At 52.1% G+C, this 57,671-nt stretch carries 47 protein-coding genes and 1 rRNA gene (1 of these 48 running past the window's edge); 26 read left to right on the plus strand and 22 right to left on the minus strand.

Going from position 1 to position 57,671, the window contains the following annotated elements:
* Window positions 1-111, plus strand: a 5S ribosomal RNA gene (gene rrf / locus ABDW36_RS17855).
* A gap of 194 nt (window positions 112-305) precedes the next feature.
* Window positions 306-1,262 (plus strand): SDR family oxidoreductase, encoded by a 957-nt coding sequence (locus tag ABDW36_RS17860; RefSeq protein ID WP_343703292.1) that lies wholly within the window; start codon window positions 306-308, stop codon window positions 1,260-1,262.
* Window positions 1,263-1,336: 74 nt separating this feature from the next.
* Here the strand turns inward: ABDW36_RS17860 and hisS are convergent, their stop codons facing one another.
* Together hisS and ABDW36_RS17870 are read right to left on the minus strand one after the other, a co-directional pair.
* Window positions 1,337-2,686, minus strand: a complete 1,350-nt coding sequence (hisS, locus tag ABDW36_RS17865; protein ID WP_343703293.1) for a histidine--tRNA ligase — start codon at window positions 2,684-2,686, stop codon at window positions 1,337-1,339.
* Window positions 2,687-2,715: 29 nt separating this feature from the next.
* Window positions 2,716-3,150, minus strand: coding sequence for a low molecular weight protein-tyrosine-phosphatase (locus ABDW36_RS17870; protein WP_343703294.1), 435 nt, complete (start codon window positions 3,148-3,150; stop codon window positions 2,716-2,718).
* A gap of 556 nt (window positions 3,151-3,706) precedes the next feature.
* On the opposite strand from ABDW36_RS17870, the gene ABDW36_RS17875 reads away from it, so the two are divergent.
* From ABDW36_RS17875 to ABDW36_RS17960, 18 genes are all read left to right on the plus strand, one after another.
* Complete coding sequence (locus ABDW36_RS17875; RefSeq protein WP_343703295.1) at window positions 3,707-4,627, plus strand: substrate-binding domain-containing protein; 921 nt, start codon at window positions 3,707-3,709, stop codon at window positions 4,625-4,627.
* A 66-nt stretch (window positions 4,628-4,693) separates the two neighbouring features.
* Complete coding sequence (locus tag ABDW36_RS17880) at window positions 4,694-6,412, plus strand: tetratricopeptide repeat protein (protein WP_343703296.1); 1,719 nt, start codon at window positions 4,694-4,696, stop codon at window positions 6,410-6,412.
* Window positions 6,413-6,665: 253 nt separating this feature from the next.
* On the plus strand, window positions 6,666-8,387 hold the full coding sequence (locus tag ABDW36_RS17885) for a tetratricopeptide repeat protein (RefSeq protein ID WP_343703297.1): 1,722 nt from the start codon (window positions 6,666-6,668) through the stop codon (window positions 8,385-8,387).
* A 212-nt stretch (window positions 8,388-8,599) separates the two neighbouring features.
* Window positions 8,600-8,995: an NADH-quinone oxidoreductase subunit A gene (locus tag ABDW36_RS17890; RefSeq protein ID WP_343703298.1), complete on the plus strand. Its 396-nt coding sequence runs from the start codon at window positions 8,600-8,602 to the stop codon at window positions 8,993-8,995.
* Between the two features lie 40 nt (window positions 8,996-9,035).
* Window positions 9,036-9,599 carry an NADH-quinone oxidoreductase subunit B gene (locus ABDW36_RS17895; protein WP_119078539.1) on the plus strand — a complete coding sequence of 188 codons (564 nt, stop codon included), beginning with the start codon at window positions 9,036-9,038 and terminating at the stop codon, window positions 9,597-9,599.
* 16 nt (window positions 9,600-9,615) lie between these two features.
* Complete coding sequence (locus tag ABDW36_RS17900; RefSeq protein WP_343703299.1) at window positions 9,616-10,137, plus strand: NADH-quinone oxidoreductase subunit C; 522 nt, start codon at window positions 9,616-9,618, stop codon at window positions 10,135-10,137.
* A gap of 65 nt (window positions 10,138-10,202) precedes the next feature.
* Window positions 10,203-11,381: an NADH-quinone oxidoreductase subunit D gene (locus ABDW36_RS17905; protein ID WP_343703300.1), complete on the plus strand. Its 1,179-nt coding sequence runs from the start codon at window positions 10,203-10,205 to the stop codon at window positions 11,379-11,381.
* 110 nt (window positions 11,382-11,491) lie between these two features.
* A complete protein-coding gene (locus ABDW36_RS17910; RefSeq protein WP_343703301.1) occupies window positions 11,492-11,989 on the plus strand; it encodes an NAD(P)H-dependent oxidoreductase subunit E in 498 nt (165 codons plus the stop codon).
* Between the two features lie 160 nt (window positions 11,990-12,149).
* Entirely contained in the window at window positions 12,150-13,517 is a 1,368-nt protein-coding gene (gene nuoF, locus ABDW36_RS17915; protein ID WP_343703302.1) for an NADH-quinone oxidoreductase subunit NuoF, read from the plus strand.
* Between the two features lie 55 nt (window positions 13,518-13,572).
* Entirely contained in the window at window positions 13,573-14,670 is a 1,098-nt protein-coding gene (locus ABDW36_RS17920; protein ID WP_343703303.1) for a 2Fe-2S iron-sulfur cluster-binding protein, read from the plus strand.
* An 8-nt stretch (window positions 14,671-14,678) separates the two neighbouring features.
* Complete coding sequence (gene nuoH / locus ABDW36_RS17925) at window positions 14,679-15,728, plus strand: NADH-quinone oxidoreductase subunit NuoH (RefSeq protein ID WP_343703304.1); 1,050 nt, start codon at window positions 14,679-14,681, stop codon at window positions 15,726-15,728.
* A gap of 35 nt (window positions 15,729-15,763) precedes the next feature.
* Window positions 15,764-16,279, plus strand: a complete 516-nt coding sequence (gene nuoI / locus ABDW36_RS17930) for an NADH-quinone oxidoreductase subunit NuoI (RefSeq protein ID WP_343703305.1) — start codon at window positions 15,764-15,766, stop codon at window positions 16,277-16,279.
* 7 nt (window positions 16,280-16,286) lie between these two features.
* Window positions 16,287-16,778 carry an NADH-quinone oxidoreductase subunit J gene (locus ABDW36_RS17935; RefSeq protein ID WP_343703306.1) on the plus strand — a complete coding sequence of 164 codons (492 nt, stop codon included), beginning with the start codon at window positions 16,287-16,289 and terminating at the stop codon, window positions 16,776-16,778.
* Window positions 16,779-16,790: 12 nt separating this feature from the next.
* The gene (gene nuoK / locus ABDW36_RS17940; RefSeq protein WP_126249360.1) at window positions 16,791-17,108 is read left to right on the plus strand and encodes an NADH-quinone oxidoreductase subunit NuoK; all 318 of its coding nucleotides are present in this window, start codon (window positions 16,791-16,793) and stop codon (window positions 17,106-17,108) included.
* A gap of 24 nt (window positions 17,109-17,132) precedes the next feature.
* Window positions 17,133-19,031 (plus strand): NADH-quinone oxidoreductase subunit L, encoded by a 1,899-nt coding sequence (gene nuoL, locus ABDW36_RS17945; protein WP_343703307.1) that lies wholly within the window; start codon window positions 17,133-17,135, stop codon window positions 19,029-19,031.
* 24 nt (window positions 19,032-19,055) lie between these two features.
* The gene (locus tag ABDW36_RS17950) at window positions 19,056-20,501 is read left to right on the plus strand and encodes an NADH-quinone oxidoreductase subunit M (RefSeq protein WP_343703308.1); all 1,446 of its coding nucleotides are present in this window, start codon (window positions 19,056-19,058) and stop codon (window positions 20,499-20,501) included.
* A gap of 30 nt (window positions 20,502-20,531) precedes the next feature.
* A complete protein-coding gene (locus tag ABDW36_RS17955; protein ID WP_343703309.1) occupies window positions 20,532-21,908 on the plus strand; it encodes an NADH-quinone oxidoreductase subunit N in 1,377 nt (458 codons plus the stop codon).
* A gap of 119 nt (window positions 21,909-22,027) precedes the next feature.
* Entirely contained in the window at window positions 22,028-23,302 is a 1,275-nt protein-coding gene (locus ABDW36_RS17960) for an ABC transporter permease (RefSeq protein WP_343703310.1), read from the plus strand.
* Window positions 23,303-23,356: 54 nt separating this feature from the next.
* On the opposite strand, the gene ABDW36_RS17965 is transcribed toward ABDW36_RS17960, so the two are convergent.
* From ABDW36_RS17965 to ABDW36_RS17985, 5 genes are all read right to left on the minus strand, one after another.
* Window positions 23,357-23,812 carry a hypothetical protein gene (locus ABDW36_RS17965; protein WP_343703311.1) on the minus strand — a complete coding sequence of 152 codons (456 nt, stop codon included), beginning with the start codon at window positions 23,810-23,812 and terminating at the stop codon, window positions 23,357-23,359.
* Window positions 23,813-24,059: 247 nt separating this feature from the next.
* Window positions 24,060-24,506 carry a 50S ribosomal protein L9 gene (gene rplI / locus ABDW36_RS17970; RefSeq protein WP_343703312.1) on the minus strand — a complete coding sequence of 149 codons (447 nt, stop codon included), beginning with the start codon at window positions 24,504-24,506 and terminating at the stop codon, window positions 24,060-24,062.
* 6 nt (window positions 24,507-24,512) lie between these two features.
* Window positions 24,513-24,779: a 30S ribosomal protein S18 gene (gene rpsR, locus ABDW36_RS17975; RefSeq protein ID WP_119078554.1), complete on the minus strand. Its 267-nt coding sequence runs from the start codon at window positions 24,777-24,779 to the stop codon at window positions 24,513-24,515.
* Between the two features lie 4 nt (window positions 24,780-24,783).
* Window positions 24,784-25,137 (minus strand): 30S ribosomal protein S6, encoded by a 354-nt coding sequence (rpsF, locus tag ABDW36_RS17980; protein ID WP_119078555.1) that lies wholly within the window; start codon window positions 25,135-25,137, stop codon window positions 24,784-24,786.
* Between the two features lie 164 nt (window positions 25,138-25,301).
* Window positions 25,302-28,547 (minus strand): Ig-like domain-containing protein, encoded by a 3,246-nt coding sequence (locus tag ABDW36_RS17985; RefSeq protein WP_343703313.1) that lies wholly within the window; start codon window positions 28,545-28,547, stop codon window positions 25,302-25,304.
* Window positions 28,548-28,725: 178 nt separating this feature from the next.
* On the opposite strand from ABDW36_RS17985, the gene htpG reads away from it, so the two are divergent.
* Both htpG and ABDW36_RS17995 read left to right on the plus strand, forming a co-directional pair.
* Window positions 28,726-30,558: a molecular chaperone HtpG gene (htpG, locus tag ABDW36_RS17990; protein WP_343703314.1), complete on the plus strand. Its 1,833-nt coding sequence runs from the start codon at window positions 28,726-28,728 to the stop codon at window positions 30,556-30,558.
* 159 nt (window positions 30,559-30,717) lie between these two features.
* Entirely contained in the window at window positions 30,718-31,551 is an 834-nt protein-coding gene (locus tag ABDW36_RS17995) for a hypothetical protein (protein ID WP_343703315.1), read from the plus strand.
* 172 nt (window positions 31,552-31,723) lie between these two features.
* Here ABDW36_RS17995 and recJ read toward each other — a convergent pair whose 3' ends face one another.
* Window positions 31,724-33,427, minus strand: a complete 1,704-nt coding sequence (gene recJ, locus ABDW36_RS18000; protein WP_343703316.1) for a single-stranded-DNA-specific exonuclease RecJ — start codon at window positions 33,425-33,427, stop codon at window positions 31,724-31,726.
* Between the two features lie 134 nt (window positions 33,428-33,561).
* A complete protein-coding gene (locus ABDW36_RS18005; RefSeq protein WP_343703317.1) occupies window positions 33,562-34,527 on the minus strand; it encodes a polyprenyl synthetase family protein in 966 nt (321 codons plus the stop codon).
* A 360-nt stretch (window positions 34,528-34,887) separates the two neighbouring features.
* On the opposite strand from ABDW36_RS18005, the gene ABDW36_RS18010 reads away from it, so the two are divergent.
* The 3 genes from ABDW36_RS18010 to ABDW36_RS18020 all read left to right on the plus strand — a co-directional run bounded on the left by ABDW36_RS18010 (window position 34,888) and on the right by ABDW36_RS18020 (window position 40,218).
* On the plus strand, window positions 34,888-36,309 hold the full coding sequence (locus ABDW36_RS18010) for an OmpA family protein (RefSeq protein ID WP_343703318.1): 1,422 nt from the start codon (window positions 34,888-34,890) through the stop codon (window positions 36,307-36,309).
* Window positions 36,310-36,460: 151 nt separating this feature from the next.
* Entirely contained in the window at window positions 36,461-38,428 is a 1,968-nt protein-coding gene (locus ABDW36_RS18015; protein ID WP_343703319.1) for a KUP/HAK/KT family potassium transporter, read from the plus strand.
* Between the two features lie 59 nt (window positions 38,429-38,487).
* Window positions 38,488-40,218 carry a glycoside hydrolase domain-containing protein gene (locus ABDW36_RS18020; protein WP_343703320.1) on the plus strand — a complete coding sequence of 577 codons (1,731 nt, stop codon included), beginning with the start codon at window positions 38,488-38,490 and terminating at the stop codon, window positions 40,216-40,218.
* Window positions 40,219-40,329: 111 nt separating this feature from the next.
* On the opposite strand, the gene ftsZ is transcribed toward ABDW36_RS18020, so the two are convergent.
* From ftsZ to mraZ, 13 genes are all read right to left on the minus strand, one after another.
* Complete coding sequence (ftsZ, locus tag ABDW36_RS18025) at window positions 40,330-42,099, minus strand: cell division protein FtsZ (RefSeq protein ID WP_343703321.1); 1,770 nt, start codon at window positions 42,097-42,099, stop codon at window positions 40,330-40,332.
* A gap of 110 nt (window positions 42,100-42,209) precedes the next feature.
* Window positions 42,210-43,622, minus strand: a complete 1,413-nt coding sequence (gene ftsA, locus ABDW36_RS18030) for a cell division protein FtsA (protein ID WP_343703322.1) — start codon at window positions 43,620-43,622, stop codon at window positions 42,210-42,212.
* Window positions 43,623-43,637: 15 nt separating this feature from the next.
* Window positions 43,638-44,660, minus strand: a complete 1,023-nt coding sequence (locus tag ABDW36_RS18035) for a hypothetical protein (RefSeq protein ID WP_343703323.1) — start codon at window positions 44,658-44,660, stop codon at window positions 43,638-43,640.
* Between the two features lie 154 nt (window positions 44,661-44,814).
* Window positions 44,815-46,173, minus strand: a complete 1,359-nt coding sequence (gene murC / locus ABDW36_RS18040; RefSeq protein WP_343703324.1) for a UDP-N-acetylmuramate--L-alanine ligase — start codon at window positions 46,171-46,173, stop codon at window positions 44,815-44,817.
* Between the two features lie 8 nt (window positions 46,174-46,181).
* The gene (gene murG, locus ABDW36_RS18045; RefSeq protein WP_343703325.1) at window positions 46,182-47,279 is read right to left on the minus strand and encodes an undecaprenyldiphospho-muramoylpentapeptide beta-N-acetylglucosaminyltransferase; all 1,098 of its coding nucleotides are present in this window, start codon (window positions 47,277-47,279) and stop codon (window positions 46,182-46,184) included.
* A 17-nt stretch (window positions 47,280-47,296) separates the two neighbouring features.
* Window positions 47,297-48,466, minus strand: a complete 1,170-nt coding sequence (locus ABDW36_RS18050) for an FtsW/RodA/SpoVE family cell cycle protein (RefSeq protein ID WP_343703326.1) — start codon at window positions 48,464-48,466, stop codon at window positions 47,297-47,299.
* Between the two features lie 19 nt (window positions 48,467-48,485).
* Window positions 48,486-49,820, minus strand: a complete 1,335-nt coding sequence (murD, locus tag ABDW36_RS18055; protein WP_343703327.1) for a UDP-N-acetylmuramoyl-L-alanine--D-glutamate ligase — start codon at window positions 49,818-49,820, stop codon at window positions 48,486-48,488.
* A 2-nt stretch (window positions 49,821-49,822) separates the two neighbouring features.
* Window positions 49,823-51,076: a phospho-N-acetylmuramoyl-pentapeptide-transferase gene (mraY, locus tag ABDW36_RS18060; protein ID WP_343703328.1), complete on the minus strand. Its 1,254-nt coding sequence runs from the start codon at window positions 51,074-51,076 to the stop codon at window positions 49,823-49,825.
* Between the two features lie 18 nt (window positions 51,077-51,094).
* Window positions 51,095-52,561 carry a UDP-N-acetylmuramoyl-L-alanyl-D-glutamate--2,6-diaminopimelate ligase gene (locus tag ABDW36_RS18065; RefSeq protein ID WP_343703329.1) on the minus strand — a complete coding sequence of 489 codons (1,467 nt, stop codon included), beginning with the start codon at window positions 52,559-52,561 and terminating at the stop codon, window positions 51,095-51,097.
* A gap of 36 nt (window positions 52,562-52,597) precedes the next feature.
* Entirely contained in the window at window positions 52,598-54,700 is a 2,103-nt protein-coding gene (locus ABDW36_RS18070; protein WP_343703330.1) for a penicillin-binding protein, read from the minus strand.
* Window positions 54,701-54,730: 30 nt separating this feature from the next.
* Window positions 54,731-55,105 carry an FtsL-like putative cell division protein gene (locus tag ABDW36_RS18075; RefSeq protein WP_343703331.1) on the minus strand — a complete coding sequence of 125 codons (375 nt, stop codon included), beginning with the start codon at window positions 55,103-55,105 and terminating at the stop codon, window positions 54,731-54,733.
* Window positions 55,106-55,185: 80 nt separating this feature from the next.
* A complete protein-coding gene (rsmH, locus tag ABDW36_RS18080; protein WP_343703332.1) occupies window positions 55,186-56,094 on the minus strand; it encodes a 16S rRNA (cytosine(1402)-N(4))-methyltransferase RsmH in 909 nt (302 codons plus the stop codon).
* Window positions 56,095-56,104: 10 nt separating this feature from the next.
* Window positions 56,105-56,575 carry a division/cell wall cluster transcriptional repressor MraZ gene (gene mraZ / locus ABDW36_RS18085; RefSeq protein ID WP_343703333.1) on the minus strand — a complete coding sequence of 157 codons (471 nt, stop codon included), beginning with the start codon at window positions 56,573-56,575 and terminating at the stop codon, window positions 56,105-56,107.
* 311 nt (window positions 56,576-56,886) lie between these two features.
* Here mraZ and bamD point away from each other — a divergent pair, with 311 nt between their 5' ends.
* Window positions 56,887-57,671, plus strand: the 5' portion of a protein-coding gene (gene bamD / locus ABDW36_RS18090; RefSeq protein ID WP_343703334.1) for an outer membrane protein assembly factor BamD. It continues 49 nt past the right edge of the window; 785 of the gene's 834 nt are visible here — the first part of the coding sequence; it begins with the start codon at window positions 56,887-56,889; its stop codon lies off the right edge, out of view.

The following is a 57,671-nucleotide window of genomic DNA, read 5'->3' on the forward strand; positions in this document are numbered from 1 at the left end:
ATGGTGGTTTTGCCGAGGGTGTTCACCTCTTCCCATTCCGAACAGAGAAGTTAAGCCCCTCATGGCCGATGGTACTGCACTATCATGCGGGAGAGTAGGTAGCTGCCATATTTATTAAAGAAAGCCTTACCGGGTAACTGGTAAGGCTTTTTTGTTTTTATATCCATCCCATTTTACCGGCCCGGAGAGTTCTGCAACAGCCTGAAGGCTAAAGCCGAATTGCTATTGTATTCCGTTTGCCGGGCATTACGCAAATACCCTGCGTAGTAAACCCCTACCTTCGCAGTAACCTAACTTTCTTCACCATGAAACCTTTAGCAGGTAAAATAGCCCTGGTAGCCGGGGCAACCCGCGGCGCCGGGCGCGGTATTGCATGCATGCTGGGAGAAGCCGGCGCAACCGTTTATTGTTCCGGCCGCAGTACACGCGGTAGCCTTGCATCAGGCAGCCACCGCCCGGAAACTATTGATGAAACGGCCGAAATGGTTGATCGGTACGGTGGTAAAGGCATTGCCGTAAAAACAGACCATAGCGTAGAGGAGGAGGTAGCGGCCCTCATTCAGCGCATCAGGAAAGACGCCGGTAAGCTGGATATTCTTGTGAATGACGTGTGGGGTGGGGATGAACTGATGACCTGGGGCAAAAAGTTCTGGGAAACAGACCTGGCTAACGGTTTTAAAATGCTGCGGCAGGCCATAGATACCCATATCATCACCAGCAAATATGCCATTCCGCTCATGCTGGAAAACAACAGCGGCCTCATCCTGGAGATCACGGACGGCGACGGCTATTTCTACCGCGGGCAGCTCTTTTATGACCTGGTCAAGACCTCCATCATCAGGCTGGCCTTTGGTACCGCTGAAGAGCTGGACGGTTCAGGCATCACCACTGTGGCCCTCACGCCAGGTTATCTCCGCTCGGAAGCTATGCTGGAGTATAAAGGCGTTACTGAAGCCAATTGGAAAGAGGGTACTAAAGCAGATCCGAATTTCATAGCTTCTGAAACTCCTTATTTTGTTGGCCGCGCTGTTGCTGCATTGGCTGCAGACCCCAACGTTGCCGCAAAAAACGGCCGGGTGTTCAGTTCATGGGACCTCTCTGACGAATACGGCTTTAAAGATATTGATGGTAACAGCCCGCACTGGGGGCGCTATGTGCAAAACACCATTCCCAAATACAAGTACAAACGTTGTGATGACCAGTTTTACAGCTATTGGCGCTTCCTCTCCGGCGTGAAGATAGGTGAAACGGAATGGAGCTAGACAGTTGGGAAAAAAGCAGTTATAAAAAAAGAGGAGTGTCAATGTTGATACTCCTCTTTGTATAAATTTTCCTCTTAACCGAAATCAAACTCCGCCAGTTCTTCCGGCTTGATGGCAAACCGCTGTTTGGCGGGAATATTTTTGATGAAAATGGTACCCGGCTCATTGTCTTCCAGGTAAGCAATAAAAGGAATATTGCGCTTCTCGGCGTATTTGTATTGTTTATCCTGCTTGATGTTTTCAGCGTACAGTTCCGTTATCACGCCCTTGCCCCGCATCTGCATTACATAGTTAAAAGCCTCCGCCATCCTGCTTTCTCCGGGGTAGAAGAACAATACCTGTGTGCCTTGCTGCGCGGCAGCGGGAAACAATTGCAGTTCTTCCAGCACATCATAAATGCGATCTACACCAAAAGAAATACCCACACCGGAAATACCCGGCAAGCCGAACAAACCGGTAAGATCATCGTACCGGCCCCCGCCGCCAATGCTGCCCATATTCACACTGGCAGGCGCTTTCACTTCCACTATCATACCGGTGTAATAGTTCAGGCCGCGTGCAAGGGTGAGGTCAATCACCGGCGCCTCATTAAAGGTGGTGAGCTTGCTGGTAGCAATGTACCGCAGTTCCTCTACGCCCTTCAAACCGGTTTCTGAATTGGCGAGCAACTGACCAAGCTTTTCCAGCTTTTCTTCGTTGCTGCCGCTAACGGCAATGAAGTTCATGATGGTGTCAATTTCCGCAGGCAGCAGGCCACGTTCGGCCAGCTCCTGCCGTACCCCGCTGTCGCCTATTTTGTCCAGTTTATCTATGGCTACGGTAATATCTGTCATCAGCTCCGGCCGGCCAACCAGTTCCGCCAGGCCCGTCAGTATCTTACGGTTGTTGATCTTTAACTGGTAACTTGTCAGCCCCAGTTCCGTGAGCACGGTATCATAAATTTTCAGCAGTTCTATTTCATTGATCAGGGAATTGCTGCCTATCACGTCTGCATCGCATTGGTAAAACTCGCGGTAGCGGCCCCGTTGCGGCCGGTCTCCCCGCCATACCGGCTGTATCTGGTAGCGCTTGAACGGCAGCACCAGTTTGCCCTGGTTCATCACCACGTAGCGGGCAAAGGGAATGGTGAGGTCATATTTCATGGCTTTCTCGCAAAGCAGCAGCCCCAGCTCATGTGCGTCTTTAGCCATTTGTGCCTGTCCGTATATCTGGGCGCCGTTGTTCAATATCTTGAATATCAGCCGGTCACCTTCGTCTCCATACTTCCCAAGCAGGGTGGAAGTATTTTCCATAGCGGGCGTTTCAAGCGGCTGAAAGCCATATAGCTCAAAGGTTTTACGGATGGTGGCAAAAATATAGTTGCGTTTGCGTACTACCTCAGGCCCGAAATCGCGGGTGCCTTGCGGGATGCTTAATTTTGTCATTATAATCAGGAATCAGTTGTTAGTAATTATCAGCCTTTCACTATCCGTTCGCAGGCATTGTAAATGAGCTGGTATACAGGCTCAAACAGCGCATCATCGTACCAGGGGTCCGGCACGGGCTGCTGGTGTTCCAGCAATAATTGTACCTTGTCACGGTCTGCCTGTGTGCGGCTTTTCCGCAGTACGTCGCGGTAATTGTCCAGGTCCATCACGTAAATCCTGTCAAAGCGGTCAAAGTCTTCTGCCTGGAACTGCCGGCCCCGCAGGCCGGAAATATCGATGCCATGAAGGCGGGCTACCTGAATGGAACGGTGGTCAGGCGCATGGCCTACATGCCAGTTGCCCGTGCCGGCAGAATCAATTTCCCAGTTCAGTTGCCGCTGGGCGGCCAGGTGGCGGAGGATGCCCTCTGCCAGGGGAGACCGGCAAATATTGCCGAGGCAAACCATCAAAATTCTCATCATTAAAAAATCTAAAGGGATAAAATACTGTTTATCAGCGGCTTATTTGCCCATAAAAGAAAGGCGCCCCCTTGTTTTTACCAGCGCAAACCTACCGAATTTTCGGGGAAGTCTGCAACGCATTTCCCTGTGTTGCATATGTTAAAAATATCCTGCAATGTGGAATTTCATCCGTCCCGCATCTTTATATCAGAATCCCGGAGCCCGGCCGGCATTGGATTTTAACAAACGAATAAAGTTTCTATAACTGTATAAAAACAATTTTTTTTGTATAATTGTAATTTACCGACAATGCAACAGGAATACGATAGCACAAACAAAAGGCGGAATATTTCATACCGGCCTATGGGAGAACTGATAAGAGGCCTATTTTTTATTGTCTTCGGATTATATGCACTGCTGGCAGAACGCATGGGTTGGGGCAAGCTCAGCCTTCCGCAGGAATTGATCTATGCATTGGGCGGCGTCTTGTGCGCGTATGGACTATATCGTGTGTACAGAGGGATCAAACAATTATTTTTCTGATCTGAATATTTTTGTCATTACTTAGACAGTGCGTATGTTTTTAAATAAAAAGCTGAAGAGCGTGTTGCTTGCAGTGAGCTGTATTATCTTAGTAGCAGCAGGCTGCACACAAAGACAAACAAAGAACGGAACAGAACAAGACACAGCCACGTCAGGCACCATCCGTATATCTGTGGATGAAACCTACCAGCCGCTGATCGAAGCCGAAATAAAAGTATTCCAGTCACTGTACCCGAAAACAAAAATCATTGCTGAGTACAAGCCGGAGGCAGAGTGCTTTAAAGATCTCTTTAATGACAGCGCCCGCATGATCATCGTAACACGTGATCTTAAACCGGATGAAAAGGAATATTTTAAAAAGGAAAAGATCCGCCCGCAAAGTATGCAGCTGGCAACTGATGCGGTAGCCCTGATAGTGAACAATGCCAATCCTGATTCCATCCTCACTATGGACCAGGTGCGCGAAATCATGACGGGCAAGGCGCCGAAGCCCTGGCAGGTGGTTTTTGACAACCAGAATTCCAGCACCGTGCGTTTCATACAGGATTCCATCAACAAGGGAGCGCCGCTGCCGGCCAGTACAATGGCAGCCAAAACCAATCCCGAAGTGATTGACTATGTAACGAAAAATAAAAATGCCATCGGGGTAATAGGGGTGAACTGGATATCAGATACCAGTGATCCGAAGGTGATCGACTTTAACACGAAAGTGACCACCGTGAAGCTGCGGGCAGATGGCTTTAGCGATTTTGTAAAACCGTACCAGTTTTATATAGGCATGAAATCCTATCCCCTCACAAGGGGCATGTTTTATGTGCTGAAAGAACCCTATCAAGGCCTGGGCGCAGGGTTTGCCACTTTCCTTGGCGGCCAGGAGGGCCAACTTTTGATAGGCAGGTATAAATTATATCCGGCAAGATTGAACATTGTTTTCAGGGAAGCTACTTTAAAATAGCACCCCGTCTTGCATATCAACTTTTAAACAATAAATACTGATAACACAACTAAAACCGGATTGCTCATGAACAGAAGGAACAGTTTATTTGTTGCCATGCTCTGCATAGCCAACGGAGCCATGGCACAATCTGTGGAAGATGGTTTGAAGGATTTGTATTATGGCAAATACCAAACCGCGAAGCAGAATCTTGAAAAAGCGATTACTGCCAAACCGACGGACGACCGTGCCTATTACTACCTTGGTATTGCCGAGCTGGGTCTGGAAAACAAAGACGCAGCAGCAGCAGCCTTCACCAAAGGTCTCACAGCCGTTCCCAACTCACCCCTGCTTACCGCAGGCTTAGGCCGTATCGATCTCCTGAACGGGAAAACCGCAGAAGCCAAACAGAAATTTGAATCAGCCTCTACCGCTACCGAAGGTCGCGATGGCGACGTGGCCCGCGCCATTGCAGACGCCAACACTGAAGTAAAAGGTGGAGACCGCGGCTACGCGCTCAGCACCATGGAAAAACTGCTGAACAACGAAGGCCGTAAAAAAAGACAAATGTACACCGCTACCGCGGCTGACTATATTGAGCTGGGCGACGCCTACCGCTACCTGGGTGGCGAGAACGGCGGTAAGGCCATCAGCGCTTATGACAAGGCGCTGGAGCTGGATGCCAACAATGCAGAGGCAGTAACCAAACAAGGCATGGTAAACTATAACGCCCGCCTGAAAGAGCAGGCCGTTGCCGATTTTACCAAGGCTACTAGTATGGACGCCAACTACGGCCCTGCCTTTTATGAGCTCTTCCAGTTCTACATGACACCCCGGAAAGACCAGTACTCCCTGCAGCACGCTGCCAAGTACCTGGAAAAGTACATTGAAGTGGGTGACCCTTCAGACAAGCTGAAAAGCCAGTACAACATGGCCGCATTGTCTTTCCTGCAAAAGAACTACGATGACGCCATTGCCAAAGGCAAAGCCATTATGCCGAACGCAAACGATGTGTACAAAGGCAAACTCACTTTGCTGATCGCTGACGCCCACCTTCAGAAAGGAGACTCTCTCTCCGCTAAAAACCTGATGGACGAGCGCGTGAAAACCGTGGGCGATGACAAGCTGGAGGTGAATGACCTGAAGCTGCTCAGCGCTATCTATGGCAAACTGAAAACAGAAGACTCCGCTGCTATGGCTGGCTTCCAGACCAAAGCCGGAGACTACCTGGAGAGGTACGCTCAGGCAGACACCGCCAAAGACGCAGAAAAATTCCGCAACGTAGCAGAATCTTTCAAGGAAATGCGCAACTGGGCTAAAGCTGCAGAATGGTATGGCCGCGCACTGGAGTTCAAAGACAACCCCGGCGCTGTACAAGACCACTTTTACAAAGCCTACTACGAATACTATGCGCAGGATTACCCGAAATCCCAGGCTACCTGGGTAGAATTTACCACCAAGTACCCTGAGCAGATCACCGGCTTCTACTGGATGGGAATGGCCGGATTTGCGCAAGACAACCAGGCCAAAGAAGGTAAAGCCAAGGAAGCATTTGAAAAATACATTTCCCTGGTGAAACCGGAAGATGAAGGCAAACACAAACGTTTCCTCGTCAACGCTTACACTTACCTGATGCTGTATCACTACAACCTGGACGATAAGACCAGCATGCAGCCGTACATGGACAAGCTGGTAGCTATTGACCCGGCCAACGATGCCGCCCGCCAGGTAAAAGAGTTCCTGGAAGCTTCCAGCAAATCTGCCAACAGCGAGGCTAAAACAGCCGGTGCCAAAGGCAGCAAATAAGAAAGGACATTTTTCTGACATAAAAAGCAGCGCTTTTAAAAGCGCTGCTTTTTTTTGCTCTTCCCCGCCGGGCGGGGAAAAATTAACTTTTCCTGCATTGTTATTACGGGAATAAATAAGTAAATTCAGCAATGGGCTAACCGCTCCGATAGATAAAACCCCTACCATTCTGGCATGTTTTTTAGAGCATACAACCCATACTGCCGCACAAGGCCAAGCGCGCGGCAGGTTTTAACGGATTAAAACTAAAACCATGAAGAAGTGTATCAGTACCGTAATTGCCCTGCTTTGCATGGCTGGCGGGGTTATGGCTCAATCTATAGAAGACGGGCTTAAAAATCTGTACTACGGCAAGTTTGCCGCAGCCAAGCAGGATTTTGAGAAAGTGGTGGCTGCCAAGCCTAACGAGGAGAGGGCGCACTATTACCTGGGCATAGCTGAACTGGGGCTGGAAAATAAAACAGGCGCCGCCGCTGCCTTTCAGAAAGGGCTGCAGGCCGTTCCCAATTCCCCCTTGTTAACGGCCGGCATGGGACGTATAGACCTGCTGAACGGAGATGCCGCCGCTGCCCGCCAGAAGTTTGACGCGGCTAATACGGCCACGAAAGGCAAAAACGGCGATGTGGCCCGCGCCATTGCGGACGCCAATACCGAAGTGAAAGGCGGGGACAAACAATTTGCCCTCCAGGTGATGGAGACGCTGTTGAATAATGAAGGCGTGAAAAAGAAGGACCAATATACCCCCACCGCCGCAGATTACATAGAATTGGGTGATGCCTACCGTTATTTAGGGGGCGAAAACGGGGGGAAGGCCATTTCGGCTTACGAAAAGGCCCTTGAGCTGGATGCCAAGAACGCAGAAGCCGTGGTAAAACAGGGGCATGTAAACTACAATGCCAAACTGCTGGAGCAAACAGTGGCGGAATACGCCCGCGCCACCCAGCTGGACCCTAACTATGCTCCCGCGTTCTACGAATTGTACCAGTTTTACTACACTCCCCGCCCACGGCAGTTCTCCCTGGCCAAAGCCAAGGAATACCTGCAGAAGTACCTGGCCCTGTCAGACCAGGCAGACCGGGTGCAAAATGAATATTACCTGGCCTCTATCATGTTCCTTGACAAGGACTACGATTCAGCCATTGAGAAAGCCAAAGGCCTGATACCCCAGGCCAACGAAGGGTATAAAATGAAGCTGGAGCGCCTGGTGGCTGATGCTTACCTGCAAAAAGGGGATTCCCTGAACGCCCAGAAGTCTTTTGACGAGTATGTGGGCAAAGTTGGGAAAGACAAGCTGGAGCCCATTGATTATAAGCTGGGCGCGGAAATCTACAGCCGTTTAAAGAGCACGGATTCCGCCACTCAGGCCAAAAACAGCCAGCTGTCACTGGAATACCTGGAACAGTACGCCAATGCTGATACCGTGAAAGACCTTGACCGGTATGAGTCAGTAGCAAAAGCCTTTAACGAAGCCAGGTTGTTTGCCAAGGCAGGGGAGTGGTACCAGAAGTTTGCAGACCTGAAAGTGGAGCAGAAGCAGAAACCGGCCGCTATTGACTGGTATAACGTAGGCCTCAACTATTACCTGGCCTCCGCCGGCGAAACCATTGATACGAACATGCTGGCCAAATCTTCTGCCGCCTTCGGCAAGCTGGCCACGGAATACCCGGACCTGACCACCGGGCATTACTGGCAGGGCATGGCCGCCGCGGCCAAAGACGTGGAAGCCAAAACAGGCGTAGCCCTTCCGTACTTTGAAAAGTACCTCACCATGGCCGAAGGCGACCCGGTGAAGAACAAGGCTGGCCTCATTAAAGCGTACACGTATATGATGGTGTACTATTATAATAAAGATGACAAGGCCAACATGCAGAAATTCATGGATAAACTGGCCCCGCTAGACCCTGCCAGCGAACCGCTGAAGCAGATCAAAGATGTGATGGCCAGTAAATCTGCTGCGCCCAAAGCAGGCAGATAATTGAATATCAGCAATTTATTATTGTAACGCCCCCGGAAGCCTCCGGGGGCGTTACCGTTTTCAAGAGAAGCTGGAAACCCCGGAAACCCAATCATTCATATCTTATTATATTACATATACAAAAAAAAGATTAGATTTTCCGCCATCGTGGATTTGAATTATGCTTTACTTGCAGTATTTTTGCGCTTTCGGACAATTTATATGGGAAGCTTATGTTTTTTGCCTCTGATTTTTTGACTGCCAATACCACTTCTTTCAGTTATTTCCCTATTGTTTTACAACTGATTGCAGCGCTGGGTTTTGTAGGAATTACCATGCTGGCCACACATTTACTAGGCCCGAAACGTAGAACCATCGACAAGCTGATCAACTTTGAGAGCGGCATTGAGCAGATGGGCAACGCCCGGCAGCCGGTAGCCATCAAGTATTTTCTCACTGCTATTTTGTTCGTGCTGTTTGACGTGGAGGTGATCTTTTTCTACCCGTACGCTGTTAATTTCAGAGAGTTGGGGTGGGAAGGCTTTATGGCCGTAGTGGCCTTTGTGGCATTCTTTATGGGAGGTTTCTTCTATATTATCAAGAAGGGCGCTCTGCGTTGGGAAGATTAAATGAATTAAGTTAACTATTAATAAGAAGGAGGGTAAAGATATGTCTCGTCCTGTTCAGTTTAATAATAAGGTGAAGTTGGTGGAAATGCCGGAAGGCTTGACCGGTGAAGGGTTCTTTGCCACCTCTTTCGATAAAGTGATTGGCCTGGCACGTAAAAACTCCATCTGGCCACTGCCGTTTGCCACTTCCTGCTGCGGTATTGAATTTATGGCCACCATGGCAGCGCATTACGACCTGGCCCGTTTCGGCTCGGAAAGGCTGGGTTTTACACCCCGCCAGTGTGACCTGCTGATGGTGATGGGCACCATTGCCAAAAAAATGGCCCCGGTTTTACGCCAGGTATACCTGCAGATGGCGGAGCCCCGCTGGGTAATTGCCGTAGGTGCATGCGCCAGCAGCGGCGGTATTTTTGATACCTACTCCGTATTGCAAGGCATAGACCAGGTGATACCGGTAGACGTATATGTGCCCGGCTGTCCTCCCCGCCCGGAGGCCATCCTGGACGGTGTGATGCGCATACAGGACCTGGTTGGCCAGGAAAGTTTGCGCCGCCGCCATACAGACCGGTATAAAGAACTGATGAACTCATACGGAATAGAATAACGTTAATAGCTTATACATGTCTTTGACGAACGAGCATATAAAAAACAGGCTGGTAGAGAAGTTTGGCGACGTGCTGACGAATTTTGAAGAGTCTTTCGGCATGATGTCTTTTCACGCGCCGAAAGACCTGAACCTTAAGGTAATGCAGTTCCTTTACGATGAAGAGGACCTGCAGTTCCGTTTCCTCTCAGACCTTACGGCCGTACACTATCCCGACAAAAAAGGAGCGGAGCTGGCCGTAGTATATCACCTGCACAATTTTGTGGAGAATGTGCGCCTGCGTTTTAAAGTGTTTACAGATATAGCCACACCTCAGGTTTATACAGCTACCAGCCTTTTTGCTACCGCCAACTGGATGGAGCGGGAAACGTACGACTTTTTTGGGGTGGACTTCGTAGGGCATCCTAACCTGGTGCGCATTCTGAACGTAGACGAGATGGACTATTTCCCCCTGCGCAAGGAATTTCCGCTGGAAGACCAGACGCGCGTGGACAAGGATGATGAAATGTTTGGCCGCGGCGGAAGCGTGGGAATTTAATTATTGAATTTTATTTAGCTAGGATTATGTCAGAGCAGCAACATATAAAATTACCGGAAGGCTCCATGGAGAAGCAAACCAATACGCTGAACCTGGGACCTACGCACCCCGCTACCCACGGGGTGTTCCAGAATGTGCTGGAGATGGACGGGGAGCGCATTGTATCGGCCACGCCCACCGTGGGGTACATTCACCGTGCATTTGAGAAAATTGCGGAGCGCAGGCCCTATTACCAGGTCACCCCGTTAACAGACCGCCTGAACTACTGTTCTGCTCCCATCAATAACATTGGCTGGCACCTTACGGTAGAAAAACTGCTGGGCATCCAGACCCCCAAAAGGGTGGATTACCTGCGTGTGATCATCATGGAGCTGGCCCGTATTACTGACCACCTGATCTGTAACTCTGTAATTGGGGTAGACAGCGGCGCCTTTACCGGCTTCCTCTACGTAATGCAATACCGTGAGCTGGTGTACGAGATCTATGAAGAGATCTGCGGCTCCCGCCTCACTACCAATATTGGCCGCGTAGGCGGTTTTGAAAGGAACTTCACGCCGGCCGCCTTCCAGAAAATTGAAAAGTTCCTGGCAGAATACCCTGACGTACTGAAGGAGTTTGAAAACCTCTTCACCCGCAACCGTATTTTCATGGAGCGTACACAGGGTGTGGGCAAGATAACCGCTGAAAGAGCCATGAACTACGGCTTTACCGGCCCCAACCTGAGAGCGGCGGGCGTAGACTACGATGTGCGTGTTGCCAATCCCTACAGCTCTTACCAGGATTTTGAGTTCTCCATTCCCGTGGGTACCACCGGAGATACGTATGACCGCTTCCTGGTGCGCAACGCGGAAATGTGGCAGAGCCTCAGCATCATCCGCCAGGCTATGGACAAGCTCAAAACATTGCCTGAGGATGTTTTCCATGCAGACGTGCCCGCGTACTACCTGCCTGATAAAGACGATGTTTATACAAAAATGGAAGCGCTCATCTATCACTTTAAAATTGTGATGGGCGAGTCCGATATATTACCGGGTGAGCTGTATCACCCCGTGGAAGGCGCCAACGGCGAGCTGGGCTTCTACCTCATCAGCGATGGTGGACGTTCTCCTTACCGCCTGCACTTCCGCAGGCCCTGCTTCATCTACTACCAGGCCTATCCTGAACTGGTGAAAGGGGCTATGCTGAGCGATGCCATCATTTGTTTGAGCTCGCTCAACCTGATTGCAGGGGAACTGGATGCATAACTTGTACCTGTACTGTGAACATACCCGTGAAAAGCTCTTCTTTCCGCCACCGGGCAGACGTAGATATATCAGGGGACTTTTGAAGATCAATAAAATAAAGAGTTTGATAAATGGCCGTTCAATTTTCTGAAGAGAAGCTGAATAAAGTAAAAGAAATCATTGCGCGCTACCCGGAAGGGAAGCAGAAAAGCGCCTTGATCCCCGTGCTGCACCTGGCGCAGGAATCGTTCGGCGGCTGGCTGAGTGCGGAAACAATGGACTATGTGGCCTCCCTGCTGCAGATCACGCCCATTGAAGTGTACGAAGTGGCCACCTTTTACTCCATGTACAACCTGAAGCCGGTGGGCAAATACCTGTTTGAGGTATGCCAGACAGGCCCCTGCATGTTAAACGGCTCCGATAATATCATTGCCTACATCAAGGAGAAGCTGGGCATTGAAGCGGGAGAGACCACTGCAGACGGCATGTTCACCCTTAAAACGGTAGAATGCCTGGGCGCCTGCGGCTACGCGCCCATGATGCAGCTTGGCAAGTTTTACAAAGAGCACCTTACCAGGGAAAAGGTAGATCAGATCATTGCCGAATGCCGCGCACAGGCCAATAACTAAAATGCCCGGCAGCGCGCTGCCGCTGAAGAGTGCGACGCAACGGACGCCCGATCAGCGGACCACTGCCGGTAACAACAACATACCCGCCCTGCCCATGCAGCGCGGAAGCTTAAAAAATAACCTGTTCCACATAGGGAGCAGACCAACATAAAGCGAGAAAATGGGACGTAAATTATTGTTAGACAAGGCGCATATAGAAGGCATCCGGTACTATGATGTATACCGGAAAAACGGCGGTTATGCCGCTGCTGAAAAAGCCCTGAAGAGCATGAGCCCTGACCAGGTAACGGAAGAAGTGAAAAAGAGCGGCCTGCGCGGCCGTGGTGGTGCAGGTTTCCCTACCGGTCTTAAATGGAGTTTCCTGGCCAAGCCCGAAGGCGTGCCCCGCTACCTTGTGTGCAATGCGGACGAATCAGAGCCGGGAACTTTCAAAGACCGCTACCTGATGGAGTTTCTGCCTCACCTGCTCATAGAAGGGCTGCTCATCTCCAGTTTTGCCCTGGGCGCTAACCGTACCTACATATACATCCGCGGCGAGTACGCCTGGATTCCCGACATCCTGGAAGAAGCTATCAGGGATGCACATAAAAACGGCTGGCTGGGTAAAAACATCCAGGGCAGCGGTTTTGACCTGGATATTTACGTACAGCGCGGCGCCGGCGCCTACATCTGCGGAGAAGAAACGGCGCTGATAGAATCCCTGGAAGGCAAACGCGGCAACCCGCGCATCAAGCCGCCCTTCCCGGCCGTAAAAGGCCTGTGGCAGTGCCCCACGGTGGTGAACAACGTGGAAACGCTGGCGGCGGTGGTGCCCATCATCAATATTGGCGGAGATGAATACGCTAAAATAGGCATCGGCAAATCTACCGGTACCAAGCTGATATCCGCCTGCGGCAACCTCAACAAGCCGGGCGTGTATGAAATAGACATGACCATTTCGGTAGAGGAATTTATTTATTCTGAAGAATACTGCGGCGGCATTCCGAACGGCAAACGCCTGAAGGCCTGCATCCCCGGCGGTTCTTCCGTACCCATTCTGCCGGCCAACCTGCTGCTGAAAACGGCCAAGGGAGAGCAGCGTATGATGACGTACGAAAGCCTGAACGACGGCGGTTTCCCCACCGGCTCCATGATGGGCTCCGGCGGGTTTATTGTGCTGGACGAAGACCAGTGCGTGGTACGCCACACTCTTAGCCTGGCCCGCTTCTACCATCACGAAAGCTGCGGCCAGTGCAGTCCCTGCCGCGAAGGCACCGGCTGGATGAAGCGTGTGCTGCAGAATATAGAGAACGGTAAAGGCAAAATGAGCGATATAGACCTGCTGTGGGACATTCAGCGAAAAATTGAAGGCAATACCATCTGCCCCCTGGGCGATGCCGCTGCCTGGCCCGTAGCCGCAGCCATCCGTCATTTCCGTGACGAGTTCGAATGGCACGTGAACAACCCGGAAGAGGCGCAGCACCGCAACTTCGGGCTGGCACATTATGCAGATCCCTTGCCGGTAGTAGCTGCGGCTGCTGCCGTTTAATATAAAAATGTTCGCCCGGTGAATGGCTTTCCGGGGAATGCAAAGCTTTAGTACAATGGCGGAAGAAAAGAAATTATTCAAGGTTACGATAGATAACATTCCGGTAGAGGTGGAGCCGGGCACTACCATCCTGAACGCCGCACGGAAAATAGGAGGCGACGTTGTGCCGCCGGCCATGTGTTATTATTCAAAGCTGCAGGGAAGCGGCGGTAAATGCCGTACCTGCCTCGTAAAAGTATCCAAAGGCTCCGATGCGGACCCGCGCCCCATGCCCAAGCTGGTAGCCAGCTGCCGCACTACCGTTATGGACGGTATGGAAGTGGCCAACATCACTTCTCCTGAAGTGCTGGACGCCCGCAAAGGGGTAGTGGAATTCCTCTTGCTCAACCACCCGCTTGACTGCCCCGTGTGTGACCAGGCCGGCGAGTGTGACCTGCAGGACCTCAGCTATGAGCATGGCGCAGAAGCCACCCGCTACGAATTCAAACGCAGAACTTTTGAGAAAATAGATATAGGCGATCACATCAAACTGCACATGACGCGCTGCATCCTGTGCTACCGCTGCGTGTTCACGGCAGACCAGCTTACCAACAAACGGGAGCATGGCGTGCTCAACCGCGGCGAAGCCTCCGAGATCGGCACCTATATCAAAAACTCTCTTGACAACGATTTTATAGGCAATGTAATTGACGTGTGCCCGGTGGGTGCGCTCACAGACAGAACGGCCCGCTTCAAGAACCGCGTATGGTTCCTGAAACCGGTAGACGCACACCGCAACTGCGACAAGTGCTGCGGCAAAACCGTACTGTGGATGCGCGGGGATGAGGTGTTCCGCGTTACCGCCCGCAAAGACAAATATGGCGAAGTGGAAGAGTTCATCTGCGATACCTGCCGTTTTGAGAAGAAAGAAGCAAAAGACTGGGTTGTGGAAGGCCCGCGCAAAATTTCGCGCCACAGCGTTATTTCACAAGGCCACTATGTAGGCGTGCACAAGCCGCAGGAAACCATCAGGGAAGTAATGAGCGGCCGCGATCCGAAACTGCTGATGAACATTCACAGCGTGAGCGAAGTGAACCAGCCGGCGGTAGACCTGAGCAAGATAGACGGGCCTGCCCACTCTACAGATTTTCCAAAAATTAATGGCGTTCAATAAAGCGAGATATGACCTTACTTACCATTGCAATTGACTGGGCTTTTGTTATCGAAAAAATTCTGCTCATATCCGCAGTACTGGCTGTTTCTTTGGTAATAGCCATGTACGAAACCTATGGGGAGCGTAAAGTGGCCGCCTGGATACAGGACCGCCGCGGCCCCAACCGCGCCGGGCCTTTCGGCATTCTGCAGCCGCTGGCAGACGGGGGCAAGCTCTTTTTCAAGGAAGAGATCATTCCCGCCACCGCCAACCGCTTCCTCTTTATTTTAGGCCCTTCCATTGCCATGCTGGCGGCCTGCCTCACCAGCGCGGTAATACCCTGGGGAGACGTGCTCACCATTGCCGGCCGCGAAATAAGCCTGCAGGTGGCTGATGTGAACATCGGCGTACTGTGGATCATTGCGGTGCTGGGCATGGGCGTATATGGCATTATGATAGGCGGATGGGCTTCCAACAACAAATTTTCCCTGCTGGCGGCCTGCCGTGGCGCCTCTCAGGTAATTTCCTATGAGCTGCCCATGGGCCTGGCATTGATTGCCCTGTTCATGATCAGCGGCTCCCTCAGCCTGAAAGACATTGTAGAGCAACAGCGGGATGGCGTGTGGTTTGTGCTGCTGCAGCCGCTGGGCTTCCTGATATTCCTGATCTGCGCCTTTGCGGAATGCAACCGTACGCCCTTTGACCTGCCTGAAGCCGAGAACGAGCTGAACGGCGGTTACCACCTGGAGTACTCTTCCATGAAACTGGGTTTCTACCTGTTTGCCGAATACATCAACATGTTCATCAGCTCCGCGCTGATGGCCACGCTGTACTTCGGCGGCTATTCCTTTCCCTTTATGGACAGCCTGGGCCTCAGCCCCAACATGGTGACCATACTGGGCATTGTAGCGCTGTTCCTTAAAACATTCATCTTCATCTTCATATTCATGTGGGTGCGCTGGACCATTCCGCGCTTCCGTTATGACCAGTTGATGAAGCTGGGCTGGAACGTGCTGATTCCCCTGGCGCTGCTGAACATGCTGGTAACAGGCGCAGTGATCTTATACCGCCAGGGATAAACAAAATTGATTGAAGAACTTTTGAAGCTTATTATATGCAAACATTAACCAACAGGGCACAACCGGTAGACAGGAGGCCCATGACATTCTGGGAGAAAATGTACCTGCCGGCCATTGCAAAAGGCATGGGCATCACCCTTTCGCATATATTCAAAAAGAAGGCCACGGTGAACTATCCTGAAGAGAAACGCCCTTTCAGCCCCGTGTTCCGCGGCCTGCACATCCTCAACAGGGATGAAGAAGGGCGCGAGCGCTGCACGGCCTGCGGTTTGTGCGCAGTAGCCTGTCCCGCAGAAGCCATCACCATGGAGGCTGCAGAGCGCCTGCCCGGTGAAGAGCACCTGTACCGTGAAGAGAAGTATGCCGCCCGTTACGAGATCAACATGCTGCGCTGCATTTTCTGCGGTTTCTGTGAAGAGGCCTGCCCCAAACAGGCCATCTACATGACCGAAACCTTTGCTCCGGCCAATTATCAGCGTAAAGGATTTATTTACGGGAAAGATGATCTGCTGATCCCCGATCCTAAAAATCCAATCACGGTAAAAAAGTAAAGCAATAATGGGTATACAACAGATTATTTTTATTGTGCTCTCCGCCATAGCCATTGCTGCGGCGCTGGGGGTGATACTGAGCAAAAATCCCGTTAACAGCGTGCTGTGCATGATCACCTGCTTTGTGGCCATTGCAGGGCACTACATTATGCTCAACGCACAGTTCCTCTTTGTGGTGCACCTCATTGTTTACACAGGCGCCATAATGGTACTGTTCCTTTTTGTGCTGATGATGATGAACCTGAATGCGGACATAGAGCCACAAAAACGCAACTGGCTGAAATACGCCGGCGCTATCAGCGGCGGCGCGCTGCTGCTGGTACTGGTAGCCGCCCTGCGGGATGCCAGCATGCCCGCTATTCAGTCTGCTTCCACAGACATTGGCCTGGTAGCCAACCTGGGTAAAACATTGTTCACCAGCTATGTAGTGCCTTTCGAGCTGAGCAGCGTACTGTTCCTCAGCGCCATGGTAGGGGCCGTAGTGATTGGTAAAAAATAAAAAATTATCTCGATGCCGGTTCAATATTACATCTTCCTCAGCATTGCCCTGTTCTGTATAGGCATCATGGGCGTGCTGATGCGCAGGAACGCGATCATTATTTTTATGTGCATAGAGCTGATGCTCAACGCCGTGAACCTTTTGCTGGTAGCCTTTTCCAAAATGTGGGTGGATGCCGGCCGTATAGACGCCGCCTCCGCGCAGCTCTTTGTATTTTTTGTGATGGTGGTGGCCGCCGCGGAAGTTTCTGTAGGCCTGGCCATTATTGTGATGATGTACCGCAATACCCATTCGGTAGACATCAATATTCTCAGCAGATTGAAAAACTAAGGAATTTAAAAATAGTATAGATCGATGATACATCTTGTTTGGCTGGTACCGTTCTTACCGTTGTTAGGGTTCCTGATCAATGGATTGGGCAGGAGGTATTTATCTAAATCGCTGACAGGCGTGATAGGTAGCGGAAGTGTGGTAGCGGCTTTTGTGATCAGTTTGCTGATTTTCTTTGAAGTGCGCACCCCTGGCTTTACGCCGCAGGTGGTTACGCTGTTCGATTTCATCAGCGTAGGCAGCCTGCATATTCCCTTTGCCTTCCAGGTAGACCAGTTGAGCGCTTTGTTCCTGCTCATCATCACCGGTGTGGGCTCCCTCATCCACATTTACTCTACTTCCTACATGCATGAGGAAAGCAACGAAGGTTTTGCCCGGTATTTCGCCTATCTCAACCTGTTCGTGTTCTCCATGCTCATACTGGTGCTGGGCGCCAACTATGTAATGATGTTCATTGGCTGGGAAGGCGTGGGGCTTTGCTCTTACCTGCTCATCGGCTTCTGGTTCAAAAATATAAACTATAACAAGGCCGCCAACAAGGCGTTCATCATGAACCGCATTGGAGACCTTGGTTTCCTGCTGGGCATCTTCCTGCTTATTCAGCAGTTCGGCTCCGTTACCTTTACCGAAGTATTTGCACAGGTACCCGGCGTAGGCTCCGGCAGCGCCGTGCTGTTTGCCATTGCCATGTTGCTGTTCATTGGCGCCATGGGTAAATCTGCCCAGATCCCCCTCTATACCTGGCTGCCTGATGCCATGGCGGGCCCCACCCCGGTATCTGCCCTCATCCACGCCGCTACCATGGTAACCGCGGGTATTTACATGGTGGCCCGCAGCAACGTGATCTATTCAATGGCGCCGCACATCCAGGCAATCATTGCCATTATCGGCCTGGCTACTGCACTGCTGGCGGCTTCCATAGCACTGAAACAAAACGATATCAAGAAAGTATTGGCGTACTCCACGGTAAGCCAGCTGGGCTACATGTTCCTGGCCCTGGGCGTTGGCGCCTATACCGCCGCCGTGTTCCATGTAATGACGCACGCGTTTTTCAAAGCCCTGCTGTTCCTTGGCTCCGGCTCTGTGATACATGCCATGGGCGGAGAGCAGGATATCCGGAAAATGGGCGGCCTCAAAAAATGGATGCCCGTTACCAACATCACCTTCCTGATCGGCTGCCTGGCTATTGCCGGCATACCGGGCCTGAGCGGTTTCTTCTCGAAAGACGAGATACTGGCCCACACTTTTGGTTATAACAAGATCATGTACGCCCTGGCGCTGCTGGGTGCGCTGATGACAGCTTTTTATATGTTCCGCCTTTATTACATCACTTTCAGCGGCAAGTTCCGCGGCACCCACGAGCAGGAGCATCACCTGCATGAAAGTCCCGCGGCTATTACCCTGCCCCTGATAGTGCTGGCCGTACTGTCTGTAATAGGCGGTTATGTCGGCATGCCGGAGGTATTTGGCGTACCCCACTTCCTGGCGGAATATCTTTCCCCCATCTTTGCGCCTTCTGCACCTTACCTGCATGCGCACCACCTCAGTCATGCGCTGGAGTGGGGGCTGATGGGCCTGAGCACCGCCCTGGTGATTGTGATGATAGTTTGGGCGCGCGGCAAATTCAGCAACTACCAGGATGCCGGCACTGAAAACACCGGCATTGCAAAAGTGCTGGAAAACAAATGGTATGTAGACGAGCTGTATGATGCCGTTATTGTAAAACCCCTGATGGCGCTTAGCGGCTTCTTCCAGAACATAGTGGAAAAGGCCGGCATAGATACCGTGGTGAACGGTGTTGGCCGCGGGGTGAAGTGGGGCAGCGGCCGTGCCAGGCTGCTGCAGAACGGCCAGGTGGGCTTCTACATCTTTGCCATGGTAATAGGCATGGTGGTATTGCTGGTGATCAGTTTGTTTTTATAATAGATAGCGGATTAAGATAAAGATATGTTGACAGTATTACTCATATTGATTCCTTTAATAACAGGGCTGGTCACGTTCGGGCTGAAAGGGCAGGGCGCCAAGGTATTCAGCTTGTTGTCATCCTTTGCCTCACTGGTAGTTGCAATAGTGGCCTGGCAGCAGTTCAGCGCTGCACCGGAAAGCCTGCAGTTTTCCCAAAGCTGGATTCCCCAGCTGGGCAGCCAGTTCAATGTAGGGCTGGATGGAATGGGCACCATGCTGTGCCTGCTTACCGCCATCTCGTTCCCGCTCATCTTCATCACGGTATATAACAGGGAATATGACCGGCCCGGCGCCTTCTACGGCCTCATGCTGCTATCCCAGGCCGGTCTCATTGGCGTGTTTACTGCCTATGATGCCCTGCTGTTTTACGTGTTCTGGGAGCTGGCGCTTATTCCCGTGTACTTCCTCTGCTCCATGTGGGGCGGTGAAAGGGCCGTGCCGGTTACCTTCAAGTTCTTTGTATATACGTTTGCCGGCTCCCTGCTGATGCTGGTAGGCATTATCTATATCTATTTCCAGACACCTGATCATTCTTTCAGCTGGACGGCTTTCACCTCCCTGCAGATCAGCGCACAGGAACAATCCTGGTTGTTCTGGCTCTTTTTTGTGGCCTTTGCCATCAAGATGCCGGTATTCCCCTTCCATACCTGGCAGCCGGATACTTACGAACAATCTCCCACGCCGGTTACCATGGTGCTGAGCGGTATAATGGTGAAGATGGGCCTTTTCGGTGTGATCCGCTGGCTGCTGCCGGTACTGCCCCAGGGCGCGTACATGTGGCAGGAAGTGGCCATTGTGCTGTCTGTTATCGGCATCATCTACGCCTCCTGCATCGCCATTATGCAGTCTGATTTCAAACGCCTGATCGCTTATTCTTCCATTGCCCACATCGGCCTCATGAGCGCGGCCATTTTTGTGAACAACGAGCAGAGCATGCAGGGCGTGCAGGTGCAGATGTTCAACCACGGCATTAACATCATTGGTTTGTGGATAGTGGTGGAAGTGATACAGAACCGCCTCCGCATTAAAGATATGCGTGAGATGGGCGGCATTGCGGCTTATGCGCCCAAGCTGGCCATTGTGCTGGTGGTGGTGAGCCTGGCCAATATTGCCCTGCCGCTTACCAATGGTTTCATCGGCGAGTTCCTGATGTTCAGCGGCCTGTTCCAGTACAACCCCTGGTTTGCGGCTGTAGCCTGCGTGGCCATTATACTGGCTGCCGTATACATGCTGAACATGCTGCAGAAAGTGATTTTCGGGGAAGCCAATACGCTGACGGCCTCTACGGCAGACCTGAAAACAGGAGAGCTGCTGGCTGCCGCGGCTATCATAGCCGTTATCTTTTTCCTGGGCGTATACCCCAAACCTTTACTGGAGCTGGTGCAAAGCACCACGGCAATTGTGAACGCAACGGCATGGGTGAAATAATTTAAAATAGAGATTCTGTAACGTTAAGATATGAACGCATTAATTTCTACTGCTTTATTCGGGATTGTTCTGATGATTGTAGGACTGTTTGTGAAAAATAAGCAGCACATTAAATACTATGCCATTGCCGGAGCTATTGTTGCCTTTATAGCAAACTGGTACGATGGTCAACTGGCCGGTGGCAGCAGCATGATGCTGTATGGCATGGTGGAGGTCAGCACCTTTTCCGTTTTGTTCAACGCCGTTGCCATTGGCACCACCCTGCTGTACTTTTTGCTGTGCGGCAGCGCCTTTGAAAAGGTAGGGAACGATGTGGCGGACTACTTTGCCCTCATATTTTTTATACTAGCCGGTATAATGCTCACTGCGTCTTTCAGCAACCTGCTCATGCTGTTCCTGGCCATTGAAATTATTTCCATACCGCAATACATACTGGCCGGGGCTGATAAAAAGAACCTGAAAAGCAATGAGGCTTCGCTGAAATACTTTTTGATGGGCTCTTTCACCACGGGCTTGCTGCTGATGGGCATTGCCCTGCTGTATGGCGCTTGCGGCACCTTCAACATCCGTGAAATGGGCCTGGGCACCGGAGACCTGTCTCCCCTGGCGCTCAGCGGTATTTTGCTGACAGGTTTTGCGCTGGCCTTCAAAGTATCTGCCGCCCCCTTCCACTTCTGGACGCCTGACGTATATGACGGCTCGCCTACCGTGTTCACCGCGTTTATGGCCACCATTGTGAAAGCCGCCAGCTTTATTGCCTTCATCCGCCTGTTCCATGTAAGCTTCAGCGAAGGTTCCATTACCGGCCACTGGCAGCTGATCATTGCGCTGATAACAGCGGCCACCCTGCTTATTGGTAACTTCACCGCAGTATTCCAGCAGAGTGTGAAAAGAATGCTGGCTTACTCGAGTATTGCGCAGGCCGGTTTTATGCTGTTTGCTGTGCTGGCCTTTAATGAAACGGCCACCCAGGGTATCATTCTGTATGCCATTGCCTACAGCGTGGCTACCATTGGTATTTTTGCCATTCTGCTCAAGCTGAAAGACTATACTTTTGAAGGCTACAACGGCCTGGCCCGCAGCCAACCCCTGCTGGCGCTGGCCAACACCATATTTTTGCTGTCTCTGGCCGGTATTCCCTTAACCGCCGGCTTCTTTGCCAAATACTTTTTGCTCAGCGCCGTGGTGCAGCAGGGCCATATGCTCTGGCTGGTAATACTGGGTGTGCTGTGTGCCGCTATCAGCGCCTATTATTACTTCAGGGTGATCATGGCCATGTATTTCAAGCCCGGGGAGGCGGAAACTTCCGTGCCAGTAACCGGCGGCTTTAAAAGCATGCTGGTGGTTGCCGCGGCCATTGTGATCATACTGGGCATTTTCCCCGGCCTGGTGCTGCAGTTCCTGTAAACCGTGCGGCTGTAAAATATTGAAGCGCTTCCTGCCGGAGGCGCTTTTCTTTTTTATGCCGTTCATCCCGTACGCGCGTTTTTAAAGGGGAATTACATTAACTTTAGTTAACCGTTGTTATGAAAGTCAGAGATATTTTTTCCCTCGCGCTCCGTTCTATCAGTGCAAACCGCCTGCGGGCAGGCCTCACTATAGCCATTATTGCTTTTGGTATAATGGCGCTGGTAGGTATTTTGACAGCTATAGACGCCATGAAGGGAAAAATTTACGACAGTTTTGCCAGCATGGGCGCCAGCGGCTTCTCTATCCGCAACCGGGAAATGATCATCCGCATGGGCGGCTCCGGCAATGCCACCCGCGGCTCCAGCCGAAAAATGAGGGTACGCAGCTCCAACCGCAATAAACTGATCACTTTCCGGGAGGCTATGGACTTCAAGAAGCGGTATACCTTCCCCGCGGTAACAGGCGTTTCCTTCCGTGCCGGCGGCGGCATGACGGTGTATAAAGACGATAAAAAGACCAATCCTACCGTACAGGTAGTAGGCGGAGATGAAAATTACCTGCCGCTGAATAACTATGACCTTTCCATGGGCCGCAATTTCAACAGCGCAGACATGGAATCTGGCCGCAACGTGGCCATATTGGGTAACGACGTGGTAAAGAAACTCTTTCCCGACAAGCCGGAACAAGCCCTCAACTCCGCTGTGCGCGTAGGGAACGTGCGCTACCGGGTAATAGGCATTCTCAAGAGCAAGGGCAGCAGCAACGTTTTCAGCGCAGACAATGTGGTGCTCACCACCGTTACCAGTACCCGGCGGGTATTCAACCGGCCTAACGCCACCTATCAGATCAACGTGAACGTAGACGATATTTCAAAGCTGGAAGCCGCTATTGGAGAGGCTACCGGTGTTTTCCGCATTATCCGCAAAATGGCGGTGAACGAAGAAAACAATTTTTATATCAGCCGTAGTGACAGCGTGGCGGAAATGCTCTTCCGCAACCTCAGCACGGTAACGGTAGCCGCAGCCATCATCGGGTTCATTACGCTCTTTGGCTCCGCCATTGGCCTGATGAACATCATGCTGGTATCTGTAGCCGAGCGCACCCGCGAAATAGGGGTGAACAAGGCGCTGGGCGCCACGGCCCCCACCATCCGGCAACAGTTCGTGTTTGAGGCCATCATCATCAGCGTAATGGGCGGTTTGCTGGGCGTGGTGCTGGGCATGATGGTGGGCAATATCATGTCACTGGCGCTGGGCTCCAGCTTTGTGGTCCCCTGGCTCTGGATATGCATTGGCATTGGACTGTGTGCCGCCGTAGGATTGATTTCCGGTATTTACCCCGCCATAAAGGCCTCCCGGCTTGACCCCATTGTGGCGCTGCGGTACGAATAAAAAAAGGGCGCCCTGTTCAACAAGGCACCCCTTTGAGGCAGGGATATAAATATCTTAAAAGAATAGCTGTGACAATACGTTGGTAACATCGTTGGTTTTCGGTTTCAGCCCCAGAAACTTGGTGTATTGCGCTACAGACAAGATCGTTTTCAGTTTTCCCAGTAGTCCGTTTTGCAGGCCGGCAAATTTGGTGGCATAGGCCGCTTTGTCTGTTTTGGCGAGGCCCATAATGCCTGATTTATCTGTCAGGAAGCCGGTTACGGCATTCAGCACACCTGGTTTTTGCACGGCGCTGAGGCCAAGCGCTGGCGTGAGTTTGCCCAAAATGGAATTGGCCATGCTTTTCACATCAAAGCCCTGGGCTTTGGCAGCGTCCAGCACTTGCGGCGCCGCGGCAGTGGGTTTGGGAGCGGAGGCAGGGGCAGGAGCGGATTTAGGCAGGCTGCTTTGCGCAAGCGCAGCGGAGCCGGCAAGGGCCATTAGGATTACAATTGCAATAAACTGTTTCATGACAGGATGTGTTGAGGGGTGATTGGATGATAAAACAACAATGTTACAGGTGAAATTGTTGCGGTACAGGGAAGTGAAGGATGAGGGCCGGCCTAAAGGGCCTCCCTTTGCTGACAACAGGGCCTGTCACCATTGGGGCACTATTGTGTTCCTGCGTCTGCTTTAGTCATATCTTTCCCTGGCATATAACAACAAAAAAAGGCTGCTCCCGGAGGAACAACCTTTTTTAAAGCATATCGTCAGGCGCTTACTCGGCCACCACTTCAAATTCCAGTTCGGCGTCATTGCCTTTACCGAAATCGAGGCGGGCTTTGTAGGAACCCAGTTCTTTTACATCGCCCAGGATGTGGATACGGCGACGGTCAATTTCATATCCTTTCTGCTCTTTGATAGCGCGGGCAATCTGAACGCCGGTAACACTACCGAAGATCTTGCCGGAAGTACCGGTTTTAGCACCGATCTTCACAGGAGAAGCTTTCAGCACTTCCACCACTTTCGCGATCTCGGCCAACATCTTCTCTTCTTTCACCTTCTGTACCTTTACACGCTCGTTGAGCTGCTTCAGGTTGGAAGGGCTTGCTTCCACAGCAAACTTCTGGGGGATCAGGAAGTTCCTGGCGTAACCGTTTTTCACGTTTACCAGTTCGTTCTTCTGGCCCAGATTATCTACGTCTTGTATTAAGATTACTTGCATTGTTTCTTACTTTAAAAGGTCAGTAACATAAGGCAATAAAGCCATTTGACGAGCTTTCTTGATAGCCTCAGCCACCTTGCGCTGGAATTTCAGCGAGTTACCGGTGATACGGCGAGGCAGCATTTTGCCCTGATCATTCAGGAATTTTTTCAAAAACTCGGCATCTTTGTAATCTACATACTTGATACCCAATTTCTTGAAGCGGCAGTACTTTTTCTGGCGCTTCTCTTGCTTAACCGCGGTTAAGTACTTGATCTCTTGTTTAACTGCCATAACTTTAAGCTTCTACGGGTTTAGGTTCAGCATCGTAGGTACCTCTTTTTTTGGCATTGTACGCCTGCGCGTGCTTGTCCAGTTTGGTGACCATGTAACGCAATACATTTTCATCGCGGTTGAGCTGAATTTTCAGCTTCTCATTGAAGTCGGATGGCGCCTTGAACTCCAGAACCAGGTACATGCCCGTGGTTTTTTTCTGGATCGGGTACGCCAGTGATTTTAAACCCCAGGGATTCTCGTGCACCAATTCGCCGCCGTTTTCTGTAACGAGGTCAGCAAATTTTTTCTGGGCAGCCTTGTAGTCTTCCTCAGAAAGCACAGGGGTAAAGATCACCATCAATTCGTAGTTTGACATAAATTTTCCCTTGTTTGTAAAGAATAAAAAAATAAAATGGAGTGCAAAGATAGGGGTATTTTTTTGATTCTGCGCTTTATGGGCGCGAATTTACGGCCATTCCGGGGCAAAAAAAACCGGGGTAAACGGCGTTGCCCCGGTTTTTCTATCCAATGGGTTAATTATCAGCGGTATATAAATACTTTTTTCACTTCAGCCCGGTTCCCGCTCTGCACCCGCAACAGGTAAATGCCGGGCGGCATTTGCCCTATATCCACCGTTTTTACATTCCGGCCCTTTGTGAAGCCTACCTGTGCCTGGTATCTGATATTTCCCTGCATATCAATTAGTTGTATGGAGGCCGGCCCGCTTTGCGGAGCATCCAGGTAAATATGCAGCTGCCGGCCCAGTATGAAGCACAGCAGCCGGAACCAGGCTTCCTTGCTGAGCACCAGCACGCTCTGTACCCCGCTGTACTGCACCGTGCCGTCTTTCCCCACCTGTTTGAGGCGGTAATGCCAGTAGCCGGGCAATACGCTGTCATCTTGCCGGAGATAGGTGGTACCCTGCCCGTTGGGCGCCGTGGAAGGCACGGTGTCTATAGGGCTGAAACTGCGCTGCTGGGCGCTTCTTTCTACTATAAAATGGCTGTTGTTGATCTCCCTTTCCGTTTCCCAGCTCAGCGCCACCCCGCCGCCGGAGGCCCTGGCGGTAAACTGGCTGATCACCACCGGGCGGGCCAGTACCCTCACATCGTACCGGGTGGCTACGGGGAAGTGGTCTGAGGTGCGGCTGGCGTAGGAAGGTATGAGGCTTTCCACGCTGCGCAATACCCTGGCAGATTGAGGCACGTAAGCGTACAACATTTCATTGGTGCCCATGGCATGGTCTATCATGTCGGCAAAGCTGGCGGTAGACCGTTGCCGCGCCAGGCTCAGGGAATAGGTGAAGGGGGTATAGTTGGCGGAATCCAGCTTGAAATCGATATAAGAGGTGGTGGTATCCGGCATTTCAGTGGTAATGGTGCGGTCAAAATCATCGTTAAAATCTCCGAGCACCAGTACGTTTTTGTAAGGGAAATGCGTATCCAGTGTGTCTTTCAGCTCTTTCGCCCCGTTCCTCCGCCGGTACCAGCTTTCAATTTTATCTGCCGTATTGCCGGTATTGGCCTTGGCATGTATCACGATAAAATGGATGCGGGCGGTATCGCCATTGAGGGTAACGTTGCTTTCCATCAGGTAGGGGAACCTGCCGGAAGACCAGTTGTTGTACGCATCGGCGCTGGCGCCTTGCCGCAATACCCCGTAGGTGCGGAGGTTTTTCACCAGCGAGTCACGGTACACGAAAGCCAGCTTCTGGGCGCTGTCATATTTGGGCGCGGTGAGGCTGTCTACATAAGAGCCAAAATCAGAAACGGTGTAACGGTAGCCCGGCAGGGAATCTACCAGCGCCTTGAGGCGGATGGTGTCTACCACTTCGCTGAGGGCATAGATATCTGCGTCCGCATGCCTGAACACTTTCAGGGCGTTGGCCTGCTGCAGGGCCTCATCCGTGGGGCCAAACTGCAGGTGCCCAAACCATTCCATGTTCCAGTTCACCACTTTCAGGGTGCGCAGGGAAGTACCGGCAAGGGCCACCTGTTGTGCCGCCAGGCCGGCGGAGCTGAAGCTGATGGCCCCGCTGTAATACTGGTTGGCCGCGCCCGGCACAAACCTGGCCCATATGGTAACCGGGCCGGAAGGCGTGTAGGTGAGGGAGGGGAAATACTGCACCTTATCGTTCGAAATTTCAAAGCCTGCTGGCGCTGTTACCTGCAGGGGCCCGGTGAGGTCATTGGCCCAGAACGTGAAAGGCTGGGGCGTGGATGGCTGGCCGGCTTTCACATAGTCGAAGTCCAGCTGCGCGGGCATGGTGGTTACCGTGGGCGGCGGTGGGATGGCGGAGTGGGTGATGTGGATATCGTCTACCGTCCACCGGCTGGCCTGTAGTTCCGGAGAAGAGGTGTATACCCAGGCCAGGTATACGTCTGTACCCTTATAGGCGGCCAGGTTGATGCCGGAAGAAGTTTTCCAGGCGTCGGAGCCCACTTCGGGGAAACGGCCGTTCAGTGCCGTCCACGTGGCGAGGCGCGGGTCTCCGCTGCCGCTGTAATCTGTTGATATCCGCAGATCCAGCGCCGGGCCTGCAAATGCGCTGCGGCTGGCAAAGGCCAGCAGCGGGTAGTGGAAGGTGCTGAGGTCCAGCACGGGGGAAATCAGCCAGTCTTCATTCTCCCGGGCGCCGGAGGCAAAGCCGTTGATCTGCACGCCCTGGCCTGTTTGGCCGAAGCTGGTGCAAGCCCATTCCTGGGCGCCGGTTACGCTGTACTGGCTGAAGCCGCCCGGCAGGCCGGTGATGCAGTCAGTAAAGTCAAAGTCGAGTAACTGCGGGCCGGTGCTGAAATGCCAGGCCGTATCCGTAATGCCGGCAAAGCCGTTGCCGTTGGAATCCTGTATGGCATTGCTGTCTATAGTAACATAGTAAGCCCGGTTGCCGCGGGTGGTGGCGCTGATACGCAGGCTGCTGCCGTCAATGGTAATGGAAGGGGTCTGTATGTCTATTATTTGAGCGGTACCCAGGCTGCGGTCGTGAATTGTAACTGCGCCAGCGTTCTTTTTGATGTTTTCGTTGAAAGTAACCACCAGGGCCGTTCCCGGCTGTACGCTAACAGTTCCGGGCGCGGGTGTAAAGGCGCTGGCCTGCGGTGGGATGGAATCTCCGCTCGCCCCGGCCACGGTAATGCTGTCAATGGCAAATGACGGCCGAGAGCCGCCGCCGCTCACCTGCCGGTTGACCCACCGGAGCTGCACCACGGGCTTGTTCTCACAGTCTGCCGGCAGCAGCACCTCCTGGTATACCGGGTTTTGCGGAGTGGTTACCCCGGAAGCCGTTTGCTGCGTGGTATTGTTCTTGTAGGCGGTGGCGGGCAGGCTGGTGAAGCCTGCAGTGGTATCTGCGCGGTATTGCAGCACTGCTTCATTGATGCGGGTGTTGCTGCCGCCATCATAAGGGTTGCGCAGGGTCATTACCAGGAAACCCACGCGTATGCCGGTATTGCCCGTGGTATTGACGCTCAGCACCAGGGCGTTGTCTGCCGATCCGCTGTTCAGAAAGCCTGCCTTACCATTGTAATTATGCACCCCGTTAGTTGTGCTGGAGGCGCTGCTGCCCGCTGCCAGGGGCTTGTTGCCGGCTGCGGGGGCGGTGTTGAAGCTGCCGGATGGCGCGCCGCTTAACGCCCAGCCCTGCCAGCCAGCGGGCAGCACGGTGGCGCTGTGGGCCAGGGCAGAAAAATCCTGGAAATAAGGCAAACCCTGCGGGGCGGGGTTGCTGGCCTGTGCCAGTGCCATTACGGGGGCCAGCAAAAACAGGAGGGGTAGAGGTTTGATCATAAGAAGATGGTTTTTGGGGGAACTGATTTCTTCCCGAATTTACGTCAGTTCCGGCATTCGGGAGGCAAGGCCGGCATGATGTTTTTGTTAATATCCCATCCCCCGGTCATCTTGTCAGCCTGCGCCGCCGTGGCACAGCCTTTGAACGGGAGGTTACCGTCAAAAAACTCGTTTTATTATGCAGAAAGGCGCCATACGTGTACAAACAGAAAACATTTTCCCCATTATTAAAAAGTTCCTTTATTCTGACCACGACATTTTCCTGCGAGAACTGGTGAGCAATGCAGTGGATGCAACGCAGAAGCTGAAAACCCTTGCCAGCGTTGGTGAGTTCAAAGGAGAGCTGGGCAGTACAGACATTACCGTAAGTCTCGACAAAGAAAAAAAGACCATCACTATTTCAGACCGCGGCGTAGGCATGACGGCTGAAGAAGTGGATAAATACATTAACCAGGTAGCCTTTTCCGGCGCGGAAGAATTTGTGAAAAAATACAAAGGCCAGGAAAACGGCGCCAACATCATCGGGCATTTTGGCCTGGGTTTCTATTCTTCCTTTATGGTGAGCGGCCAGGTGGAGATCTTTACCCGCTCCTGGCGGCCGGATGCAAAGGCCGTGCGCTGGGAGTGTGACGGCAGCCCTGAATACCAGCTGGAAGAAACTGAAAAGGCAGAACGAGGTACAGATATTGTACTGCACATCAACGAAGAAAGTGAAGAGTTCCTGGACGAAAACCGCATCCGCACCATCCTGGAGAAATTCTGCCGCTTCCTGCCGGTGCCCATCAGGTTTGAAGACAAGCAGATCAACAATACCACGCCCGCCTGGGTGAAAAAGCCGAGTGAGCTGAGCCAGGAAGACTATGAGAATTTTTACAAAGAGCTATATCCCTTTGCGGAAGCGCCCCTGTTCTGGATCCATCTCAACGTAGATTATCCTTTCAACCTTACCGGCATCCTGTATTTCCCCAAAATCACCAAAACGTACGAAATACAAAAAGACAAGATCAACCTGTACAGCAACCAGGTGTTTGTAACGGATGAGGTGAAGAACATCGTGCCGGAATTCCTGATGCTGCTGCATGGTGTGATAGACTCGCCGGACATTCCCCTCAACGTGAGCCGCAGCTACCTGCAGGGAGATCCCAATGTGAAAAAGATCAATGCGCATATCACTAAAAAGGTGGCAGACAAGCTGGACGAGATGTTCCGTACGGACCGCGAGGCGTTTGAAGAAAAGTGGGAGCACATCGGCCTGTTCGTGAAATACGGTATGATGACGGAAGACAAGTTCCTGGACAAGGCCAACAAATTCCACATCATGGGCGATGTGAACGGCAAGGATTTTTATACGCTGGAAGAGTACCGCACCGCCGCAGGCACACTGCAAACCAATAAAGACAACAAACTGGTGATACTCTATGCTACCAACACCGTGCAGCAAGACAGTTACATCAAAGCCGCGGAAGCCAAAGGCTACAAGGTGGTGAAGCTGGATACGCTGGTAGACGCCGGGTTCATCAACCAGATGGAAATGAAATGGGAGAACGTACAGTTTACCCGTGTAGATGCAGACATTGCAGACAACCTGATCAATAATGAAGCGCAGGCGCAAAGCGTGTTAAGCGAAGAGCAGGAAGGCCAGCTGAAAGACCTCTTTGGCCAGCAATTGCCGCAGCCCAACATCAAGGTGGAGCTGAAAGGCCTGAATGTGGCGGAGCAGCCGGTGATCGTAACCCGCTCCGAGTTTATGCGCCGCATGAAAGATATGGCGGCTATGGGCGGCTCCATGAGCAGCTGGGCAGCCAACATGCCTGATGAAATTACGATGACGGTAAACGCCAATCATCCCATTTACCAGCAGATACTGAAAGAAGGCAATACAGACCGGCAGCAGAAACAGGTGCGCAACCTTGCAGACCTGGCATTGCTGTCGCAAAATTTATTGACCGGTGCAGATCTCACCGCCTTTGTACAAAGGAGCGTGGAGCTGATGGGAACGGAATCAGCGTGAATGGATTTTATATAACAAATCCTGACGCATTATGAAAATAACATAAGCTGGTAGCGGGTTTCAGCGCTACCAGCTTATTTTTTTGGTACAATACTTGCCCCTTGGCCGCGTTATTGAAGAACCATATTTTTTATTTACCGTATCACAGAAAAACCTGACATGACGCAATTCAAAAATCCTTTAGCAAAAGCGGCCACGCTAGGGCTTGCTTGTTTATTGATGTTCTCTGCCTGCTCGCGTGACGAAGGCAGCGCCGAAGTAACGCCAGACACTGGAAAAACCGAAGTAAAACCAACGCCAACACCTGCGCCACCCACTGCTCCTGCCGAGAATTTTGTGAACCAGCAAACCGGCGTAACCTTCAAGAAGGTGAACGGCGCCACCACCGTTACTGATTACGTGCTGCAGATACCTGCCAGCTACAACGAAAAGAAGACCACCAAATGGCCGGTGATCATTTACTTACATGGCGTGGGAGAGCGGGGAACAGACCTGAACCAGGTGAAGCGCTCCGGCCTGGCCGTACGCGCGGCACAGGAACCTGATTTCCCTTTCATAGTGGTATCTCCGCAATGCAAGCCGAACATGACCTGGGACGTGGCAGCCCTGAACATTTTGTATGAAGACATCCTGAAACAGTACAACATTGATCCCTCCCGCGTATACCTTACCGGCCTGAGCATGGGCGGCTATGGCGTATGGGACTGGGCGGTGAAGTTCCCGGAAAAATTTGCCGCGGCGGTGCCCATTTGCGGCGCAGGTACGCCTTCCAGGGCCTGTGTACTGAAAGACATGCCTATCTGGGCCTTTCATAATGCAGATGATTATACCGTGGGCGTAGCCGGCTCCCGCAACATGGTGAATGCCATCAAAGCCTGCGGCGGCACCCTGGTGAAGTATACCGAAAATCCCACCGGTGGCCATGACGCCTGGACAAAAGCTTACAACGACCCTGCGTTATACACCTGGCTGAACCAGCAAAAAAAGCAATAAGGCATTTACACCTATTGAAAGAAAGGGCCGCTCCGGGTAACGGGGCGGCTTTTTAGTATTAAAGTGATACTATTTTAACAGTGCTCTCCTTCGCTTCTCCTTCGCTTCACCTTCGCTTCACGTTCGCTTGAGGGTCGGTTGAGGGGGGTGGTAATATAATACCATCAGGGGGCTACCTGGAGGGCAGTATGTCAATTGCCTTGAGCTGCAGGCTGATGTTGCCGTTCCATTCGTTTTCCTCCAGGGTGAATACCATGTCAAACGGTTTTTTGCTGGTAACGATGTCAAATTTGTCTGCCATAAAAAAGCCGATGCCTGAAAACGCTGTGCTGTTGGATTGTTTGACAGACAGTTTCAGGTGTTCTTCCTTTACTATTTTGGAATAGCCGGTGTCTGTCAGGTTGCGGGCCAGGAACACGGGCCGCAGGTTTTCCGGGCCCAGCGGTTCAAACTGCCGCATGATATTATAAAAAGAGGGGGTGAGGTCTGATAAATTGATTTCCGTATCGATCACGATCTCGGGTATGAGCATGTCAGGGTGAATGGTGGCGGCCACTACGTCTTCAAACCTTTGCTGGAAGGCGGCCACGTTTTCCGGCTTCAGGGTCATGCCCGCGGCATAAAAGTGTCCGCCGTAGTTCTCCAGGAGGTCTTTACACTGGTGAATGGCCTCATATACATTAAAGCCCGATACGGAGCGGGCGGAACCTGCTACCTTGTCATTGCTCTGGGTGAGGATGATGGTGGGGCGGTAATAATATTTGTCTATCAGGCGGGACGCTACAATGCCCACCACCCCTTTGTGCCAGTGGGGCTGGAACAGTACGGTGGATTTGCGGGTATGCAGCGCAATATCGTTCTGTATAATGCTCACCGCCTCCTGCGTGATGTTCATGTCTATTCCTTTCCTTTCCAGGTTATCCCCGTGCAGCATTTCAGCAAAAGCGTAGGCCTTGTCGAAATCTTTTTCAATGAAGAGGTTCACCGCTTTGCGGGCATCGTCCATTCTGCCGGCGGCGTTTACCCTGGGCGCAATCACGAACACGAGGTTGGAAGTGGTCAGTTTTTCCTTCAGGTTGCTGAGCTGTATCAGTGCGCGGATGCCGGCGCTGGGCGTTTCGTTCACCTGTTTTACGCCATGGTAGGCCAGAATGCGGTTCTCGCCCGTCATGGGCACAATATCCGCGGCTATGCTGGTGGCCACCAGGTCCAGGTAACAATACACATCCTGCATGGGCACGCCCTTTTTCTGGGCCAGGGCGCTGATCAGTTTGAAGCCGATGCCGCAGCCGCTCAGCTCTTTGTAAGGGTAGGGGCAGTCTGCCTGTTTCGGGTTCAGAATGGCCACCGCGTCTGGCAGCTCCGCGTCTGGCAGGTGGTGGTCGCAAATAATGAAATCTATGCCGGCTTCGCGTGCATAGGCAATATGTGCTATAGACTTGATGCCGCAGTCCAATGCAATTACCAGCGAAAAATCATTGTCTTTCGCGTAGTCAATGCCCTGGTAGGATACGCCGTACCCTTCGCGGTAGCGGTGAGGGATGTAAAATTCGATGTTGTCGTAAATACCTTTTAAAAAACCATATACGGTGGCCACGGCGGTAGTGCCGTCTACATCATAGTCGCCATATATTAATATTTTCTCATGCCTGAAAAAAGCTTCTTCCAGGCGGGAAATCGCTTTGTCCATATCCTTCATGGCCCAGGGATCGTGGAGGTCCTCCAGGGATGGCCGGAAAAAATGCCGGGCTTCTTCAAATTTTGTAATACCCCTCTGAACAAGCAGCCTGCACAGTAAGGGATGTATCTTTAAAGCGGCCTGCAGTTGTTGTTCCTTGTTTGGTTGATATTTCTTGAGTGTCCAGCGTTTCTGCATGAAAGAATTGGCTTGTGCGGGAATTGCTTCCGGTGTTGAATCAGTCTTGTTGTTGTAATATAAGGATGATTAGCGTATTATCGCTGCAATGCGCAGGATGTTTATGCCAAAACCGGGAAAATAACAGGAAACGGTTAAAATTTACGGTCGGTAGTATAACGGACCAGTGACTCCAGCCCGTTGCGGACGGTGCTTTCCGGGAAGCGGTACAGGATGGCCAGCGCCTCATCGCGGTACTCCAGCATTTTCTGGCGGGTATACTCTATGCCGCCGCTTTCTCTCACCATGGCAATCACTTCATTTACCTTGTCTTTGTCCGTATTGTGATTCTTTACGATATTGATAATGTGCCTTTTCTGGTCTTGCGGGCAATGCTGGAGGGTATAAATGAGGGGGAGGGTCATTTTCTTTTCCCGGATGTCGTTCCCGGTGGGCTTGCCGATGTTGGCGGAGCCGTAATCGAACAGATCGTCCTTGATCTGGAAGGCGATGCCTACTTTTTCGCCGAAGAGGTGCATCTGTTCTACCGTTTCATCGTTCTCGGTGGTGCTCCAGGAGCCGGCGGCGCAGGCGGAGGCCAGGAGGGAGGCGGTTTTACGCCGTATGATCTCGAAATAGATATCTTCCTTGATGTCCAGCTTGCGTGTTTTTTCCAGTTGCAGCAGCTCTCCTTCGCTCATTTCCCTCACGGCGGTGGTCAGTATTTCCAGGCTGCGGAAGTCTTTGTTATTGAGTGACAAGAGCAGGCCTTTGGTGAGCAGGTAGTCACCCACCAGCACGGCGATCTTGTTTTTCCAGAGGGCGTTCACGGAGAAAAAGCCGCGGCGTTCCAGGGAGTCGTCTACCACATCGTCATGCACCAGGGTGGCGGTATGGAGCAGCTCCACCAGGGCGGCGGCGCGGTAGGTGGTTTCGTTGATCTGCGGGCTGAAGAGGCGGGCGGAGAGAATAACGAACATGGGCCTGATCTGTTTGCCTTTCCGCTTTACAATGTAATGCATTATACGGTCCAGCAGGGGAACATTGCTCTTCACTGCATCCGCGAACTTGCCTTCGAAATCCTGTAATTCCTTCCCGATCAGTTGTTTAATTTCCTCCATGTATATAATAAAAAGGTTCGCTAAACTAGGCCTAAAATACCACATTTTGCAAATTTGGCCCCGAATTTGTATACATTACCTGAATGTTCTTTAATTTAACCTCTAGTTTTGAGGCAGTTATCAATACAAATAAAATCGCAAGAAAAATTTGTATATTCATTTAGGATTTTTACCTTTGCTTGGTAAAAAACGCGTTAATTGTAAAATCTTTAACAGTTTTTAAATAAAAAAACAATTATGGCAAGCAAAAAGTACTTACTACTGGCAGGTGCAATGACTCTTCTGGCAGCATCTCCAGGTTTTGCGCAGGTTAAACCCTCATATGACGCCCTGGACTCCTCTAAAGTTTCGGCTAAGAATATGGCGCAATTCAACAGCTTCAGGAACAACCAGTCCGACTACCCGGCAAAACCCAGAAACATGTGGGAACTTGGCCTGCACGGCGGTTACCACTTTATTAAAGGTGACGTTGCCGCTCTGCCCGGTTTTGGCGGCGGTATCTCTCTGAGAAAAGCACTGGGTCATACCTTCTCTATCAGAGGTGAGTATACCGGTTCTTTCGACTACGGTCTGGATTATCAATTGAAACCCAATACTGTAGGTGGTGCGTACAACACTACTGCCAATGCTAACGGCGGTATGATCGTTCCCGCTTACAAAACTGCCACTCACCAGCTGTCTTTGAACTTGATCGCTTCTCTGAGCAACATCCTGTTCTACAAAGCACAGCCTAAAGTGAACTGGTATGTATTGGCCGGTTACGGCATCATGGCTGCTGACGTTGACGTAGACGCCCTGAACGCCAGCGGCGGAGCTTACAACTACGGTTCCATCAACTTCGGTGGCAAGAAAAAAGACATCCGTGACGATCTGAAAAACCTGCATGACAAGAAGTATGAGCAAAACGCTCCTTCTCAGGGCAACCGCATCCAGATCGGCCGTAACGACGACAACCAGCTCCTGCGCCACGCGCTGGAAGTAGGTACTGGTATCGCTTTCAAAGTGTCTAAACGTTTCAACATCGGTGTTGAAGAAAAACTGACCCTGCCCTTCGACGATTACCTGGACGGTTACACCGCCGGTGCTTATGATGGCAGCAAAGACTTCTTCTCTTACACCAGCGTTCGCCTGAACTTCAACCTGGGCAACCCCAACAAACGTGTTGAACCGCTCTGGTGGGTTAACCCGCTGGACTTCGCTTACAACGAGCTGAACAGCCCCCGTCGTATGAAACTGCCTACTCCGGTGCTGCCTGACTCTGACGGCGACGGCGTAACTGACCAGTTCGACCGCGAACCCAACACCCCTGCAGGTGCACCTGTTGATTCTCACGGTGTAGCTAAAGATACAGACGGTGACGGCGTTCCCGACTACAAAGACAAACAACTCATCACTCCGACTTATTGCCAGCCTGTTGACGCTGACGGCGTAGGCAAATGCCCGGATCCTGAGTGCTGCAAAAACATGGTTCAAGCTACCCCTTGCGCTAGCCTGGTTCTGCCCAGCGTAGCTTTCAAAGGCAGCTCTACCAAAATTTCCAGCGACAATGAAGCAATCCTGAGCAGCGTGGCTAACTCCCTCCGCTCCAATCCTTCTTGTAACGTACTGGTTACCGGCCACGCTGGTGCCAAAGGCAAGAAAGGTGGTGTTGACCTGAGCAGCCGTCGTGTTGACGCTGTGATCGACTACCTGGCTGACAAACAAGGTATTGACCGCGGTCGCTTCATCAAACAAAACACTCCGGGTGAATCTTCAACTGTAGACCTGGCTCCCGCCAACTAATACAGCTCACCCTGGTAAATATTAAAAAAAGAGGTCCGCTTTCCGGCGGGCCTCTTTTTTATTAAGCCCATCCCATCCTCCCGGCACTGCCAAATTTTCTTCCCAGCATTATAATAATCACTACATTTGACCTTCATAAGTTGTATCTAGCGTGGTTAAAGACTTCAATAAAGCTACCCTGGCCGGCCTCATTGTGGCACTGGGGATTATCTACGGCGATATCGGCACCTCTCCGCTCTACGTTTTCAAGGCAATTGTGGGCACTAACGAAATCAGCGACCTGCTGGTGATAGGCGGTATTTCCTGCATTATCTGGACGCTCACCCTGCAAACCACCATTAAATACGTTGTGCTCACCCTGAAGGCAGACAACAAGGGGGAAGGAGGCATTTTCTCCCTCTATGCCCTGGTACGGCGGCACGGCAAATGGACAGTCGTTTTCGGGATGATAGGAGGCGCCGCCCTGCTGGCAGACGGCATCATCACCCCGCCCATCACAGTTACCTCCGCCATTGAAGGTTTGCGCACCCTCCCGGTGTTCCGTGACCTGGGGGAGTGGACCATCGTGAAAATAGTGCTGGCCATTATTAGTGGCATGTTCTTCATGCAGCAGTTCGGCACCATGAGCATCGGCAAAATGTTCGGCCCCATTATGATCATCTGGTTCAGCATGCTGGCCGTGCTGGGCCTTTCCCATATTGCTGATGACCTTTCCGTGCTGAAGGCATTTAACCCCTGGTACGCCATAGAACTGCTTACGCTGTATCCCCACGGCTTTTTGATACTGGGCGCCGTATTCCTCTGTACCACCGGGGCGGAGGCGCTGTATTCAGACCTGGGCCACTGCGGCAGGGGCAACATCCGTGTATCCTGGATATTTGTAAAATCTTCCCTCATACTCAACTACCTGGGCCAGGGCGCGTGGCTGCTTACGCAGCGCGGAAAGGTGCTCACCGGTGAAAATCCTTTTTTCAGCATCATGCCGGAATGGTTCGTGATCTTCGGGGTGCTGATAGCTACCATTGCTTCCATTATTGCCAGCCAGGCCCTCATTTCCGGCTCATTTACGCTCATTTCGGAGGCTATGCGGCTTAACCTGTGGCCCAAGCTCAAAATCAATTATCCCACGGAATTAAGGGGGCAATTGTACATTCCCGGCATTAACCTGATGCTGTTTGCCGGCTGCGTAGCCATTGTATTGATATTCAAGGAGTCTTCCGCCATGGAGGCGGCCTACGGCCTGTCTATCACCATTTGTATGCTGATGACCTCCTGTCTGTTCGCGTTTTACCTGTATACCCGCAGGGTACGGCTGTTGTGGATCGGCTTGTACCTGGCCGTATATCTCACCATAGAGTTCTCGTTCCTGTTTGCCAACCTCGTGAAATTCATGCACGGCGGTTATGTGACCGTTATTGTGGCCGGCGGCCTGTTCCTGGTGATGTACGTATGGTTCCGCTCCAGGAAGATCAAAAACCGTTACGTGGAGTTCGTGAAGCTGGAAGATTACCTGCCCATCCTGCAGGAGCTGAGCAACGATTCTTCCATTCCCAAATACGCCACCCACCTGGTGTACATGACCAGCGCAGACAATCCGAAGGAGATAGAGCACAAGATCATCTACTCCGTGCTCAATAAAAAGCCGAAACGCGCTGATATCTACTGGTTTGTGCATGTAGACGTGGTAGATGAACCGTACATGAGCGAATACACGGTACAAACCATCATTCCCAATGAAGTGATCAGGGTGGAATTCAGGCTGGGCTTCAGGGTGGAGCAGCGCATCAACCTCATGTTCAGGATGGTGGTGGAAGACATGGTGCGCAACAAGGAGGTGAACATCACCAGCCGTTATGAATCCCTGAGCAAAAACAACGTGGTGGGAGATTTCCAGTTTATTGTCATGGAAAAGTTCCTTTCGCACGATAATGACCTGCCGCTGCACGAGCGGATCATTATGCGCCTGTATTTTATCCTGAAAAAGATGGGCCTGTCTGAAGAACGCGGCTTCGGCCTTGATTCCAGCTATGTAACCATTGAGAAGTTCCCGCTGGTAGTAGCACCGGTAACCAACCTGCAGCTGCGGCGGGTGGCAGACAGGTACCGGTATGAAGATTAACGGCTTGTAAGGTTGCACAACAGGTATTATATTTAGTGCTTCCTAACACGTAATCAGCTATGATAAGACACGTCTGCGCCGCCCTGCTACTTGCGGCCCTTGCTAACGCTGCTCATGCCCAGCAAGCTAACTACAAAGAACTGCCTGACCCCAGGCCGGTAGACCCGGTGGCCTGGAGCACGGTGAAACCCGGCGCCCATGCCTTTTTTGGTACGGCTGATGTGCGCTACGACAAGATTTTTGCCCCCGATGCATCAACCCTGCGTTCTACCTGGAAAACAAGGGCCTGGAAAGGGGAAAAGGTGCATAGCCAATTTGTGATCTACACTACCAAAGCGCTCAGGAACGTCAGCATCGAAAAATCGGATATGAAAGACGGTAACGGCAATAAAATTCCTGCTGCAGCCATTACACCGGGCTTTGTGCGGTACGTGATGACGGACGAGCTGAACAGCGAAGGCGGCGGCTGCGGCCACCGCAAGCCGGAAAACTTCGACTCTTCACTGGTGGCAGACGGCATTGACATCATCCCAGCCATAGACGTGAATGCCAATAACGTGCAGCCTGTATGGCTGAGCGTAACAGTGCCCCCGCAAACGCCTGCCGGCGTGTACAAAGGGGCCGTAAAAGTGAAAACGGCAGCCGGCTACCTGCCCGCCAGCCTGCCATTTGAAATTACAGTGGTGGAGCGTACCCTGCCACAGCCCAAAGACTGGGCTTTTCACCTCGACCTCTGGCAGAGCCCCTATGCTGTTGCCCGCGTGCATAACACGCCGCTCTGGAGCAAGGAACATTTTGATGCCATGCGCCCGTATATGAAAATGTTGGCCAACGCAGGGCAGAAAGTGATTACCACCAGCATCATTTATGACCCCTGGAACAGCCAGACCTATGATATTTACGGTGACATGATCAAGTGGACAAAGAAAAAGGACGGCTCCTGGAGCTTTGACTACACTGTATTTGACAAATGGGTGTCTTTCATGCAGGAGACAGGTATCAACAAACAAATTGCCTGCTTCAGCATGATACCCTGGAACCTGAAGTTTTATTATCACGATGAGGCCAGCGGTAAGGATGAAGCGCTGGTGGCCAAGCCGGGTACGCCGGAATATGATCAGCACTGGCGCCCCATGTTGACTGACTTTGCTCGCCACCTGAAGTCAAAAGGCTGGTTTGACATCACCTCCATTGCGATGGACGAGCGCCCGCTGGAGTCCATGCAAAAGGCCATTGCGCTGATACGCAGTGTAGACAAGGATTTCAAGATATCCCTGGCCGGCCTCTACCATAAGGAGCTGGTGAATGATATTTATGATTATTGTGTAGCGTCAGGGTTGGATTTTACAGCGGAGGAAAAAAAGGAGCGCTTGGGCAAAGGCTGGCCCAGCACGGTGTATACCTGCTGCAGCGAAGGTTTTCCCAACACGTTCACTTTTTCACCACCGGCAGAATCTGCCTGGCTGGGCTGGCATGCCGCAGCTAAAAACTACTCCGGCTACCTGCGCTGGGCGTACAATTGCTGGGTGAAAGACCCCCTGCAGGATTCCCGGTTTAAAACCTGGGCGGCGGGTGATACTTACCTGGTATACCCCGGCCCGCGCTCTTCCATCCGTTTTGAAAGGATGATAGAAGGCGTGCAGGCATATGAGAAAATAAGGATACTGAAAGAGGCCGGTAAAGGAGCGGAGCTGGATAAAGTGTTGAAGAAATTCGAGATCAACGCGTTGAAGCAGAAGAAGGCGGAAGATATGGTGAACGCGGCGTCTGACGTATTGAACAGTTTATAATGAAGCGGCGAACAGTATGCCCACTCTATAAAGAAAAAATCCTCCGAGGAATCGGAGGATTTTTTTTAACACAACTAAAAAACAATCAAACGTAATATCATCTATAATTCATCAATCCGGCTTTTTCCCATCTAAGAAGGTATTGATCGTATTGATCTCTGCCTGGTTTTCGTGGTTGTTGCCCACGGTATACCCGGAGTAGAACTGCTCAGCAGAGCCGGCGCCATTGTCCAGGTCTATATTGCGGCGGAGGTAAGCAGGAACGTTCTCTATTTCCTGGTTATTTTCCATGTTTTTCACATTAAAGCTGATGCTGCGCAGCTTGGCCACTCTTTCCAGCTGTTTGCGCTTCTGTTCTTCCGCTTGGTCATCCTGCAGCTGCTGGGGCTGAGGCTGGGCCTGCGCCTGCTGCACGGGTTGCTGCGGTTCCGGCTCAGCGGCGGCGGGTTCTTCCCTGAACACCATTTTCATCTCCGGCTGATCATCCGCGGTGCTGTTATTGCCGGCCGGCTCCACATAGATATTAGACGGGCGGCTCAGGTAACCACCGGATGTGGTGCTTCCCTGAGCGGGCGGGGGAGCGGCCTGTTGTACAGGTTGCTGCGGTGCTTGCTGTACCGGCTGCACCGGTTGCGGGGCGGGCGCGTCTACCGGCTCAATGTTGAGCGTGTAGGTTTCCCGTGCCGGGGGCGGGGTGGGCTGAACAAATGCGGCGGCGGGAGCGGGGTGGGCTACCTGCGGCTCCACCAGCCGGGGCGCCATCAGGTCTTTTTCTTCCGGCTCATCGTTGAACAGCATGCCCTGGTTGTTCATTTTCTTTTCTTCACCATCCTGCCCCAGCGTCATCACAATTTTAGCCTCTTCTTTGGGCTGGGCCTGCACCTGGGCGGCAGCGGGCTTTTGTTGCTGAATAGGGTTCTGCTCAAAGCCGGTGGCTATGATGGTTACACCCAGCTTGCGTTCCAGCGTCTGGTCATAACCAACGCCCAGGATCACGTCGCAATCTTCTCCGGCCATGCTTTGTACATATGCCTGTATGGTGTCCATTTCATCCAGCGTATGCTCAAACTCGCCTTCGGCAGATGAAATGTTGATGAGTATCCATTTAGCGCCTTTGATATCGTTATCATTCAGCAGTGGAGAGGTAAGGGCTTCTTCAATGGCTTTCTGGGCGCGGTATTCGCCTTCAGCCACTGCTGCGCCAAGAATGGCCACGCCGCCGTTGCGCATTACGGTGCAAACGTCCGCAAAGTCAACGTTGATCTGCCCTGTAGAGTTGATAACGTCTGTGATACATTTGGCTGCGGTGGCCAGCACGTTGTCTGCCTTTTCAAAAGCGGCCTTGAATTTGAGGTCGCCGAATTTCTGCCGCAGTTTGTCGTTGGAAATGATCAGCAGCGTATCTACAAAATCTTTCAGGCGGTTGATGCCTTCTTCCGCCTGCAGCATTCTTTTCTTTCCTTCGTAAGAAAAAGGAGTAGTAACGATGCCTACGGTGAGAATACCCAGCTCCTTGCATATTTTGGCAATAATAGGCGCGCCGCCGGTGCCGGTACCGCCGCCCATGCCTGCGGTGATGAACGCCATTTTGGTGTTCACCTCCAGTATTTTTTTGATTTCTTCAAAGGATTCTTCTGTAGCCTGCTCGCCGATCCGTGGATTGGCGCCGGCACCCAAACCCTGTGTGAGGTGAGGCCCCAGCTGTACCTTGTTGGGCACGGGGCTGTTTGCAATAGCCTGTGCGTCGGTATTGCATATAATGAAGTTCACCCCGTCTATGTTCTGATTGAACATGTGGTTCACCGCATTGCTTCCTCCGCCACCAATGCCTATCACTTTGATGATGGAAGATTTTTCCTTTGGAAGATCAAAATGTATCATGACTCTACTCTTTAAAATGGGTTAGTATTTGGTGTACCGTTTTCCTACACGCCTGTTTTTTGACCGGTATTTTAAAATTGATTATTACTTGCAACAATCACGCCACAGCTTTACAGCCGTGCGTCTTCTTCTTCTGTGAACATGTCTATGATCTTTGTTTTCATCCTGTCCAGGAATCCTTTCAAAGATGCGTTCCTTTCTTTCGCCTTTCTTGCCTGCCGTGCGTCTGCCGTTTCCTGCATGTCCTCTTCTTCTTCTTCCATCCACTCTTCTTCCCCCTGCTGGCGGGCCGCTTTTTCTTTGGCCAGGTAGCTGGTGTTGATCTTCACGTAATTCTCTTCCAGCGCTCTTTTATCGTTCTCGTAATCGTTATATCCTTTCAGGATCAGGCCAACGCAGGTGGCATACATGGGCTTGGTCAGCTCGTCTGTATGGCCGCTGGCCAGGTGCTCGTTGGGATAGCCTATGCGGGCGCTTACGCCGGTGGTGTACTCCGTGAGCTGTATGAGGTGTTTCAGCTGGGAGCCGCCGCCGGTAAGTATAATGCCGCCGTTCAGCATTTTATTGTCCATCCCGATCTGTTTCAGGTGGTACACTACAAAGTCCAGTATCTCGCTCATACGGGCCTGGATGATGTGGGCGAGGTTCTTCACCGAAATTTCTTTCGGGCTCTGGCCGCGCAGGCCGGGAATGGTGATGTAGGCGTTGTTTTTGGCCTCATCTGCCAGCGCGTAACCAAACTGTACCTTCATCTGCTCCGCCTGCGTTTTGAGCACGCCCAGGCCGTTCTTGATATCGTTCGTGATGTTCTCGCCGCCATAGGGAATTACAGCGGTATGTTTCAGCACTCCTTCGTAAAACACGGCCAGGTCTGTAGTACCGCCGCCTATGTCTACAATCGCAACACCGGCCTCAAAGTCCATATCGCACATTACAGCGGCGGCGGAGGCCAGCGGCTGCAGTACCAGGTCTTTGATCCGCAGGCCGGATTTTTCCACGCTGCGGTTAATATTACGGATGGCATTCTTGTCTCCCGTAATGATGTGGAAATTGGCCCCTACTTTCACACCGCTCATCCCGATGGGGTAGGTGATGTTCTGCAGGCTGTCAACAATGTACTGCTGGGGGATCACGTCAATGATCTGGTCGCTGGCGGGGATCACCGTTTTATACTGGTCGTTGATCAGCTGGTCAATGTCTTTCTGGGATATTTCAGCGTCCGTATCGCTGCGCACAATGTCGCCGCGGGTCTGGAGGCTTTTTATGTGGTGGCCCGCAATACCTACATACACCTCGTTTATTTCGAGGTTGGGGTTAGATGCATAGCAGTTTTCCAGAGCCTGTCTGATAGCCTTGATAGTTTGATCGATGTTCAGGACCATACCGTGCTGAACACCAAATGATGGGGCCTTCCCGAATCCGAGGATTTCCAATTTCCCGTATTCATTCTTCCTTCCTGCGATGGCTGCTATCTTCGTGGTTCCAATGTCGAGACCTACAATGATGGGAGCTTCCTGATTCATGGTTCTATATTGTTTTTAGTTGCGATTACGATTATTTCTGTTTGGTTTATATACTGCCTTGGGCTTTTCTGCCTGGGCCTTTGCAGGCTTCCTGGCTTCGGGCTGGCGGGCAGCGGCCGGTTTGTTCTCCTTTTCCTTTGCTTTCGGTTTTGCTGCCGGCGCGGGCGCGGGGGCCGCGGCATGACTGTCATCATCCATGGTGGCGTCTGCCATGGTAGAATCTTTGTACATGGGCGGCGGCGGTGCGCTTTTGCCGTCTCTTCTCGTTCCGATCACTTCATCCTGGTAAGCAATATTGATCCTTGAATATGTATTCCATCCTGCTTTGTTCAGCCCTTCGCGGTAGAAGATGAGCAGTTTGGCGAATTTATTTTCGATGTCTGCTCCTTCTCCCAGCACAATCACATGGTTGCCGAATTTGGGCGTGATCTCGAACTTGCGGTCACCCGTGATCATGATCTGCTCCACCTGCGCGTTCCAGAACGTATCCGCAGCTACAAAGCGGGCCAGGTCTCGCATCTGGCTGTAGAGCAGGCTGTCTTCTTTTTTCAGCCGCACCGCATCCGTCGGGAAGCCCGTGAAAACCGGCACCCTGGCGGAGAAGCGGTCTGATACCGGAATACGCTCGCCATCCCCGTCCAGGTAAAAGCTGCTGCCGGAGAAGGTGAACACACGGGCCAGCGGGTCACGCTGCTCTACTTCCACGTTCAGCATCTGCTGGTTGTCGAAAAACAGTTCGGCGCTGCGCACCCAGGGATCGCGCTCTACTGTTTTTTCCAGATTGGCGATGTTGATCTCACTGATCATTTTGCCTACCGGGTTGTCTTTACCATCACTGTTGATCAGGGCCTTGATGTCATTTTTATCAATAAAGGCATTACGGTCGTCTCCTTTCAGGGTGACTTTGATGCCTTTGCATTTGGTGCTTTCCCTGTCGTTCACGGCTGCAACCAGCAGTACGGAAAAGCCTGCCAGCACAGTGCCCCAGAGGAGCATGCGGCCAATGCGCTTGAAGGCTGTTTTCGTTTTCGGTTGCATGTTTATATTCGTTCGGTTTAAGAATATATGTTATGTCTGTTTACGTCACCTGTAGCTCCGCCACATCAACTGGCGTGATGTTAACTATATTTACCGGTAGATGTCAATGCCAGCTTATATTAGCTATAACACCTCCACAGGAACAAGGCATTTCTCAGCGAGATGCCAATATTTCCTTCACCGGCTCCCTCAGCAAATCAATATCTCCCGCTCCCGCCGTTATCACCAGTTCCGCCGGCTGCTTTTCCAGCCAGGCGGGCACTTCGTCCCGCGGCATGATCTTTACTGCCGGCCCTTTAATGCGGCCGGCTATCATTTCGCTGGTAACCCCTTCAATGGGTAGCTCCCTGGCGGGGTAAATGGGCAGCAGCACCACTTCGTCTGCCAGGGCAAGGGTTTCGGCAAAGCCGTCCGCAAAATCCCGTGTGCGGGTAAAGAGGTGCGGCTGGAAAATAACCGTGCACTTTTTACCGCGGAACAGTGCTTTGGCGCTGGTGATGAGCGCCCGCAGCTCTTCGGGATGGTGGGCATAATCATCTATGTACACCACCCTGTTCTTTTTCACCAGGTATTCAAAGCGGCGGCGGATGCCTTTGAAATCAGCCACGGCCGCTCTTATCTTATCGTTGCCAATACCCAGCAGGTGGGCCACGCCAATGGCCGCTACCGCGTTTTCTACATTGTGCATGCCGCCTATATGCAGCTGCACGTTGTCTATCATCCAGCCCTGCTGCATCACGTCAAATTCATAGCCGCCGTTGTCCATCCGGATGTTGGTGGCATAAATGTCTGCCGCATCGTTCTGCAGGCTGTAAGTGAGCCTGTTGTCTCCCTTCAGCTCGGAGCCGCGGGGCAGGCCGTGCCTGGCCAGCAGGGTGCCGTTGGGCTTGATGTTTGCCGTGTACTGGATGAACGCTGCCTCCACTTCCGCGGGGGTGCCGTAAATGTCCAGGTGGTCTGGGTCCATGGCGGTGAGCAGGGCAATGTCGGGGCTCAGCTTCAGGAAGGAACGGTCATATTCGTCCGCTTCAATGACTGCCACCGGTTTTTCGCTGCTCCAGAAATTTTTGCCGTAGTTGGAGCTGATGCCGCCCAGGAAGGCGTTGCAGCCGTACCCGGAGTGGCGCAGCAGGTGCGCTACCATGGTAGATACGGTGGTTTTGCCGTGCGTACCGGCCACGGTAATGGCAAACAGCTCACGGGTGATCTCCTGCAGAATGTCGCTGCGTTTCACCACTTCGTACCCGTTTTCCCGGTAATACACCAGTTCTTTTTGTGTGGCGGGGATGGCGGGCGTGTACACCACCAGGTCTGCCGCCTTGTCTATCAGCGCCAGGTCTTCCGTGTAATGGATGCTGATGCCTTCCGCCTCCAGTTGCCGCGTAAGCTGGGTGGAGGTACGGTCATACCCGCTCACTGCCGCGCCCTTTTCATGAAAGAAGCGGGCAATAGCGCTCATGCCGATGCCGCCTATGCCAACAAAATAGATCCTATGTATCTGTTTTAATTCCATCCGGGAATTTATATTTTAGTCAGCCCAAGCACGGCCCGGGCTATAGTCATATCTGCGTTCGTATTGCCCAGCGGGGCAATGTTCGTTTCCAGCTGCTCCATCAGCGCCTTGTTCTGCACCAGGCTCAGCGCTTCGTTCACCAGCCTGCTGCCGGCCTCATCGTTTTTAATCATGAGGGCGGCGTTTTTGTGCACCAGGCTCATGGCGTTTTGTGTCTGGTGATCTTCCGCCGCAAAAGGGTAGGGCACAAAGATCACCGGTTTTTTCACTACGCACAGCTCTGCAATGGCCAGGGCGCCCGCTCTTGAAATAACGGCGTCTGCCGCTTTGTAGGCAAAGTCCATGACGTTGATGAAGTCATACACTTTGACATGCGTGGCAAACGGCGCGGCGGCGGCTTTGGCCTGTTCATAAAACAGCGTGCCGGTTTGCCAGATGAGCTGCACGTCTTTGTTCACAAAGTCTGCCAGGCGGGGCAGCAGGGCCTCATTGATGGCCTTTGCGCCCAGGCTGCCGCCCACGGCCAGTATGGTGGGCTTGCCCATCATGAGGCCAAAGTGGCGCAGCGCGTCTTCCCTGCTTACCGCGCTTTGTGAAATGGCGCTCCTTACCGGGTTGCCGGTGTACAGCAGCTTTTCCGCCGGGAAGAACTTTTCCATTCCTTCGTAACCCACACAGATCCTGGCGGCTTTGCGGCCCAGTATCTTGTTGCTTTTGCCGGCGTAGGAATTTTGTTCCTGTATGAGGGTGGGAATGCCTTTTTTCTGCGCTACCCGCAGTATGGGGAAGCTGGCATAACCTCCCACGCCCACCACTACGTCAGGCTGGAAACGCGTTAACACATTGCGCGCCTGCCGGAGGCTTTTCAGGAGCTTAAACGGCAGCAACAGGTTTTTCAACATGTTGCTGCGGTTAAAGCCCGCGATCTCCAACCCTTCGATCGGATAGCCTGCCTGCGGCACTTTTTCCATTTCCATTTTGCCGGTGGCGCCCACAAAGAGAATATCAACATCGGGCTCCAGCTTGCGGAGCGCGTTGGCAATGGCAATGGCCGGGAAGATGTGTCCTCCTGTACCGCCGCCTGCTATGATTACTTTGTGTGCCATTTAATAATTTATGTCCTTTATGCCGCTGCTGCGGTATTGGTTACCTCCTGTTTTTTGCCTTCCGCTTCTTCCACATGCCTTGACACGCTGAGAATGATGCCGATGGCAAGACTGGTGAATATCACGGAAGAACCGCCCATGCTCACCAGCGGCAGGGTTAATCCTGTAACCGGCAGCAGGTGAACGTTTACCGCCATATGCATCAGTGCCTGTATGACCAGCGTTACGCTCAGGCCAAGGGCCAGGAACGCGCCGAAGGCATACGGGCAGTTCTTGAATATGCTGATACTTCTGAGGAGTAAAAGTAGGTACGCCGCCAACACCAAAAAGGCGCCAAAGATACCATACTCTTCAAGAATTATTGCATAAATAAAATCGGAATACGGGTGCGGCAGAAAATTTCTTGCCGTACTGTTTCCCGGGCCTTTGCCCAGTGTGCCGCCGCCTGCAATGGCAATCATAGATTGCTGCACCTGGTAGGGCACGTCTTCTTCCGCATTGCTGAAAAAGCTTTCTATACGCGTTTTCCATACACCGGTACGCCCCTTGTCTCCCGTAAAGGAAGCAATGGCGAACATCAGCAGCACCAGCACCAGCGCGCCGCCTACCATAGACAGCAGGTACTTCAGCGGTACGCGGCCAATGAAGCAGAGCAGCATGCAGCTGGCGCCCAGCAGCAGGGCCGTGCTCATGTTGGCCGGCATGATCAGCGCGCAGATGATGCCCACCGGTACAATGATGGGCAGAAAACCCTTCCTGAAATCAGTGATCACCTGCTGCTTGCGTGACAGCTGGCGGGACACGTACATGAACAGCGCCAGCTTGGCAATGTCCGATGTCTGGAACGTGAGGTTGATCACCGGCAGCCGTATCCACCGGCTGGCATCGTTCAGGTTGGAACCGAAGGCCAGCGTGTAGACCAGCAGCGGGATAGACACCAGGAAGCCTATTTGCGCCACGCGGGAATAGATGGTATAGTTCACCCGGTGGGCAAAATAGATGATGAGCACGCCCAGCAGCAGTACGGACAGCTGCTTGAACAGGTAATATTCCGTATGCCCGCTGTATACACGGTATGCCAAAGAGCCGGTTGAACTGTACACTGCCAACAAGCTTACAGCAGACAGGAAGAACACAATGGTCCAGATCACCTTGTCACCTTTCGTCCTTTGAAGAATGTTGTTCACGTGTATGTTTTTAAAAGTTTTAAAGTTCCCTCACTGCTTCTTTAAACTGGCGGCCCCGCTCTTCATAGTTCTTGAAGAGGTCGAAGCTGGCGCAGGCAGGGGAGAGCAGTACCACATCACCTTTGCTGGCCAGTTGGAAGGCTGCGTTCACAGCATCCTTCATATTGTCTGTATTCACCATTACTTCCATGTCTTTAGACAGCGCTTCATGAATGGGGCGGTTATCAACGCCCAGGCAAATAATGGCTTTGACCTTTTCACGCACCAGCTCGCGGATGGCGCTGTAGTCATTCCCTTTGTCTACCCCGCCCATGATCAGTATCACCGGGCGTTCCATGCTTTCCAGGGCAAACCATACGGAATTGACGTTGGTTGCCTTGCTGTCATTGATAAAATCTACACCGCGCACAGTGGCCACGTACTCCATCCGGTGCTCCAGGCTTTTGAAAGTGCTGAGGCTTTCGCGGATCTTTTCTTTCCGTATATCCATGGTGCGGCCTGCAATACCTGCTGCCATTGAATTATACAAATTATGTTTACCTTTTAAAGCCAGGTCGTACATAGACATAATTACCGGTTCGTCTTTCACGTTAATGTTCACCTGGTCGTTCTCGATAAATCCACCTTCTTTCAATTGTTCCATAATGCTAAAAGGTATTGGTTCTGAATAAATGGGTTTCGTTGCCAAATAATTCCGGATCTCCGGATCATCCATGCAATAGATAAAATAATCGTCTTTCGTCTGGTTCATGGCTATGCGGAATTTTGACGCCACATAGTTCTCCATTTTATAATCATAGCGGTCCAGGTGGTCTGGCGTAATGTTCAGGAGGATGGCTACATCCGGTTTGAACGCTACGATATCGTCCAGCTGAAAGCTGCTGATCTCTATGATATAATAGTCAGCAGGCTCTATGGCTACCTGGCGGGCATAGCTGATACCTATGTTACCAACCAGGGCGGCATTGAGGCCGGCTGTTTTAAAAATGTGGTAAGTAAGCGCCGTAGTGGTGCTTTTACCGTTGCTTCCCGTAATGGCAATGATCTTCTTGTCTTTGCTGAACCGCCAGGCCAGCTCTATCTCCGAAATAACCGGTACGCCTCTTTCCCTCACCTTTTTCATCAGCTCCGATTTTTCCGGTATGCCGGGGCTCTTCACAATTTCATCCGCGCCCAGTATCACATCCCAGGAGTGGTGGCCTTCTTCAAAGGCGATCTGGTTCACGGCCAGCTCCTGTTTATAAATGTCCTTTATCTGCCCGCCGTCTGACACAAACACGTCGTACCCTTGCTTTTTTCCCAGCAACGCCGCGCCAATGCCGCTTTCTCCCGCTCCAAGTATCACCAGCTTCATGCTTATCTCATTTTAAGGGTGGCAATGGCAAATACCACGCACATCACGGTCACTATCCAGAAACGCACGGCTATTTTGCTTTCATGATATCCCAGCTTCTGGTAGTGGTGGTGCAGGGGGCTCATCAAAAACACCCTTCTGCCTTCACCGTATTTCCTTTTCGTGTATTTGAAATAGGCTACCTGTATCATTACGCTCAGGCTTTCCACGAAGAACACGCCGCAAATGATGGGCAGCAGCAGCTCCTTGCGCACAATAATGGCCAGGGAGGCAATGATGCCGCCAAGGGCCAGGCTGCCCGTATCTCCCATGAATACCTGGGCGGGGTAGGCATTGTACCAGAGAAAGCCTACGCAGGCGCCTACAAAGGCCGCAATGAAAATAGACAGCTCACCCAGGTTGGGGATGTACATGATGTTGAGGTACTCCGCAAACTGGATGTTGCCGCTTACATAGGCAAAAATGCCGAGGCCGATGCCTATTACCGCGGAAACGCCGGTGGCCAGCCCGTCCAGCCCGTCTGTAAGGTTGGCGCCGTTAGATACGGCGGTAATGATGAGGATCACCACCAGTATGTACAGCACAAAGGTGTATTGCTCCGCGCCGGGCCCCATCCAGGAGATGAGCCGGGCGTAGTTGAACTCGTGGTTCTTTACGAAAGGGATGGTGGTGATAGGCGTTTTCACGTCTACGAACCGCTGCCCGTCTTCCGTTACGCGTTCCGTGCTGGAAATCACTCTTTCATAGGGGGCCAGTTTTTTATCTGTCATGATCTCGCGGCTCATGACCACGTTCTCATTGAAGTACAGCGTGGCGCCTACAATGAGGCCCAGGCCTACCTGCCCCAGTATCTTGAAACGGCCGGCCAGCCCTTCCTTGTTCTTTTTGAATACCTTGATATAGTCATCTATGAACCCGATCAGCCCCAGCCAGATGGTAGAGAGCAGAATGAGCAGGATATATACGTTCATGACCCTGGCAAACAGCAGGGTGGGGATGATGATGGCTGCAAGGATGATGAGGCCGCCCATGGTGGGAGTGCCTTTCTTGGTTTGCTCGCCGGCCAGGCCCAGGTCACGGATGGTTTCACCGATCTGTTTCCGCTGCAGGTATTTTACGATGCGCTTGCCCAGGAGCAGTGAGATCACGAGAGACAACAGCAGGGCCATAGTTACCCGGAAGGTAATGTACTGCCACATGCCGGTGCCTGTGTAGTTAAATTCGGTTTTTAGATAATTGAACAGGTAGTATAACATATATAACGGATCGTGATCTTACTTTTCAAATAGCTCAAACATTTCTTCCAGCACCTTTTTGTCGTCAAACGGGTGTTTTACCCCGCTGATCTCCTGGTACTTCTCATGGCCTTTGCCGGCCACGAGTATGATGTCTTCCTGCTGCGCAAGGCTGCAGGCGGTTTTGATGGCTTCCCGGCGGTCTGCAATGGAAATGGTCTTTTTCCGCTGGTGAACGGCCACTCCCGCTTCCATTTGCCGGATGATTTCCCCAGGGTCTTCAGACCGGGGGTTGTCAGAGGTGAATATCACCTTGTCACTGTGCTCTGCGGCCACTTCGCCCATTACGGGGCGTTTGGCCGTATCCCTGTCTCCCCCGCAGCCCACTACGGTAATGATCTGCTCATGGCCCTGGCGTAGGTTCTTGATGGTGGCCAGCACGTTAAGCAGCGCATCAGGTGTATGGGCATAATCCACAATGCCTATCACACGCATGTTTTGCGAAATGATATAGTCGAAGCGGCCTTCGGCGCCCTGTGTATTGCTAAGGGCGGCCAGCACGCGGTCTTTATCTTCTTCCAGCAACACCGCCGCACCGTATACGGCCAGCAGGTTGTAGGCGTTGAACTCCCCGATGAGGCGGAAGTGCACTTCCCTTTCACCTATCTGCATCACCAGCCCGGTAAGGTTGTTCTCCAGTATCTTGCCCTTGAAGTCTGCCATGCTGCGCAGGCTGTAGGTAGCCTTGCGGGCTTTGGTGTTTTGGAGCATCACGTTGCCGCGCTTGTCATCCAGGTTGGTGAGCGCAAAAGCCTGGGCTGGCAGCTGATCAAAGAAACTCTTCTTTACACGGATGTATTCGTCAAAGGTCTTATGATAGTCCAGGTGGTCATGCGTGATATTGGAAAAGATGCCGCCGGCAAAATTCAGTCCCGCTATACGTTGCTGATGAATGGCGTGTGAGCTTACTTCCATAAACGCAAAGAGGCAGCCCTCGGCCACCATGTCTGCCAGCAGCGCGTTGAGGCTGATGGGGTCAGGCGTGGTATGCGTGGCCGGCACAATGCGCTCTCCTATCTGGTTCTGCACGGTGGAGAGCAGGCCGCAATGGTAGCCCAGTTGGGTAAAGAGGCGGAACAGGAGGGTGGCAATGGTGGTTTTGCCATTGGTACCTGTAACCCCTACCAGTTTCAGCTGCCGGGAGGGGTTGCCGTAGAAGTTGCCCGCCATGATGCCGCTGGCCTGGGCGCTGTTGGCCACCTGTACATAACAAACGTTGGGCGCCAGGGTATCAGGCAGGGTTTCGCAGACGATGGCTACGGCGCCCTGCGCCACGGCCGTGGATATGTATGCGTGCCCGTCTGCCGCGGCGCCGCGTATAGCAAAGAACACGCTGCCTTCCGTTACCCTCCTTGAGTCTATAAACAGTGCCCGTACGGCAATGTCGTTATTGCCCTGTACGTTCAGGATGTTTACGTTGTATAATATTTCGCGCAGCGTTTTCATTAAAATCTGAAAATGTTCCTTTTATATTTTATGCTGTCAACTCAATTCGATCACTATGGTCTGTTCCTTCCCCACAGGACTGCCGCCCTGGATGGATTGTGAACTGACTTTACCGGCTCCTTTTATTACCACCCGCAAGCCGGCGTTTTCCAGCAGGTAGAGGGCGTCTTTGAGGCCCATGCCTTTCACGTCTGGCACCAGCCCGGAGGCTGCTTTCACCGGCGTGAAGCTGAGCTTGTTGTTCCTTATGTCTGCGCTCACCCAGTTGGACGCGGTGAGCGGCCCTTCAAAGGGTATGTTGAGCGTACGGGCCACGCTGCGCCACTCGCTGCCTTTGCCGCCCTTCATGGCCATGAGGGTATCCAGGGCGGTGTTGCCGTTGAGGGAGCGCGGTTTTTGCACGGCCAGGGCGTACAGCTTGTCTGCTACTTCACGGAAAACCGGCCCTGCCACCGTACCACCGTAAAACTTGGCGGCGTGAGGCTTATTCTTGATCACCACCACGCAGGTGTACTGCGGATCATCTGCGGGGAAGTAACCAGCAAAAGAAGACTGGTAGATCTTGTCTGCATAGCCACGGTTGCCATTGGCTACCAGCGCCGTGCCTGTTTTGCCGGCAAAGCGGTAGTAGGGCGTTTGCAGCTTGGAAGCGGTACCGTTCAGCACCACGCCTTCCAGCATATCTTGCAATTGCGCCAGCGTGCGGGAAGTACAGATGCTGTCTTCCAGCACCACCGGTTCAAACTGGCGGATGGGCTGGCCATATTCCATGATGGAATTGACCAGGTAGGGCTTCATCATTTTGCCCTTGTTGGCCACTGCATTGTAAAGCATGGCCGTTTGCAGGGGCGTTTGCAGCACGTTGTACCCGAAGGCCATCCAGGGCAGGGTTACTGCGCTCCAGTGTTTGCTGGCAGTGGTGGGTATGGTGGGGGCGCCTTCGCCTTCCAGGTCTATGCCGGTGCGTTTGGCCAGGTGCAGCTTTTTCAGATGGGCGGCAAACTCGTCGGGCTTTTTGTAGTAAAACTGGTAAGCCAGTTTGGCCATGCCTACGTTGGAGCTACGTTCAAAGGCTTTCTTCACCGTAACGGTGGTGAGGTGATGCGGCTCGGAATCATAGACCACGCGGCGGTTGATGGGCCATTTGCCATAGTTGAGGTCTACAAGGGTATTGGCGTTGGCATACCCGTCTTCCAGCACGGCTATCATGGTGGCCAGCTTGAAGGTGGAGCCGGGTTCGCTAACCTGTATGGCATAGTTCATGTCTTCCCAGTAGCTGCCGTCTTTCTGGCGGCCCAGGTTGGCAATGGCCTTTATTTTCCCTGTTTTTACTTCCATGAGAATGCAGGTGCCGTGCTCTGCTTCGTTCTGTACCATCATTTTCATGAGGGCGTTCTCTACAATGTCCTGCATGTTCACGTCCAGCGTGGTCACTATATCTTTCCCGTTTTCCGGCTCAATGTCATACCCTTCTACCGGCATGTAGGTGCCGCCGGCAATGCGGCGCATGAGGCGTTTGCCGGTTACGCCGCTGAGGCTGCTGTCGTACGTTCTTTCCAGCCCTACGTTCTGCGCGTTTTCACGGGAAAGGCCAATGGTGCGGTTGGCCAGCAGTTTGAAGGGGTTGATGCGTTTGTTCTTGGTTTCCGCAATGAGGCCGCCCTTGTTGCGGCCCAGGCGGAACATGGGGAAGTTGCGTACGGCCTGGTACTCGTCAAAGCGGATATCCCGCTTCAGCAGGAAATAACGGTCTTTATTGGCGTAGCCTTCTTTCAGCAGTTTTTTGTACTGGGCGGCGGTGCGGTCCCGGAAGAGGTTGGCCAGGTAATAGGAAAGGGAATCTACATTATCCTTGAAAATGGTTTTCTTGGGGTCTTGCAGCCCGTCTGCCTTGAAGTCTATGCGGAGGTCGAAGTAGGGGATGGACGTGGAGAGCATGCGGCCTTCTTCGGAATAGATGGTGCCGCGGTCTGCATCGAGGTCCATGAAAGAGGTATGGAGGCTGTCTGCCAGGCTGCGCCATTTGTCGCCTTCCACATGCTGTATGAAGAACACCTTGCCCAGGATGGCCACGGCAAATATACCCATGCCAATAAAGCAGAGGTATGCTCGCCATAGTATGTCCTTTTTAATCTCCATGCCGGGTCAGTGTCAGTATCTTGTTTTAAATTATTGTGCTTCTTCGGGAGCCTTTACTTCTATCCGCTGCGGGGGCGTGCTCAGTTCCTTCAGCCCCAGCGGTTCTACGGCTTTGCTCACTTCACTCAGTTTGCTGCGGAACATCAGCTCGCTTTTTACGCTCAGGTATTCCCATTTCAGCTCTTTTATTTCCCTGCTCAACTTGTTGATCTTGCGTACTTTTTTTTCGGCCAGGTGGCTGTTGGCGATGTAGATCAGCGCAATCACGGCCAGGAAAAGGATGAAGGGCAGGTTTTGCGTGATCAGCCGGTAGTTGATACGCAGGCGCCATTCCTTCTTCGGCTCCTTCGGCAGCGGTTCCCCGCCGGCCTCTTCTTCTATGATATGCTTTTCTTCTTCCCGCAACACTTACAAGGTTTAGCAACAGTTAATACGATTCTATTTTTTCCGGTAACAGGGGGATAGGATGGAAGTAACGTCAACGGTCATATTTTTTCTGCCACCCGCAGCTTGGCGCTGCGGCTCCGGGGGTTAGCCCTTAATTCCTTCTCACTGGCCGTTACCGGTTTTTTAGTGATCAGTTTAAACAGCCGGGGCGGTGTTTCAAAACTGTAGGGATTCTCATCCGCCGTTTCAAAACTGCCGGCCTTCATGTAATTTTTCACCAGCCTGTCTTCCAGCGAGTGGAAGGTGATGATGGCCAGTTTGCCGCCCGGCCTCAACACGGCTGAAGACTGGGTAAGCAGGTCTTTGAGGGCGCCCAGCTCATCGTTCACTTCTATTCTCAGGGCCTGGAACACCTGCGCCAGGTACTTTGCGGGGTTGCCTTTTACGATGGGCTGTATGAGCGATTTAAACTCCGCAATGGTCCTCAGGGGATGAGCTTTACGCAGCTGCACAATTGTTTTGGCCAGGGTGCGGGAGTTGGTGACTTCCCCGTAGTTCTGGAACAATTGGTGCAGGTGCTGCTCGGAATAGGTCTGCAGGATGTCTGCCGCCGTCACCTTATTGCGTGTGTCCATCCGCATGTCCAGGTTACCGTCAAAGCGGGTGGAAAAGCCCCGCGCACCAGTATCGAACTGGTGGGAGGATACCCCCAGGTCTGCCAGCAGGCCGTCTGCTTCAAGCGCTTTATGCAGCTTCAGGAAACGGTGCAGGTGCCGGAAATTTTCTCGGACAAATACCACCCTTTCGTCGGGGATGCGGTTGCGGTAGGCGTCTTCATCCTGGTCAAACACGATCAGCCGGCCCTGGGGGCCCAGTTGCTCCAGGATGGCCCTGGAATGGCCGCCGCCGCCAAAGGTGGCGTCTATATAAGTGCCGTCTGGCCTGATCTGTAAATTTGCTACCACTTCATGGAGCAAAACTGGCAGGTGGTATCCGGGTGTTTCCATGCTTGCCGTTTTACAGTACAGGGTTTGAGGGACCGTCTCCGCCCATTACCTGTTGTGCAAGGCTGCTGAAGGCTTCCGGTGAAATATTATCAAAGAACTCCTGGTATTTCGTTTTGTCCCAGATCTCTATCTTGTTGGTGGCGGCCGTCAGCACAATGTCCTTGTCAAGCCCCGCATGCGCCATCAGGTTTTTGGGGATGTTCAGCCGCCCTGCGCTGTCCAGCTCCAGGATGGTGGCCCCATTGAGAAAATAGCGGCGGAATTCCCTAACTTTCGGATCAAAATCGTTCAGTTTGCCGATCTTCTCCTGTAAAGGCTGCCACTCGTTCATGGGGTACAGCGTCAAACACTTTTCAAAGCCGCGGTTCAGCACAAACTGGTTGCCCGCACTTTCTGCTATCTGCCGTTTAAACCCGGCAGGGAGCAGGAAGCGCCCTTTGGCGTCCAGTGTGGCTTCATATTCTCCCAGAAAACCCGTCATGCTTCGTTTTAGGTGTTGATTTCCATTTTCTAACACAAAATAACACTTTTTCCCACTTTTAACCGAAAAAATGAATTATATATTTTTTCCACAGCCATATTATGCCTGCCAGAAAGGGGTTGAGAGGTGGTGAATGCGACAGGGGTGTGGATAGTTAGCGGGGTTATGTGGATAAAATGTGTAAATGTGCGATTCGGATGTGGATATGCCTGGATCGTCCTCAAAATCACCGTTTTTGCAAAATTTTAACTTCGCCTATTACAGCATTACCGTTTTTTGCTTTTAATTCGTACCTTCGCGACTCTTTTTTTATGAGGAAAATTCTCTTATATATCGGCCTGCTGGCCTTTACTGTGGGCGCAGTATCCTGTAACCGGGAGCTCAGGCGCATTGAAAAAAGCAATGACCTGGAGAAAAAGCTGGCCTATGCTGACAAAATGTACGAAAAGAAGAAGTACCAGATGGCGCAAACGCTGTATGAGGAAATGATCCCCGTATTTAAAGGTACCGAGAAGTTTGAAGGGCTGTATTACAAGTACGCCTACTGCTCTTTCTACCTGAAAGACTACCAGCAGGCGGGCTTCCACTTCAAAAACTACCTGGAAGCGCTGCCCAGCAGTCCACGGGCGCAGGAAATAGACTACATGCAGGCCTACTGCTATTATAAAATGTCTCCCAAGCCGGCGCTGGACCAGACCAATACGGAAAAGGCCATTGCCGCCATGCAGACTTTCATCAACTCCTACCCTAATTCCGAAAAAACAGCAGAGGCCAACGTGATCATAGAACTGTTGCGCCGCAAGCTGGAACAGAAGGAATTCAATGCCGCGGAGCTGTATTATAACCTGGGGCACTACAAGGCCGCCGGGGTGTCTTTCAAAAGCCTGATGCAATCCTACCCTGATTCCGACAAAAGCGACAATTACAAGTATATGGCTATCAAGGCGTATTACCTGTACGCGAAGAACAGCATCCCGGCCAAGCAGAAAGACCGCTATGAAACAGTGCTGACAGAGTACCTGGAATTCACAGACCGGTACCCGGACAGCAAATTGCGCTCCGATGCCGAAAAATACTTTACCTTAGCAAAAAATAA

The organism is Chitinophaga sp. (assembly GCF_039596455.1).
Classification (GTDB): Bacteria; Bacteroidota; Bacteroidia; order Chitinophagales; family Chitinophagaceae; genus Chitinophaga.

Excerpts from the sequence above, each read along its gene's own strand:
- hisS (WP_343703293.1), bottom strand. The coding sequence starts at position 2,686 with ATGACAAAATTAAGCATCCCGCAAGGCACCCGCGATTTCGGGCCTGAG.
- rsmH (WP_343703332.1), bottom strand. The coding sequence starts at position 56,094 with ATGGAAACACCCGGATACCACCTGCCAGTTTTGCTCCATGAAGTGGTA.
- ABDW36_RS17880 (WP_343703296.1), top strand. The coding sequence starts at position 4,694 with ATGAACAGAAGGAACAGTTTATTTGTTGCCATGCTCTGCATAGCCAAC.
- ABDW36_RS17985 (WP_343703313.1), bottom strand. The coding sequence starts at position 28,547 with ATGATCAAACCTCTACCCCTCCTGTTTTTGCTGGCCCCCGTAATGGCA.
- ABDW36_RS18010 (WP_343703318.1), top strand. The coding sequence starts at position 34,888 with ATGGCGCAATTCAACAGCTTCAGGAACAACCAGTCCGACTACCCGGCA.
- ABDW36_RS17960 (WP_343703310.1), top strand. The coding sequence starts at position 22,028 with ATGAAAGTCAGAGATATTTTTTCCCTCGCGCTCCGTTCTATCAGTGCA.
- ABDW36_RS18070 (WP_343703330.1), bottom strand. The coding sequence starts at position 54,700 with ATGGAGATTAAAAAGGACATACTATGGCGAGCATACCTCTGCTTTATT.
- ABDW36_RS17895 (WP_119078539.1), top strand. The coding sequence starts at position 9,036 with ATGTCTCGTCCTGTTCAGTTTAATAATAAGGTGAAGTTGGTGGAAATG.
- ABDW36_RS17935 (WP_343703306.1), top strand. The coding sequence starts at position 16,287 with ATGGGTATACAACAGATTATTTTTATTGTGCTCTCCGCCATAGCCATT.
- ABDW36_RS18005 (WP_343703317.1), bottom strand. The coding sequence starts at position 34,527 with ATGGAGGAAATTAAACAACTGATCGGGAAGGAATTACAGGATTTCGAA.
- ABDW36_RS17920 (WP_343703303.1), top strand. The coding sequence starts at position 13,573 with ATGGCGGAAGAAAAGAAATTATTCAAGGTTACGATAGATAACATTCCG.
- ABDW36_RS17870 (WP_343703294.1), bottom strand. The coding sequence starts at position 3,150 with ATGATGAGAATTTTGATGGTTTGCCTCGGCAATATTTGCCGGTCTCCC.
- mraY (WP_343703328.1), bottom strand. The coding sequence starts at position 51,076 with ATGTTATACTACCTGTTCAATTATCTAAAAACCGAATTTAACTACACA.
- nuoK (WP_126249360.1), top strand. The coding sequence starts at position 16,791 with ATGCCGGTTCAATATTACATCTTCCTCAGCATTGCCCTGTTCTGTATA.
- ABDW36_RS17885 (WP_343703297.1), top strand. The coding sequence starts at position 6,666 with ATGAAGAAGTGTATCAGTACCGTAATTGCCCTGCTTTGCATGGCTGGC.
- recJ (WP_343703316.1), bottom strand. The coding sequence starts at position 33,427 with ATGCAGAAACGCTGGACACTCAAGAAATATCAACCAAACAAGGAACAA.
- ABDW36_RS18020 (WP_343703320.1), top strand. The coding sequence starts at position 38,488 with ATGATAAGACACGTCTGCGCCGCCCTGCTACTTGCGGCCCTTGCTAAC.
- rpsR (WP_119078554.1), bottom strand. The coding sequence starts at position 24,779 with ATGGCAGTTAAACAAGAGATCAAGTACTTAACCGCGGTTAAGCAAGAG.
- ABDW36_RS17900 (WP_343703299.1), top strand. The coding sequence starts at position 9,616 with ATGTCTTTGACGAACGAGCATATAAAAAACAGGCTGGTAGAGAAGTTT.
- ABDW36_RS18035 (WP_343703323.1), bottom strand. The coding sequence starts at position 44,660 with ATGCAACCGAAAACGAAAACAGCCTTCAAGCGCATTGGCCGCATGCTC.
- nuoI (WP_343703305.1), top strand. The coding sequence starts at position 15,764 with ATGCAAACATTAACCAACAGGGCACAACCGGTAGACAGGAGGCCCATG.
- rpsF (WP_119078555.1), bottom strand. The coding sequence starts at position 25,137 with ATGTCAAACTACGAATTGATGGTGATCTTTACCCCTGTGCTTTCTGAG.
- ABDW36_RS17965 (WP_343703311.1), bottom strand. The coding sequence starts at position 23,812 with ATGAAACAGTTTATTGCAATTGTAATCCTAATGGCCCTTGCCGGCTCC.
- nuoL (WP_343703307.1), top strand. The coding sequence starts at position 17,133 with ATGATACATCTTGTTTGGCTGGTACCGTTCTTACCGTTGTTAGGGTTC.
- htpG (WP_343703314.1), top strand. The coding sequence starts at position 28,726 with ATGCAGAAAGGCGCCATACGTGTACAAACAGAAAACATTTTCCCCATT.
- murG (WP_343703325.1), bottom strand. The coding sequence starts at position 47,279 with ATGGCACACAAAGTAATCATAGCAGGCGGCGGTACAGGAGGACACATC.
- rplI (WP_343703312.1), bottom strand. The coding sequence starts at position 24,506 with ATGCAAGTAATCTTAATACAAGACGTAGATAATCTGGGCCAGAAGAAC.
- ftsZ (WP_343703321.1), bottom strand. The coding sequence starts at position 42,099 with ATGATACATTTTGATCTTCCAAAGGAAAAATCTTCCATCATCAAAGTG.
- ABDW36_RS17905 (WP_343703300.1), top strand. The coding sequence starts at position 10,203 with ATGGAGAAGCAAACCAATACGCTGAACCTGGGACCTACGCACCCCGCT.
- nuoH (WP_343703304.1), top strand. The coding sequence starts at position 14,679 with ATGACCTTACTTACCATTGCAATTGACTGGGCTTTTGTTATCGAAAAA.
- ABDW36_RS17995 (WP_343703315.1), top strand. The coding sequence starts at position 30,718 with ATGACGCAATTCAAAAATCCTTTAGCAAAAGCGGCCACGCTAGGGCTT.
- ABDW36_RS17875 (WP_343703295.1), top strand. The coding sequence starts at position 3,707 with ATGTTTTTAAATAAAAAGCTGAAGAGCGTGTTGCTTGCAGTGAGCTGT.
- ABDW36_RS17860 (WP_343703292.1), top strand. The coding sequence starts at position 306 with ATGAAACCTTTAGCAGGTAAAATAGCCCTGGTAGCCGGGGCAACCCGC.
- murD (WP_343703327.1), bottom strand. The coding sequence starts at position 49,820 with ATGAAGCTGGTGATACTTGGAGCGGGAGAAAGCGGCATTGGCGCGGCG.
- ABDW36_RS17910 (WP_343703301.1), top strand. The coding sequence starts at position 11,492 with ATGGCCGTTCAATTTTCTGAAGAGAAGCTGAATAAAGTAAAAGAAATC.
- ftsA (WP_343703322.1), bottom strand. The coding sequence starts at position 43,622 with ATGAATCAGGAAGCTCCCATCATTGTAGGTCTCGACATTGGAACCACG.
- ABDW36_RS17890 (WP_343703298.1), top strand. The coding sequence starts at position 8,600 with ATGTTTTTTGCCTCTGATTTTTTGACTGCCAATACCACTTCTTTCAGT.
- nuoF (WP_343703302.1), top strand. The coding sequence starts at position 12,150 with ATGGGACGTAAATTATTGTTAGACAAGGCGCATATAGAAGGCATCCGG.
- mraZ (WP_343703333.1), bottom strand. The coding sequence starts at position 56,575 with ATGACGGGTTTTCTGGGAGAATATGAAGCCACACTGGACGCCAAAGGG.
- murC (WP_343703324.1), bottom strand. The coding sequence starts at position 46,173 with ATGGAATTAAAACAGATACATAGGATCTATTTTGTTGGCATAGGCGGC.
- ABDW36_RS17950 (WP_343703308.1), top strand. The coding sequence starts at position 19,056 with ATGTTGACAGTATTACTCATATTGATTCCTTTAATAACAGGGCTGGTC.
- ABDW36_RS18065 (WP_343703329.1), bottom strand. The coding sequence starts at position 52,561 with ATGAAAACGCTGCGCGAAATATTATACAACGTAAACATCCTGAACGTA.
- ABDW36_RS17955 (WP_343703309.1), top strand. The coding sequence starts at position 20,532 with ATGAACGCATTAATTTCTACTGCTTTATTCGGGATTGTTCTGATGATT.